Raw genomic sequence first — 55130 nt, forward strand, 5'->3', positions numbered from 1 at the left:
CTATCTATATTAACTTTGAAAAATAAAAAGAATATAGAAATGCTGGAGCAGCGATTCATTTATAGTGTTGTCCTTTCATTTTTTGTTCTTATCGCTATCGCTGTATTAATTAGAGGTCTGTTTGAGCATAAAATAGTATTAGCACTTAATTCATTGCTAAAATATGCAGATGATGTTTCGAAAAAAAATTCGGATACCCAATATCAGGGTAGTGGCATTCTTGAGTTTGATAATATCGGGCATAAATTAGAAGAAACCTTTATTGAATTAATTGAAGCAAAAGAAGAAAGTTATAAAGCTCAAGCCGCTGCTGAAAAGTCCACACAAGTAAAATCAGATTTCTTAGCTCGAATGAGTCATGAAATACGCACACCTTTAAATGGTATCCTTGGGATTTCTAGTTTATTAAAACAAAGTGATTTAACCGTTGAACAAAGAAAGCAAATAGCAATACTTCACCAGGGAGGTGAGCACCTTCTTGCTGTGTTAAATGATGTGCTTGACTTTTCTCAAATAGAACAAGATAAACTCAATATATCGTGCGAACCATTTAAATTGAGTGACGTATTAGAAACAATTAACGCAATATATACTCCTCTTTGTTGTGAGAAGGGAATCGATTTTATTATCCATAATAAAATCGATGAAAATGCATTAATCAATTCAGATCAGGTGAGGCTAACTCAAATATTATTCAACTTATTAAGTAATGCTGTTAAGTTTACTGAGTCTGGTAATGTTAAATTGACGCTTTCTTTAAAAACAAAGAATGACCAAATTATCCTTTATATTGATGTGGCAGATACCGGAATAGGTATGGACCAAAAGGAACAGGCGTTAATATTTGAGCCCTTCATTCAAGCGGAATCAACAGAAATAAGACGGGTTGGTGGTAGTGGGTTAGGGTTAGCCATTGTAAAACAGTTGTTGAATTTATTGAATGGGAAAATTAGTGTCCAAAGCAAATCTGGTGGAGGCTCTGTTTTTTATGTACAAGTCCCTGTTGCTGTTATTGAAACAGTAGATACAAGCATTGAGGGCCAAAGTAATACTTACGAATCTTTGTTGCCAACAGGCTTAAATGTACTTTTGATTGAAGATAATAAGTCTAATGCTTATATCGCTAAGGCTTATTGTCAAAAATATGGTTTAAGTGTGGATTGGCAAATTTCTGCTCAGAATGGCATTAATCGACTCTTAGAGGCTTCATTCGACCTTATTCTTATGGATAATCAAATGCCTGAAATGAGTGGTATTGAAGCAACAAAATATATTCGTAGAGTATTAAAATCAAATATACCTATCTATGCTTATACAGCAGATGTATTAAAAGAGTCTAATGATGAGTTTTTAAGTGCTGGTGCAAATTATGTGATAACTAAGCCAATAAAAGAAAAGTCTATTTTAGATGCTTTAGTTTTTTATAAGCTTCAGTGTCGAAATTAGCTGCGTTTAATTCGAACTACTTTCATTATTTCTATTTCAAAACCCGCTAGTATTTCTACGCTTGGGTAATAAGTGATATTTACCTTTGCCCCTTTGAGAGATTGGTAGGGTTTTGTTCGATTAAATTTGAATGGGACATTACAGTTTTCAATCATAATGGTATGCTGCACCCATTCTCCAATATCACGCTGAGTATGGGATGTAACTTTTATATCAACACTGTGCGTAAGTTGTTGGTGTTTATTAAGCATTTTATCTACGTCTGATTTCATTATGTTGACCATACAATTAATCGTAGGGTGATAATGAAAGATAAATGAACGACAGTCAATAACACAAGGAAATCTTATGTCTAATACCAATCTACATAAGTATTTGATCATTCTTGCTTGTTAAAATCGATTATATCTGTGTTATACCTTTCTATTGCAAAAATTAGGTGTAATTAGATCCACTAGTTACTGTAATTTATGCCTTGCTCTAATCGATTTTTCCTACGCAATTATCTGAACAACTACTTATCCAGAATGGTATAAGAAAGTATATTGCATTGCTCAGTTTTTGCCGAAAGAAGACAAATTAGACTAAATTGCTGTTTAGCTAGATATAAAAAATGCCACAAAGTTGTGGCATTTTTTATGTATTACTGAAAATTAGACAAGGATTACTTAGAGATCCAGATAGTCTCTGATCTGTTTTTCAATACCTTGCGCATCTAATCTAAGTTCGGTGTGCATTTCTTCTTGCGTACCTTGAGCAATGAACTCATCTGGTAAACCTAATTGTAGAACTGGTTTAATTAAGCGGTTCTTCATCAAGAACTCAATCACACCCGAACCTGCACCACCTGAAATTGCATTTTCTTCAATAGTAACTAATACATCATGGCTCGTTACTAATTCACATAGTAAGGCTTCATCGAGTGGTTTTGCAAAGCGCATATCTGCAACAGTAGCATCCAACTTTTCAGCTGCCACAAGGCTATTTTCTAAGAAAGTGCCAAAGTTTAAAATAGCAACACGTTCTCCTTTTTCCGTGATTTTAGTTTCACGAAGTAGACGGCCTTTACCAATTTCTAGCGCTTGCATTGTTTTATCAACATCAACACCAGTTGCGCTGCCTCTTGGGTAACGAACTGCACTTGGTCCAGTATGCTTATGGCCAGTGTATAGCATTTGACGACATTCATTTTCATCGCTTGGCGTCATGATAACCATATTTGGAATACAGCGCATAAAGCTGATATCAAAAGCACCTTGGTGAGTCTGACCGTCTGCGCCCACGAGACCTGCACGGTCAATCGCAAACATCACGGGCAAATCCATAATCGCAACGTCATGAATTAACTGGTCATAACCACGTTGTAAAAACGTTGAGTAGATAGCAACAATCGGATTGTAACCGGCAATAGCCATACCACTGGCAAGTGTCACTGCATGTTGTTCTGCAATAGCGGCATCAAAATATTGGCTTGGGTATTCTTTAGAGAAGCGAACCATGCCAGATCCTTCGCGCATAGCAGGCGTGATGGCCATTAACTTATCGTCTTCTTTAGCCATATCGCAAAGGAAATCACCAAAGATGTTTGAGAATGTTGGTTTGCCGCCAGACGATTTAGGTAATGAGCTGTCTTTTGGGTCAAATTTTGGAACACCATGGTAGCTGATAGGATCTTTTTCAGCAGGCTCGTAGCCTTTTCCTTTCTTGGTCATGATGTGTAAGAACTGCGGTCCTTTTAAATTACGCATATTCTTTAAGGTATGAACAAGCTCGTTGACATCATGTCCATCAACAGGACCAATGTAATTAAAACCTAGTTCTTCAAACATGGTGCCAGGTACAACCATGCCTTTTAAGTGTTCTTCCGTGCGCTTTAATAACTCTTTAATCGTTGGGGTACCAGAAAGTACTTTTTTGCCACCTTCACGAATTGATGTATATAGGCTTCCTGAAAGTACTCGTGCTAATTGGTTGTTTAATGCACCTACGTTTTCAGAAATTGACATCTCATTGTCATTTAAGACAACTAACATATCTGGGTGAATATCACCTGCGTGGTTTAAGGCTTCAAATGCCATGCCTGCGGTAATTGCACCATCACCAATAACACTAACGACCTTACGGTTCTCTTGTTCTTTTTCAGCACAAATAGCTAAACCTAAGGCGGCACTAATTGAGGTAGATGAATGTCCTACAGACAATACGTCGTATTCACTCTCACCGCGCCATGGAAATGGGTGTAATCCGTCTTTTTGGCGAATAGTAGATAACTGTTCACGGCGACCGGTTAAGATTTTATGAGGATAAGCTTGATGTCCAACATCCCAAATAAGTTGATCAAAAGGCGTGTTATACACATAATGCAAAGCAACGGTTAACTCAACAACACCAAGACCAGACGCTAAGTGTCCGCTTGTTTTACTGACTGAATTTAATAGGTAAGTACGTAGCTCATCACATAAAGCAGGCAGGCTTTCTCTAGGTAAAGAGCGTAATTCATCTGGTGTATTTGCCAAAGCCAGAATCGGGTATTTTGAAATATCTAATGACATAATATTAGCGCTTATCTGTTTTAGTTTTTACGCTCAATGACGTATTGGGCGAACGCTTGCATTGCATCCGTGTTATAAGGGATATCATTCAATGCTTCAATTGCGGTTTGGTACAATTGCTCTGCTTTCTGTTGAGCGCCATCAAGGCCAAGTAAGGCAGGGTAAGTACTTTTCTCTAATTCTAGATCAGAACCTTGAGGTTTTCCGAGAGTTTCAGTATCGCTAGTAATATCTAGGATATCATCTTGAACTTGAAAAGCTAAACCGATAGCGTCGGCATAGGTTTCAAGTTGAGGGAGAATTGCTTTGCCCTTATTCCCAGCACATAATGCACCAAGTTGAACGGCACTTTTTATTAATGCTCCCGTTTTATGAGCGTGAATCTGCTCTAAAGAAGACAAGTTAACTTTCTTCCCTTCAGCCTGTAAATCAAGAGATTGCCCCATGCACATACCAGAAGCTCCAGAGGCTTTTGCTAACACGCGGATCATATCAATTCGAGAAGATTCAGCATCTGCGGTTAATGAACCATTAGCTAGAATTTCAAACGCTAAGGTTTGTAAGGCATCACCGGCAAGAATAGCGGTAGCTTCATCAAACTTTATATGACAAGTAGCATGACCTCGGCGTAAATCGTCATTATCCATTGCTGGTAAATCATCATGAATTAAAGAGTATGAGTGTATGCATTCAACTGCTGCCGCTGCTGCATCAGTGTGTTCAGTCGGTACACCTAACATTTTTGCCGTGATATAGACAAGATAAGGACGAGCGCGTTTACCTCCAAGAAGTAATGCGTATTTCATCGCTTCAGTCAAAGGTTGCTGTTGAATTTCAATTTTATCAAGCCATTGATGCAATTGTTCAATGTTACGTTGTTGATAAATAGGTAATTGTTGTTTTAGTGAATCAATCATCATTAGTATCAAAAGGGGTTAGTTCAGCATTATCATCAGCTTGAAGAAGAATATCGACACGTTGCTCAGCTTGAGTCAGCTTTTCTTGTCCCGCACGAGCTAGGGCAATACCACGCTCAAACTTCTTCAGAGCATCTTCAAGAGGCAGATCTCCGCCCTCTAATTGGTTAACGACAGAATCCAGTTCTTCAATTGCCGCTTCAAACGATAAATTTTCAGGTTTTTTTACAGCCATAATGATTCACTCTTAAAATGATCCAAGAAAGGTAACTCAGAGTACGTAAAGGGTCAATTGAAGTGGTAAGAAAGTGATACATTAAAGTAGAATTTACGCGTTAGGGGTTAAATTTCAAACAATCCATTGGTGGTGTTGTCTTTTTTAATAAAAAAATTAAACCATTGATACGTTCGGTCGATAAGAGATAAGCGGCAAAAAAATGGGTGATTTTTATGGCTTGTTTTTTGCTTAGCACATTATAAATAAACACAAGCAGCAAGATAGGGGAGCGCTCTGTGGATTTAGCAACGTTAATAGGTTTAGTTGGTAGCTTTGCATTTATTATCATGGCAATGGTACTGGCCGGTGGCTTAGCCATCTTTATGGATACAACATCGGTACTGATTGTAATGGGTGGTTCTGTCTTCGTTGTATTGATGAAGTTTACCGTAGGCCAATTTTTTGGCGCAGGTAAAATTGCCGCAAAAGCATTTATGTTTAAAACGGACGAGCCAGTTGATTTAATTGTGACGATCGTTGAAATGGCCGATGCTGCTCGTAAAGGCGGTTTTTTAGCATTAGAAGAAAAAGAGATCAGTAATTCATTCATGCAAAAAGGCATCGACTTATTGGTTGATGGACACGATGCTGAAGTAGTTAAAGCAACATTACAAAAAGACATCGCGTTGACTAACGAACGTCATGAGCGTGGGGTTGGTGTATTTAACGCGTTTGGCGATGTGGCGCCGGCAATGGGTATGATTGGTACGCTTATCGGTTTGGTAGGTATGTTATCAAACATGGACGATCCTAAATCGATTGGTCCAGCAATGGCCGTTGCACTTTTAACAACATTATATGGTTCTGTTATCTCAAATATGATCGCATTCCCTATTGCGCATAAATTAGAATTACGTAAAGAACAAGAGAAATTAAATCGACGTTTGATCCTTGATGGTATTTTAGCTATTCAAGATGGTCAGAACCCTCGTGTTATTGATAGTTACCTACGTAATTACTTAAACGAGAAGAAGCGTGTTGTTGATATTGGCGAAGAATAAAACTAGGAGCTAGCAATGGAAGATGAAGATAAGTGTAAATGTCCTCCTGGTGCCCCTTTATGGATGGCAACATTTGCTGACTTAGCAACGCTATTAATGTGTTTCTTCGTACTGTTACTTTCTTTTTCTGAAATGGATGTATTGAAATTTAAGCAAATAGCAGGTTCGATGAAGTTTGCATTTGGTGTTCAAAACGTACTTGAAGTAAAAGATATACCTAAAGGAACCAGTGTTATTGCGCAAGAGTTTCGACCTGGTCGCCCTGAGCCAACACCGATTGAAGTGATCATGCAACAAACGATAGATATCCCTCAGAAGACATTGGATTTTCATGATGGCGAGTCTGATCGTGCTGGTGGTACAAAACGTGATGCAGGTAAGCAAACAGGAGGAGAGTCATCTTCTACCTCAACGCAGACTAATTCTCAAAGTGAGTCAGAGTCAGAAAGCCAAAGCCAAACACAACAAGAGTTAGAAGAAACCATCAAAAAAGCACTAGAACGTGAAATTGATGATGGTGCGTTAGAAGTTGAGAATTTGGGGCAGCAATTAGTGATTCGAATTCGTGAAAAGGGCGCATTCCCTGCGGGTTCTGCATTCTTACAGCCTCAATTTCGTCCTCTTATCCGTCAAATTGGTGAGTTGGTTAAGGATGTTCCAGGGATTATTAGAGTATCTGGACACACTGATAATCAACCATTAGATTCGGAGTTATACCGTTCTAATTGGGATTTATCTGCTCAACGCGCAGTTTCTGTTGCTCATGAAATGGAACGAGTGAAGGGCTTTGAAAGTGACCGTTTACGTGTTCGAGGAATGGCGTCGACAGAGCCTCTTGTACCTAATAAAACGGTGGCTCAGCGAGCTCGTAACCGTCGAGTTGAAATCAGCATCATGCAAGGTAAAGCGCATGAGAGTGATGAAGTACCTAGTACTCAGCAGTAAAACATAAAGCAACAAGTAAATGGAAAGGTGAGTTGAATTAGCAACTCACCTTTTTTTTCGGTATAATCTTGCGCCTTAGATTAGGTCTTAAATCCATTTAGTCTAACCTTTTGATTGTTATTCCACATCAGTGAAGCCTATATATGAAGTTTATCGTTAAGCCACACCCAGAAGTTTTTGTAAAAAGTGATTCAGTACGTAAGCGTTTTATTCGTATTCTTGAAACGAATTTACGCAGCATCATTAAACGCGAAACAAAAGGCGTTGAAGTGATTAACCGTCGTGATTACATTGAAGTTTCAGGTCTTGATGGTACATACCGTAATGAAGTACTTACGGCTGTTACTCATACTCCAGGCATTCACCATGTACTAGAAGTTAAACAGAGTGCTTTTGCGGATATGCACGATATCTATGAACAATGTTTAGAGATGAATCGTGAGATCATTGAAGGTAAAACGTTCTGTGTGCGTGCTAAACGCCGTGGTACACATGAATTTACTTCTATTGAATTAGAGCGTTATGTTGGTGGCGGTTTAAATCAAGCGGTTGAATCAGCAAAAGTACGATTAAAGAATCCTGAAGTAACGGTTAAGTTTGAAGTTGAGAATGAAAAACTGAACTTAGTGATTGCTCGCCATAAAGGTTTAGGCGGCTTCCCTCTTGGTACACAAGAGGATGTATTAAGTTTAATTTCTGGTGGTTTTGACTCGGGTGTTTCAAGTTACTTACACATCAAACGTGGCTCAAAAGTTCACTACTTATTCTTTAACTTAGGTGGCCCAGCTCACGAGATTGGCGTAAAACAAGTTTCTCATTTCTTGTGGAAAAAATACGGTTCATCAGCAAAAGTTAAATTTATCTCTGTCGATTTTGATCCAGTGGTTGCTGAGATCTTAGAGAAAGTTGATGATGGCCAAATGGGTGTTATCTTAAAACGTATGTTTATGCGTGCGGGCGGTATGGTCGCTGAGAAATTTGGCATCGAAGGTTTAGTTACTGGTGAAGCATTAGGTCAAGTATCTAGCCAAACACTAACGAACTTACGTCATATTGATAACGTAACCGATTCATTGATTCTGCGTCCTTTAATTAACTGGGATAAAGAAGACATTATTGATTTAGCTCGTGAAATCGGTACTGAAGATTTTGCGAAAACAATGCCAGAATACTGTGGTGTGATTTCTAAGAAACCAACAGTAAAAGCGGTGAAAGAGAAATTAGAGAAAGAAGAAGCGAAGTTTGATTTCTCTGTTCTTGAGCAAGCCGTTTATAATGCGCGAGTAATGGATATTCGTGATATCGAAAAAGAAAGCCAAGAGCAAGCAACAGAAGTGGAGATGGTATCTGAGCTAGGCTCTGATGTTGTTGTTCTTGATATTCGTAGCGCAGAAGAAGAAGATGAGAAACCTCTAGTACTAGATGGTATTGAAATTGCTCATATTCCTTTCTTTAAATTAGCGACTAAGTTTGGTGATTTAGACCAATCTAAAGAGTACTTATTATACTGTGAGCGCGGTGTGATGAGTCGTCTTCAAGCTTTATTGTTAATTGAAAATGGCTACAAGAACGTAAAAGTTTACCGTCCATAGTGTGTAATTACTACTGATATTGAAAAGGGAGTTGAGTAATCAGCTCCCTTTTTTTGTTGGTGCTAGATTTGATGATAATTTAAGTTTGGTAGAGTCACTAGATCTGCAGCTAATTTTACAGTTAGCTCTTTTCCACCTAATAATGTTACGATCTCCATAGCAAACTCAAGAGCAGAGCCAGGACCTTGGCTTGTAATTAAATGATTTAATACATCAGTAAAAACACGTTTGATTCGACGGTTCTCTTCAGGGATGGCTTCCATAAAGGCTGGGTAACAAGTCATGCGTGCATCTGGATATAAATTATGATGTTGAAGCACGACAGCAGGAGCAGCACAAATAGCCGCAACCCATTTACCATCGTATTTTTGTTGTTTTAGCATTTCGATCAAAAGAGTGCTGTCTCTGAAATTTTCTGCACCTTTTAGGCCACCAGGAAGGACAATACAGTCAAACTCTTCATCAGCGACTTCCACTAATTTCACATCAGCAGTCAGAGTGACACGTTGAGCAGCTTTCATGGTTAATGATCCATCAAAAGCGGTGCTGGCAATCGTTACATCAAATTTAGCACGTTCTAGAATATCGATAACCGTAATTGCTTCTAGCTCTTCGGTTCCAGGAGCAAGGCATACGAGAATTTTTGCTGTCATAGGAAGTTCTCTTCTAATTGTTTTATTTGATTATATAACGTTTGGTTGGTTGATGCTGATATTCCATGTTGTTTTGCTTTTTGTAATAAGAACCCGGTAATAAAATCAATTTCAGTTTTTCGTTGATAAAAGCAATCTCTGTTCATCGATGAGTAGTTTTCAGCGGTTGCAGAAATGACCTGATTAACGGTTAAAAGCAGTTCTGACTGAGATAGGATGACTTCTTCTTGTTGTAATACTTGCTGTACTTCACAGCATACTTGAACGACATCTTGATGAATGTCAGATTGAGATAACCCCCCATTTTGACATCGATGAATTGCAGTTAGTGGATTAATCGCACAGTTAATGGCAAGCTTTTTCCATAATGCGACCTTAATTTCAGGGTTCCACTCGGTACTTGGTAAGCTATGAGTAAGCACCTCTTGGATAAATTGGCATTGATTACCCAATGAGTTGAATGGACCAATAACGGTATGACCCATTCCAGTGTGTTTTACTTTGTGTGAGCTTTCTTTTAATGCGCCATGTGTTGTGGTGGCTTGTAAAATAGGGTGATGGCTAATTTGGTCTTTTATCGCATCAATTGCTCCCATACCGTTATGCATAAACAGTAAGATGGTGTCTTTTGAGAGTAACGGAAGTAAAGGAAGCAATGCGCTTTCAACTTGCCATGCTTTTACTGTAATAAAAAGCAGATCACACTGAGAGAGTGATTCTTTATTATTACAAGAAAAAGCGTATGAGGAATTTTCTTTTGCACTTAAAGAAAGAGGAAGTTCAGAAGGAATGGAATTTCTTGTCCATAAAGAGACATTGTGTCCTGCTTTTTGAAGGTAGCATGCCCACAAGGAACCTACTGCGCCGGGACCAAGAATAGTGATATTCACAGGTAAATCCAGATAGAAGAAATAATGAGAGAAGTGTAATAGGTTTATTAGAAAAAACAAAGGCGCTCATGGTGAGCGCCTTAGTAAAATTAATAATCTAAATTAGATTAGAAGTTGTATTGTAAGCGGTAAATAACAAGATCTTGATAATCTTTACGAGCTAGTTTATTTACAGTGAAACGGTAAAGAACGCCTGTTGACCAGTTTTTATGGAAGTTCCACATAGCATTCGCACTACCGTTTAGACCCCAATCACCGCCTTGTTGCTCTGCATATGCATCCATACGGCCAAACTCATATTCACCCCAAGTAGAGAAGGTAAAGTTTTGACCCATTAAGTCAGTATTATAGAAACCAACCCAACCAGCCATACCACCATTATTGCCTCGGATCTCTGCATCAGCATTAATTTGATGAGTACCGATGAATGGCGTGAATGCCCAACCATCACCTTTTAAGCCAGTATAGCCTAGACCTAGAACTCGGTTTTGCTCATGAGCTCCAAATTCATCAAAATCAGTATTATATACTTGAGCATATAAGCTTATACCTGACTCTGTAAGGTTGTAGTGAATAGTACCCTTTGCAGAAGCACCGCGCTTATCTTGAGCACGGTCAACACCTTCGTAGTCATAGAAACCGTAGATTTGTCCCCAATCAAATGCCGCACCGCCTTCAATACCAATTACAGCTTGGTTACGTCCTGAAATATCGTTACCGTTGTTATCAGCATCGTTACCAAAACCATGGTCCCAAACTTGATAGTCAGTATACATACTACCGAAACCATATAGGTATTCAGCTTGAGCAGGGATAGCAACAGTGGTAGCAAGAACAGATAGAGCTAAAAGGGATTTACGCATAATGGCATCTCTATAGTTAGTATTACTAGAATAATAGGTCAGTAGGTTGAGTACTGTTTTTAAGATGTGCACATGATATCGATAAAGTTCACTTTTTTAAATGCAACCAATGTAACTCTAATGTTGTATGTAGATCTTGATCGTGTTTATAAATTCGACTTTGACATTAAGGTGATCTATATCACCCAGTTGACATTATTCTGACAGATAATTGTGAACACAAACAAAAAAGCCTCCGAGATATAGAGGCTTTGATAGTGGATATGTTATCTAAATTGAGCGTTTAAGAACCTTGAGCTTTATCAAGTAGGGCTTTGAAATGCCCTTTAAGCATAAGCAGCATAACTAAGCTTGGGATCACCATTACTGCTGTCAATATAAAGAATAATGGCCAACTATTTAAGTAGTCAGCTAATTCTCCACTGAATGACGCTAAGGTAGTTCGACCTAAATTACCTAATGAAGCAAGTAGAGCGTATTGGGTTGCAGAGAACGCTTCACCAGTTAATATCGTTAAGAAAGAGACAAAGGCAACCGTAGAGAATGCCGTTGTAAAGTTATCAACGATAATTGTAGCCAAGAATAGATGTTCATTAGGGCCCACATTAGCAATGAGAGCAAACATTAGGTTACTTGCAGCCATAGCAATACCGCCGATCATTAATCCTTTAATTACGCCGAATCGAACGTTGATCAAACTGCCTAATAGGGTAAAGAAGACGGTAGCCCCCCAACCAATTAATTTTGAGTAATAACCAATTTGTTCATTACTGAATCCAATTTCTTTATAGAAGGTAATCGACATTCTGCCTAAGAAGGCCTCTCCAATTTTAAAAAGAAAAACAAACAGTAATAGAGTACAAGCTGTTTTTACGCCATTACGATTAAAGAAATCATAGAACGGTTCAATAACGGTTACCGTAAACCAAGCTGCGACTTTAGAACCCACGAGTTTATTATGGCGTTCTTCTGCTTCATGTTGCAGTTCATCACGTTTAGTTTTTGGCTCGCCAACGAGTAAAGTAAATACCATCAATAACCCGACGATCCCAGCCATTCCATAATAAACACCATTCCAACCTATGCTATCCGCATTAACAAACGCTAAATAACCTGGAAGTGAATAACCTGTCCACCAACCAATGACGGCCATAGCAGAGGCTTGTGGCATCTTGGTCGATTCTGATTTAGGGAAGGTATCGATACGAAAAGCGTCAATAGCAACATCTTGAGTAGCAGAAGCGGTTGCAATCGCCAAAGCAAACATTGAGGCCAGCATTAAATTATTTGATGGATCTAGGCCTGCAATTTGTAAGGTACAAAATAGTACGATAGCTTGGCAAAGAAAAATCCAACTACGGCGTTGCCCTAGTTTATTACCAATAAAAGGAAGTTTTACACGGTCAACTAAAGGTGCCCACATAAAGTTTATTGCATAAACAGCAAAGACTGAACCAAAATAGCCAATAGCGGCGCGAGTAAGCCCTGCGTCTTTTAACCAACCCGACATGTTTGAGCCAATTAATACCCAAGGAAAACCGCTAGAGCAGCCAAGCATGAAGACCCAAAGTAGGCGTTTATCCATGTAGCTTTTAATCGCTGATTTCCATTGCATGGATTGAGACATGAAACGCTCCTTGTTTTTATATTTATATGAGAAAAAACAAAGCAGCTCGTAAGCTGCTTTGATAATGAAACAGAATCAATAATAACTAAATTACTTAATTAATGTTGCTTTAGTTATGATAATTGGCTCAACTGGGATATCACGCATTCCATTTGGCAATGCTTTTGTTGGTTTTGTCGCCATTTCTTGAATTACTTCAAAACCTTGCGTAACTTTACCAAAAACAGCATAACCTGGTGGACGTTGGTTTGCGTTTAAAAACCCGTTGTTATTTAGATTAATATAGAATTGGCGAGTTGCAGAGTCTGGGTTATTGGTACGAGCCATTGCAATAGTTGCAGTGTCGTTACTTAACCCGTTATTGCCTTCATTCTTAATTGGACCGTAACTTGCTTTTTTTAGCATGTCTTTATCAAAACCACCGCCTTGAGCCATAAACCCTGGGATCACGCGGTGAAATTGAGTACCGACATAGCTGCCGTCCTCAACATAACGAAGAAAGTTAGCCACAGAAATAGGGGCTTTTTCTGAATTCAGCTCTACAGTGAAACTGCCTAACGTAGTATCAAACTTCACTGATTCAGCTAGTGCAGCTTGACTCGTCATAAGAGCAGCGACAATGACAGCTGCTTTTGAAATCATTTTAACCATTAAAAGTTACCTTTGATGTAAGTTTGTAGTTCTTCGTCAACGGCAATTTTGTCTAATACTGCATTCAGAAGATCATTTAATACTTGCTCGATATCTTGGTTATCTGCACTCATAGAGCCTGATTTTTCAGAAACGCCGTTGTAGGTTTTTACAAACTTTCCTCTTGGTGTTTCTGCTGTGATTTGAAGCTTTACTTGTGTCTTTATTTCATTGCTCATTAATGAGTGTTGAACACTAACTAATGCTTCAATGATGTCTAGACGTAACGTGTTATCGCTATCAACAGTAACGATAAATCCCTGATTTTTTAATTGAGTAGAGAGAGCATCTTCAAGCGTAACTCGTAGGTTTTGTTTTGCATGAATTGGCTGAACATTTTGGCGTCCATTATCAATCACTGCAACGTATTGCGCAGTACGTAAATCACTACTATCCAGAGTTAATTTTATATTTTCAACGATCTGGTGTGCATTGCTTGATGCAACTGGTTTTATATCCAATTGAGGATCTGAAGGAGCAGAACATGCAGCTAAAAATAGAGCAGAAAGGGCAATAATGGCCTTTTTCATTGGAATATCCTTTTTTTATTTTGATTTTTCAGCTTTAACGGCTTCTAAAATAACGAATTTTGAATTACTAGCAATAGTGGTGACGTTGTCTTCACCGAATAATCGACATAATTTATCATCATAATCAAGATGACGGTTTCCAATAACTAATAATTTTCCTTCTTTGCATAAGATGTGCTTAGCATCACAGAACATTTGCCATGCAATATGATCAGTAATCGCTTGGCCTTGATGGAATGGAGGGTTACATAAAACTAGGTAGCTACTGTGTTTTTTAAATCCATCCAAACAGTTATTAGCAATAAATTGAAATTGACGCTCTTTACCTAAGTTTACTTCTAAGTTGCGACGAGCAGATTCAACGGCCATAAAGCTCTCATCAACACAGGTAATACGAGCTTCTGGGTTTAGTTGAGCTGCTTTAACACTAAGAACGCCATTACCACAACCCAAATCAATAATATGACGTAACTCAGGATCAACCGGAATATGCTCAAGCATAAAACGAGCACCTTGATCTAAACGCTCTCCAGAATACACATTTGGGTAGTTTAATAGATCAATGTCTTCATTATCTACACTCCAGCATACCGCTTCTGCAATGGTTGCAGGGTTAGTTGCATTTGCATTTGAAAATACTAGACGGTGCTTCTTCCAAGCTAAAGAGGTTTTTGTTTCACCTAAGAAATCTTCAAATAACTCAAGAGTCGAATTGTGGATTTCCTTTGCTTTATTTACAGCGATAATAGGGCAGTCAGCACTCATAGATTGACGAAGTTGCTGAAGTTGCCAAGTTAACATGCGATTATTTTTTGGAATTTGCATGAGAACAAGATCAAAGCCTTGAGGCATTTCTTCAGTTGAAGTGATTAACTGAACACGGTTACATTGATTACGTTGAAGGTTTTTTAATGTACCACGCTGAGAGACAAAAGAGTCAGTCATCATGGTTACGTTGTGTTTTTCAGAGAACCAACAAGATAAAGCACCAAAGTTATCGTTTAAGATGAGAATATTTTTTCCCTCTTCTAACTTTAATTCTTCCTCAACATGCTTAATTAGGTATTCATCACCAGCATCCCATGCTTGCAGTAGTTCTTGAGCACGTTTAGGGTAACGTTGTAAATTTAGGCTTCGGTCAAGTAGACACAGTTCTGTTTTCATAATGATTCAATCTTCAAATAGGGAAGGCTTCTAGCTATTGTCGCAAATGGTGTATAAAGTGGAAACAGAAGAATTCAAATAAAGAAAGGAATTATATGATTCAGCATCAAATTGAACAAAAATTACGCTCAGAACTCTCTCCTTCTTATCTAAAAGTCTTAAATGAGAGCTTTATGCACAATGTACCAGAGGGATCTGAAAGCCATTTTAAAGTCATTGCAGTAAGTGATGAATTCGATGGTAAGCGATTATTAGCACGCCATCGTATGATTAATACCATTTTGGCTGATGAGCTTGCAAACCATATTCATGCATTAGCAATTCACACTTATACAGAAGCGGAGTGGGAAGTGCTAGATAATGAGCGAGTGCCAACATCTCCTGATTGCATGGGTGGTGGTAAAGGTTAAATTTGAAAATGAAATGTTTATTTTTTAACATAAAATAAATGCATCATGATGCGATATGTTAAAAAGTGGCTATTTATCGAAATGGATACTACTTAGGTGGTATTTTTTGATTTTGAACAAGAATTGTGCACTTGGTCTAAAATACGCAACATGTTTCAATGACTTTTAACAATGAATAGCAAAAAATAGTAGGAATCTGGAGATTGAACATGGCATTTTCACCATAAAAAATGATAGAATCTTCGGCCTTAAAACAGCTTTTTCGTATTTATGTAAAAAGCATATTACTAAAATGTTACGTGCTGCGATTTTCGAATTAACAGTATTAAACCTATTAGTAATGTCGTGTCTTATATAGAATCTTTTTTCCCATAAAATTAGTGCAAGTGCGTATGATTACAATAAAAAAGGGTTTGGACCTTCCTATTGCAGGAGCTCCAACTCAGGTGATTAATGATGGTAAATCCATCACTAAAGTCGCCTTGCTTGGCGAAGAGTACGTTGGTATGCGTCCTACGATGCATGTCCGCGTGGAAGATGTAGTAAAAAAAGGTCAGGTTCTTTTTGCTGATAAAAAGAATCCAGGCGTTATTTTTACTGCTCCAGTAAGTGGTAAGGTTATTGAAATTAACCGTGGTGCGAAGCGTGTACTTCAATCTGTAGTAATTGCAGTTGAAGGCGAAGAGCAGGTTACTTTTAATAGCTATGCAGCGAATGAACTAGTGTCTCTTGATCGTGAAACGATTAAAACACAACTGGTTGATTCTGGTGCATGGACTGCATTACGTACTCGTCCGTTCAGCAAGGTTCCAGCGATCGATTCTGAAACAAAGGCTATCTTTGTTACTGCTATGGATACTAATCCTTTAGCAGCTGATGCAGAAGTGATCATTAACCAACAAGAAGAGGCTTTTGTTGCAGGCTTAGACTTATTATCTGTATTAACAGGTGAGAAAGTATATGTATGTAAAAAAGGCGGTAGCTTACCTCGCTCTTCTCAAAAGAATGTTGAAGAACATGTATTTGATGGCCCGCACCCAGCAGGTCTAGCAGGTACACACATGCACTTCTTGTATCCTGTAGATACAAAGAATGTAGCATGGAGCATTGGCTACCAAGATGTGATCGCATTTGGTCAACTTTTCTTAACGGGTGAAATTTACTCAGATAGAATCGTATCTTTAGCTGGTCCTGCAGTAAATAATCCTCGTTTAGTTCGTACTATTACTGGTGCTAGCTTACTTGAATTGACTGACAGTGAAGTGATGCCTGGTGAAGTACGTGTTATCTCTGGCTCAGTACTTAACGGTACTCAAGCTTCAGGTCCTCACGCTTATCTTGGTCGTTACCATCAACAAGTTTCTGTTCTTCGTGAAGGACGTGAAAAAGAGTTGTTTGGTTGGGCTGTTCCTGGCAAAAACAAGTTCTCAGTAACTCGTTCTTTCCTAAGCCATGTATTCTCAGGTCAAGTATTTAACATGACGACAACTACTAACGGTAGTGATCGTGCAATGGTACCAATCGGTAGTTACGAGCGTGTAATGCCATTAGATATGGAACCAACGATGTTGTTACGTGATCTTTGTGCTGGCGATGTTGACAGTGCAGCACGTTTAGGTGCATTAGAATTAGATGAAGATGATCTAGGTCTATGTACATATGTGTGCCCTGGTAAATATGAGTATGGTCCAATGCTTCGTGAGATCTTGGATACCATCGAGAAGGAAGGGTAATTGATGAGCCTTTTAAATTTATTTGAAAAAGTTGAACATCATTTTGAACCAGGCGGTAAATATGAGAAGTGGTTTGCTTTATATGAAGCAACAGCAACACTTTTCTACACACCTGGTTTAGTAACTAAAGGTGGTTCTCATGTTCGTGATAGCGTTGATTTAAAACGTATCATGATCATGGTGTGGTTTGCGGTATTCCCAGCTACATTCTGGGGCATGTATAACGCAGGTCACCAAGCAATCGTTGCTCTTGAGCACATGTATTCTGGTGCTGAACTAGCTGCAGTTATCTCTGGAAACTGGCACTACTGGCTAACCGAAATGTTAGGCGGTACCGTAAGTTCCGATGCTGGCTGGGGCAGTAGCATGCTTCTGGGTGCTACTTACTTCTTACCTATCTACGCAACGGTATTTATCGTTGGTGGTTTCTGGGAAGTATTGTTCTGTATGGTGCGTAAGCATGAAGTAAATGAAGGCTTCTTCGTTACTTCTATTCTGTTCGCATTGATCGTTCCACCAACACTTCCTTTATGGCAAGCAGCGTTAGGTATTACCTTCGGTGTTGTTGTTGCTAAAGAGATTTTTGGCGGTACTGGTCGTAACTTCCTTAACCCAGCACTTGCGGGTCGTGCATTCTTATTCTTTGCATACCCAGCTCAAATTTCAGGTGATGCGGTTTGGACTGCAGCTGATGGCTTCTCTGGTGCAACAGCACTTAGCCAATGGGCGCAAGGTGGTCAAGGCGGTTTAGTTAATACAATTACTGGCAACACTATCTCTTGGATGGATGCGTTTATTGGTAATATTCCAGGTTCAATTGGTGAGGTTTCGACTCTTGCTCTGATCCTTGGTGGCCTAATGATCGTTTATATGCGTATTGCATCTTGGCGCATTATTGCGGGTGTTATGATCGGTATGGTTGCAGTGTCAACGCTGTTTAACCTGATCGGTTCTGATACAAACGCAATGTTTAGCATGCCTTGGCATTGGCACCTAGTTTTAGGTGGTTTTGCGTTTGGTATGATCTTTATGGCTACAGACCCTGTATCGGCATCGTTTACTAGTAAAGGTAAGTGGTGGTACGGTATTTTAATTGGTGCTATGGCTGTAATGATCCGTGTAGTTAACCCAGCATACCCAGAAGGTATGATGTTAGCTATTCTGTTTGCAAACCTATTTGCTCCACTGTTTGATAACCTTGTAGTTGAAGGTAACGTGAAACGGAGACTAAAACGCTATGGCAAGTAATAACGATAGCATTAAAAAAACACTCGGTGTTGTTATTGGTTTGAGCTTAGTGTGTTCAATCATCGTATCAACTGCTGCTGTTGTTCTTAAACCTAAGCAGCAAGCTAATGCCGTGCTAGATAAGCAAAGCAAAATCATTCAAGTTGCTGGTGTTACTGGTGAAGGCTCAGTTCCTGAGTTGTTCGCTGCAAACATTGAGCCTCGTCTTGTTGATTTCAAAACGGGTGATTTTGTTGAAGGTGATGCAGCAACTTACGATCAACGTAAAGCGGCTAAAGATCCAAAACAATCAATTAAGTTAACTGCTGAACAAGATAAAGCAAACATTATTCGTCGTGCTAATGTAGGTGTTGTTTACCTAGTTAAAGATGGCGATAACGTGTCTAAAGTTATTATCCCTGTTCACGGTACTGGCTTATGGTCAATGATGTATGCATTTGTTGCTGTTGAAACTGATGGTAACACTGTTGCTGGTATTACTTACTACGATCAAGCGGAAACTCCGGGACTTGGTGGTGAAGTAGAAAACCCAACGTGGCGTGCACAATTTGTAGGTAAGAAACTGTATGATGCAAATCATAACCCTGCAATTAAGATTGTTAAAGGCGGTGCTCCAGCAGGTTCTGAACACGGTGTTGATGGTCTTTCTGGTGCAACTCTAACTGCTAATGGTGTTCAACACACATTTGACTTCTGGTTAGGTAATGATGGCTTCGGTCCTTTCCTTACTAAAGTTCGTAATGGAGAACTGAACTAATGGCTAATGCTAAAGAAATTAAAAAGAGCATTTTAGCGCCGGTGTTGGATAACAACCCGATCGCGCTTCAAGTTCTTGGTGTATGTTCGGCTCTAGCTGTAACTACTAAACTTGAAACGGCTTTTGTTATGACTTTAGCGGTAATATTTGTTACTGCTTTATCTAACTTATTCGTTTCGCTAATTCGTAACCACATGCCAAACAGCGTTCGTATCATCGTTCAGATGGCGATCATTGCTTCTTTGGTAATCGTTGTTGACCAAGTATTGAAAGCATATCTATACGATATATCTAAACAGCTTTCAGTATTTGTAAGCTTGATCATTACAAACTGTATTGTAATGGGTCGTGCTGAAGCGTTCGCAATGAAGTCTGCACCACTTCCATCATTTATTGATGGTATTGGTAACGGTCTTGGTTACGGTTTTGTATTGATGACTGTTGCATTTTTCCGTGAGCTTTTAGGTTCAGGTAAACTGTTTGGTGTAGAGGTTCTTCCACTTGTTTCTAACGGTGGTTGGTATCAACCAAACGGCATGATGCTTCTAGCACCATCTGCATTCTTCTTAATTGGTTTTATGATTTGGGCTATCCGTATCATTAGACCTGAACAAGTAGAAGCGAAGGAGTAAGGTCGAAATGGAACATTATATTAGTTTACTTGTTAAATCGATCTTCATCGAAAACATGGCGCTTTCATTTTTCCTAGGTATGTGTACTTTCTTAGCTGTGTCTAAGAAAGTAAAAACATCGTTTGGTCTTGGTGTTGCAGTAGTTGTTGTACTTACAATTGCGGTACCTGTGAACAACCTTGTTTATACTTACTTGCTAAAAGAAAATGCGATTGTCGCGGGTGTTGATTTAACATTCCTTAGCTTTATTACCTTTATCGGTGTTATCGCAGCACTTGTACAAATCTTAGAAATGATCTTAGATCGCTTCTTCCCACCTTTGTACAATGCGCTAGGTATCTTCCTTCCGTTAATCACAGTTAACTGTGCAATTTTCGGTGGTGTATCTTTCATGGTACAGCGTGACTATAACTTTGCTGAATCTGTAGTATACGGTTTTGGTTCTGGTATCGGTTGGATGCTGGCTATCGTAGCACTTGCTGGTATTCGTGAAAAAATGAAATATTCAGATGTACCTCCTGGTCTTCGTGGCCTAGGTATTACTTTCATTACAGTAGGTTTAATGGCGTTAGGCTTTATGTCTTTCTCTGGTGTTCAACTGTAGGGTAAGCACCCAATAATAAGGAATAACAAATGCAAAGCATTATTCTTGGTGTAGCGATGTTTACCATTATTGTATTGGCTTTAGTGTTAGTGATTTTATTCGCTAAATCTAAGCTAGTACCATCAGGTGACATTACTATCTCTGTAAACGGCGATGCTGATAAAGCAATCATTACACAGCCTGGTGGTAAATTATTAAGTGCTCTTGGTAGCGCGGGTATTTTCGTATCATCTGCATGTGGCGGTGGTGGCTCTTGTGGTCAGTGTCGTGTGAAAGTGAAATCTGGCGGTGGTGATATTCTACCTACAGAGCTTGATCACATTTCAAAAGGTGAGGCTCGTGAAGGTGAGCGTCTAGCATGTCAAGTTGCAATGAAAACTGACATGGAAATTGAACTTCCTGAAGAAATCTTTGGTGTTAAAAAGTGGGAATGTACTGTTATTTCTAATAACAACGAAGCGACTTTCATCAAAGAATTAGCACTTGCTATCCCTGATGGTGAAGAAGTTCCATTCCGTGCTGGTGGCTACATTCAAATTGAAGCTGAACCACACCATATTAAATACTCAGATTTCGATATTCCTGAAGAATATCGTGGCGATTGGGATAAGTTTAACTTATTCCGTTATGAGTCAATCGTAAATGAGCATTCGATCCGAGCTTACTCTATGGCTTCATACCCAGAAGAGAAAGGCATTATCAAGCTTAACGTTCGTATTGCAACTCCGCCGCCAAATAATCCTGATGTAGCTCCTGGTGTGATGTCTTCATACATCTGGTCTCTTAAAGAAGGCGACAAATGTACTATTTCTGGTCCATTTGGTGAGTTCTTTGCTAAAGATACAGATAATGAAATGGTATTCATCGGTGGTGGTGCAGGTATGGCGCCAATGCGTTCTCATATCTTTGACCAACTTTTACGTCTTAAATCTAAGCGTAAGATGTCTTACTGGTATGGTGCACGTTCTAAGCGTGAAATGTTCTATGTTGAAGATTTCGATGGCCTAGCGGCTGATAACGAAAACTTCGTATGGCACTGTGCACTTTCTGATCCAATGCCAGAAGATAACTGGGATGGTTACACAGGCTTTATCCACAACGTTCTTTATGAAAACTACTTACGTGATCATGAAGCACCTGAAGATTGTGAATACTACATGTGTGGTCCACCAATGATGAACGCTGCTGTTATCGGTATGCTGAAAGATCTTGGTGTTGAAGATGAAAACATCTTGCTAGATGACTTTGGTGGTTAATCCATTAAAGTAAAAAATATTGGCTGACTCATCACTGAGTCAGCCTTTTTTCGTATTAATGTCTCTATATAACCTGACAAAGTACAGGGATATAGGTTTTGTAAATCTATATTCCTGTGCCTTGTTGCATTATCTATATTTAATTAAGGAGTTGGCAGTGACTGTCAGTTTTACTCATTTAGTAAATAAAGTAAAAACAGCTATTTTGGTATCCTTTGCTCTAGTACTACTTTCTGGATGCGGTGATCAACGTGAACAGGTATACCTGAATGGACCAACCATGGGTACAAGCTATAATATCAAGTTTATAGACCAAGAGGGCTTACCTACCGTTGAGGCAATTCAAACAGAAGTAGATAAAAAGTTAGAATTAGTTAATGATCAAATGTCGACTTATCGTAAAGACTCAGAGCTAAGTCGTTTTAATCAAAGTACTGCTTCTACACCATTTACGGTATCAAAAGATACGGCAACAGTGATTAAAGAGGCGATGCGTCTTAATCAATTAACGATGGGAGCATTGGACGTTACTGTTGGACCTCTTGTTAACTTATGGGGGTTTGGACCAGAAGCTCGCCCAGAAGTTGTTCCTACAGATGAAGAATTAAGTGCTCGTCGTGCGATTGTTGGGATTCAACATCTTAATGTGACAGAAACAACGGTAACTAAAGACATCCCTGAATTATATGTAGACTTATCAACGATTGCGAAAGGTTGGGGAGTTGACGTTGTTGCTAATTACTTAGAAGAGTTAGGCATCACAAATTACATGGTTGAAGTCGGCGGTGAAATGCGTGTTAAAGGCAATAACAAAGAAAATGTTGCTTGGCGTATTGCAATAGAGAAGCCATCCGTTGATGAACGAGCAATTCAAGAAATTATAGAGCCTGGTCACCACGCAGTCGCGACTTCAGGTGATTATCGTATATACTTTGAAAAAGAGGGCGTTCGTTACTCCCATATTATCAATCCAATTACGGGTAAACCAATAGCGAATAAAGTTGTCTCAGTAACAGTGCTTGATAAATCGTCGATGACAGCTGATGGATTGGCAACTGGCCTAATGGTGTTAGGTGAAGAAAAAGGCATGGAAGTCGCAAAACAACATAATATCCCTGTTTTCATGATAGTGAAGACACAAGATGGCTTTAAAGAAATCGCATCTGAAGCCTTTAAGCCTTTTTTGAAATAAGTGAGTAGATAATGAATACTTTTCTAATTACCTTTTTTGTATTTTTAGCGGTTATTGGTGCAATGGCTATTGGCTATATTGTACAACGTAAAGTCGTTAAAGGTAGCTGTGGCGGTCTTGGTGCTGTTGGTATCGATAAGGTATGTAACTGTCCTGAACCGTGTGATGCACGTAAAAAACGTGAAGCCAAAGAAGCCATCCGAGCTGAAAAATTAGCGGCGTGGGAAAAAGATCGTATCGCATAATTTTTTCTTGATGACGAGTAATCTTTAAATGAAAACAGCACCTTTGAGTGCTGTTTTTTTATTTGGAGATCACTCATCATAATAATACCAATCTACATAAGTATTTGATCATTCTTGCTTGTTAAAATCGATTATATCAGCGTTATACTTTTTTTTTGCAAAAATTAGGTGTAATTAGATCCACTAGTTACTGTAATTTATGCCTTGCTATAATCGATTTTTCCTACGCAATTATCTGAACAACTACTTATCCAGAATGGTATAAGTCGTGATGTAGGTATTAATTATTTGAATCTGAAATGATTCAGCGCTATCATTTAACTGTTTATTTATACAGTTGTGTTGTGTGAGCATAAATATGAAAAACTCGCAGTTAAATACTGAGAAAAAAGGTCGGAAAATAATTCATATAGATATGGATTGCTTTTACGCAGCGGTAGAAATGCGAGATAACCCATTATTACGAAATGTGCCACTGGCTGTCGGTGGGCACGAAAGGCAACGTGGTGTTCTAAGTACTTGTAATTATGAAGCAAGAAAATTTGGGATACGCTCAGCAATGCCAACGGGAAAAGCATTAAAACTGTGCCCTAATTTAGTCGTTGTACCCGGTCGAATGCAGGTATACAAAGAGGTCTCTCTTCATATTCACCGTATCTTTAAGCGCTATACAGATAAAATTGAACCCCTTTCATTAGATGAAGCCTATTTGGATGTAAGTGATTGCTCACTATTACATGGCTCAGCCACACTTATAGCTGAACAAATCAGAAAAGATATTTTTAATGAGTTGCAACTGACTGCTTCTGCAGGGATTGCACCACTTAAGTTTTTAGCTAAAATTGCTTCCGATCTTAATAAACCCAACGGGCAATATGTTATTACTCCAGAGAAAGTAATGAGTGAAATAAAGGGATTACCGTTAGAGAAAATTCCCGGAGTTGGTAAGGTGAGTTTAGAGCGGCTACACCAATTTGGTTTATATACGTGCAATGATGTGCAACGATGCGAACAGCGAGAGTTATTGTTAAGGTTTGGAAAAATGGGGGCTTCACTTTGGAAGCGTTCGCATGGGATTGATGAGAGAGAAGTTATTACTGAACGGAATCGAAAATCAGTAGGAGTAGAGAGAACGTTTACTCATAATATTCACTCTTTTGAAGAGTGTTGGTCGGTGATTCAGACTAAATTATACCCAGAGTTAGAAAAACGTTTACTTAAAGCGAATGGTTCTTTAGGTATTGCTAAGCAGGGGATTAAAATTAAATTTGCTGATTTTCAACAAACAACAATTGAGCATGTTCATTCCAGTCTTACCTTACCATTTTTTGAAGAGTTACTTATCGAAGTGTTAGAAAGGCAAAAGAATCGAGAAATTAGACTGATAGGAGTAAGTGTTATGCTTAAAGATAGAGAGGTTTTTCAGCAATTAAGTTTGATTTAAGAACGTGCTGTAATAATAATGATACTTATGTTTGCAAAATGAGACCCAGTCGTGCGCGATAGGTTTTTATTTCTAGCGCTATTGTTATAAGTGTTTTAGCTGTATGTAATATAAGCTATTTTTTGTAGAGCTGATAAAATAAGCAATATATAATCTCGTTTCAAAATTTATAAGATAATTATTATATAGAAACGGTTGTTTATGAAGTTTACAAAATGTGCATTGGCGTTAAGCTTGGTTTTTCCAGCAGTAGCGAATTCAGCTCCTTTACTTTCTTTAGATACGTTAACGAATCAAGAGAAAATTCAACAAACCAATGCATGGTTAGAGATTGATACAAAGGCTTTTCAACATAATATCGATACACTAAAACAGACCTTATCAGAAGGGACTAAAGTGTGTGCAATTATGAAAGCAGATGCTTATGGTAATGGCATTGAAGGCCTAATGGCATCAGTGATTGATCGCAACGTTGAATGCATCGGTATTACTAGTAATGAAGAAGCACGTATTGTTCGAGCTAAAGGCTTCGAAGGCGAAATCATGCGTGTACGCGCTGCAACACCAAATGAAATTCAATCAGGTCTAGAATACCAAATTGAAGAGTTAATTGGTTCAAGTGAGCAAGCTAATACCATTGCTAAATTAGCAAAAAAAAATAATACTATTATTCCAGTACACTTAGCTCTAAATGCTGGTGGTATGGGGCGTAATGGTTTAGACCTGTCTCAGTTACAAGGTAAAAAAGAAGCGTTAAATATTGCCTTTAATGGTCATGTTAATATCGTCGGCATTATGACTCACTTCCCAAATGAGTCAGTTGAAGAGATCCGTACAAAGCTGAACTTATTCAAACAAGAAAGCCAATGGTTGATTGATGAAGCTCAGTTAAATCGTGAAAATATCACTCTACACGTAGCAAACTCTTACACTACAATTAACCTGCCAGAAGCACATTTAGATATGGTTCGTCCTGGTGGCCTACTTTATGGTGATATGCCAAGTAATCCAGAGTACCAGCGCATTGTTCGCTTTAAAACCTCTGTGGCATCTTTAAATTACTTACCAAAAGGCAGCACTATTGGCTACAGCAGTACTTATGTATTGGGACGTGATTCTATTCTAGCTAACCTACCATTAGGCTATTCTGATGGTTACGTACGCTCTATTGGTAATAATGGCTACGTATTAATTAATGGCCAGAAAGCAAATGTAGTGGGTGTGACGTCTATGAATACCACTATGGTAGATGTTACCGATATTGCTGATGTTCAACCAGGTGATGAAGTGGTTCTTTTTGGCTCTCAAAATGAAGAGACGATTGAAACTAAAGAAATGGAAGCATTTAGCAGCCGTGGTATGCCTGAGCTATATGTTATCTGGGGTGCAACCAACCCGAAAGTATATTTATAATATCTGCTCTATTGGTATAAACAAAAACGGTCAGCATATGCTGACCGTTTTTTTATTAACAAGTAATAGAATTATTTCTTAGGGATATTTTCTAAGATAGCTACCATTTGCTCCCAATAAAGAGCAACGGTGTCAATTTTCACTTTCTCATCTGGAGAGTGAGGGAACTTGATTGTTGGACCAAATGAAATCATATCCATTTCTGGGTAAGGCTTCTTAAATAGACCACATTCAAGACCTGCGTGAATAACCATAATATTTGGTTTATTTCCGTAAATACCTTCATAAACATCACGGAAAACATGCATGATTTCAGAGTCAGCATCAGGTTTCCAACCAGGGTAAGTCCCTGAGAAAGTAACTTGTGCGCTAGCCAGTTCTGCAACAGATGAAAGCATACCTTCAACCATGCTACGCCCTGAATCCATCAGAGAACGGATAAGGCATAGAATAGTAATAGAACTTTCGTCAGTGGTAATAACGCCAACATTTAAAGACGTTTCTACAACACCTTCAATATCATCACTCATACGGATGACGCCGTTTGGACATGCATTAAGAGTAGCAATAAAGCGTGCTTGAGTTACTGACGTTAATGTATTTTCAGTAGATGCTGCTTCATTGAATGTAACAATATCTGTTTCAACACGGCCTAATTCTTCTTTTAATAACTCAGTATAAAAAGTGAATAATTCAGCTAGTTTCGCTTCGTTTTCAGCGGGTACGGCTACTGTTGCAAATGCTTCGCGAGGAATAGCATTACGTAAGCTACCACCACGGAATTCTACAAGACGTAAATCAAGCTCAGCAGCGTGTCCAGCAAGGAAGCGGCCTAATAATTTGTTTGCATTACCACGGCCAGTGTGAATATCACAACCTGAATGACCGCCTTTTAAGCCTTTTAGTGTAATTTGACGAGTTACATAACCACTAGGTAATGCTTCACGCTCGATATTCAATTTGATTGAACCATCAGCGCCGCCAGCACAGCCCATGTAGATCTCGCCTTCTTGCTCTGAGTCGGTATTTAAAAGGATATCGCCTTCTAACCAACCAGCTGCTAGACCGAAAGCGCCAGTCATTCCCGCTTCTTCATCAATAGTAAGTAAGACTTCTAATGGACCATGTTTAAGCTCTTTTGAAGCAAGCACAGCCAAGCAAGAAGCCATACCCATACCATTATCAGCACCAAGAGTAGTTCCTTTAGCGGTTACCCACTCACCATCAATGTAAGGTTGAATCGGATCTTTTGTAAAGTCATGGTCGGTATCTTCATTCTTCTGTGGAACCATGTCGATATGCGCTTGAAGTACAACCCCTTTACGATCTTCCATACCCGCGGTCGCTGGTTTTTTGATAAATACATTACCCGTAGGATCACGACGTACATCTAAACCTTCACCTGTTGCCCAATCAATAATGTATTGAGCGAGCGCTTCTTCATGCTTAGAAGGGTGAGGGATAGAACAAATTTTATCGAAAAACTGCCAAAGTGGTTGAGGGGTTAGTTGACTGATCTCAGACACAAGGATCTCCTTTTGAAAGCATTATTTATTTAGAAATGCTCTATTCATTTGAGTTATTGGTTGTTAATTAAAACAAGTATACCTATGAATTTAGCTAATTACTCTGTTTGATATTGCAAATACATTATCAGAAGTCATGAAGAAAGTACGAGAAATAGAGTGTTTTTTTAATAGCAAAAATTAAAGTAATAAAATTACATAACGTTCGATGCTAAAGAGAGGATTAATTTGATAAGTGTGAACTACGTCATGTTTTTGTTGTAATTAAATTTCATGGTGGTATAGTTGACTCATCTGCTGTTACAGCAAGAAAGAAATGCTCAAAGGATGAGTCCGATTTATCGCCTCCAAGGAACCGAGATCAATTTTAATGTTAAAAACTATCAATTGATAAGGTGATGTTATGTTTTGTTTAAGTTCTTCAAGTTTCTGGAATCAACGCTCTGTTTATACAAGTCAATTCGTATACCCAGCTTGCTTTGGTTACTAATAAAACTTCGGTTTTATACAGTAAAGTAATACCCCTATAATTGGAATTCAATTAACCCCATTAAGGGTGACTTAATTCTCCGCCAGCCAAATCATTTGGGTGGCGTTTTTTTTATCTAAATTTTCTGCTTAAACCCCTTAAAAACCCTCATCTCTATTTTAAGATACTGACTTTAAATAAAAAAAATTAATTATTAGATCAAGGCATTCACTTTATTTACTATTTACATAGTAAAAGGGTAACTATCGCTAGAAATTCCTATAATTCCTCTTTATAATCCTCAGCCAATCGATTACGCAAACGTTTAGATTGCAATAAAAACTTTAGGGATTACTCAAATGCTTGAGAAACTATTTAAACTGAAAGAAAACGGTACGAATGTTCGTACTGAGATTATTGCAGGGTTAACCACCTTCCTAACTATGGCTTATGTTATTTTTGTTAATCCAGCTATTTTAGCTGATGCCGGTATGGATAAAGGTGCAGTATTTGTTGCAACTTGTATTGCTGCTGCAATCGGTTGTTTTATTATGGGATTTGTTGCTAATTTCCCAATTGCGCAAGCTCCAGGAATGGGACTAAACGCTTTCTTCACTTATACCGTTGTTTTAGGTATGGGGCATACATGGCAGGTTGCATTAGCGGCTGTATTTATGTCTGGTGTTCTATTTATATTATTAAGCTTGTTTAAAATTAGAGAATTGATTATTAATTCAATCCCTCTTTCTTTACGAACGGGCATCTCTGCGGGTATTGGTTTATTCCTGGCTTTTATTGCATTAAAAAATTCAGGTATCGTTGTTGATAATCCAGCAACTTTAGTTTCAATGGGAGCTATTAACGGTTTTCCTGCTGCAATGGGGGCATTGGCTTTCTTTTTAACGATTGCATTGGTTCATCGTGGTTATAAAGCTGCTGTAATGATCGCTATTTTAGCGGTTACTGCTCTTTCATTACTTTTCGGTGATGTTCAATACGCAGGCATTATGTCAATGCCACCAAGTATCGCACCAACATTTTTACAATTAGACTTTTCTAGTGCGTTTGAATTGAGCATGTTGACTGTTGTTTTTGCTTTCTTGTTTGTTGATTTATTTGATACAGCAGGGACTTTAGTTGGCGTGTCTCAGAAAGCGGGCATCATGGATAAAGATGGAAATATCCCTCGTTTAAATAAAGCATTATTAGCTGACTCAACAGCGACTTCTGTTGGTGCTTTATTAGGTACATCAAATACAACATCTTATATTGAAAGTGTTTCTGGTGTTGCTGCTGGGGGGCGTACTGGCTTAACTGCTGTTGTTGTTGGTGTATTATTTCTTCTTGCATTATTTTTCTCACCTTTAGCAGGTATGGTTCCAGCTTATGCAACTGCTGGAGCATTGTTTTATGTAGCAATTTTAATGATGTCAGGTCTTGTGAGTATTGATTGGCGAGATCTTACTGAAGCAGCCCCTGTTGTTGTGGTATGCTTACTAATGCCTTTAACCTTCTCTATTGCTGATGGCATTTCTTTAGGCTTTATCTCTTATGCGGCAATTAAATTGCTAAGTGGTAAAGGTCGTGATGTTCACATCAGTGTTTGGGTTCTTGCTGCACTATTCACGCTGAAATTTATTTTTACGGCATAGTCTGTTGTCTATGCTTTTTAGAGGTTTTGTCTATTATGGCTAACAAATTTGTAATCACTTGGGACAACATGCAGATGTATACTCGCCAGCTTGCTGAGCAGTTACTTCCTGCGGAACAATGGAAAGGTATTTTGGCTGTGAGCCGTGGTGGTTTAGTTCCTGCTGCTATCTTAGCTCGTGAGTTAAATATCCGTTATGTTGATACAGTATGTATCTCAAGCTATGACCATGATCATCAGCGTGACATGACAGTGGTTAAAGCAATGGAAGGTGACGGTGAAGGCTTTATCATCATTGATGATCTTGTTGACAGCGGTGATACAGCGGTTAAATTACGTGAAATGTATCCTAAAGGTAAACTAGTAACTGTATGTGCTAAGCCTGCAGGAATTCACTTAGTGGATACTTACATTGTAGATATCCCACAAGATACGTGGATTGAACAACCATGGGATATGGCGGTAACATACGTTGATCCTATTGCGAAAAAATAATCGCAAGTTAATTGATTAATGGTCCTTAAATAGGGCCATTTTTTTGCCTTGAATTTGATTTTATTACACTCTACGTATTTCTTATTTCTCTTTCAGTATATAGTAATGGCTATGAACCTTTGTATTAGTGGTAGTTGATATATGACTCAGCCTGAAAGTGAAAACCTCTCCGTTAAATTATTTAAAAATAATAAACAAGCCTTAGAAACCTCAGGCCTTGTTCCTTATCTTCCAAGCAGTGCAGAGCAGATATCTTCTAATATTCATGATCGTCGTTGGTATAGAGAGCTGCGTCGACCTCAATGGATTTGGCAAGGTGTAGAGCCGATTGAGTTAGAATTACTGCTTGCTCGAATTGCGAATAGTGATAAACATAGAACTCGTGATGAATGGTTAGATACAGTCAGTGGCTATCACTCTGGTAATTGGGCTTATGAGTGGATTCATGCAGGAATGGATCACCAAAAAAGAGCAGCCGTTCTGAAAGGAGATGAAGCCGCTGAGGAACTCTTTAAAGCCAGTCTTTATTTTAGCATTGCCGGATATCCGCATATAAAAGGGGATAATCTTGCAACTCAGGCTCAGGTTCTTGCCAATCAAGCGTATGAGATGGCAGCAAAAGAATCGTCTCATCGAGTAGAGAAAATATTGGTTCCTTATCAGGGACGAAAAATCACCTGTTATTTGCACTTACCAAGCACAGAAAAGCCTTTACCTGTCGTTATCGTTAGCGGTGGTATGGACTCATTACAAACGGATATGTGGCGTTTGTACCGTGATTTCCTAGCTCCAAACAATATCGCAATGTTAACGCTGGACATGCCATCGATTGGCCATAGTTCTCATTGGCCTTTGACTGAGGATTCGAGTTGCTTGCATCAGGCTGTGCTTAACCATTTACCAAACATTCCATGGGTGGATCGCTTTCATGCTGCGGTGATGGGCTTTCGATTTGGTGGGAATGTAGCCTTACGCCTTTCTTTTCTAGAACCAAGCAGATTGAAGGCTTGTGTCGCATTGGGTGCTCCAATTCATCATATTTTATCTGATTCAGCATCTTTGAAAAAAATGCCTAAGATGTATTTGGATGTATTAGCCTCTCGCTTAGTTAAACAAGTTGTTGATATCAACAGTCTCACAAGTCAAATGCAGGCTTGGTCATTAAAGAATCAAGGTTTTTTATCTGGAGGAAGAAAAACACCAGTATCGATCCTTTCGATTGGATTACAAGGTGATCCTGTTTCACCAAAGTCGGATAACAAGTTGGCATCTTTATTTAGCCAGTATGGCAAAGGGATTGAATTAAAAAGTAAGACCTTGCATAGTGGCTACGAAGAGGCGCTAAATCAGATGATTGAGTGGATAAAAGAAGAGATGAAGCAATAATCTGACTTTTTATCCATCTTATTAAAGTGAAATGTTATTAAATGCTATTTTAGGCTTGTACTGTTCTGATTTGCTTGCTAAAAGTAGTTACAGTTATTCCAATTATATTACGATGATTATCGTCGTAATAATCACATCATTTATTAAGTAAAATAGGTAGTAGGGAATTGAATACACAATCTCAAACCATAGTCGTTAAACTTGGTACAAGTGTACTCACAGGTGGCACATTAAAATTAGACAGAGCACACATGGTTGAGTTAGTTCGCCAATGTGTTCAGCTAAAAAAAGCGGGCCATCAGGTTATTGTTGTTACATCTGGGGCTATTGCCGCTGGCCGTGAGCATCTTAACTACCCCGAGCTACCCAAAACCATGGCCAATAAGCAGCTACTGGCTGCAGTTGGTCAAAGTTGCTTAATTCAAGCATGGCAGAGTTTATTTGGTATTTATGGTGTTGATGTCGGTCAAATGCTACTTACCCGCGCAGATTTAGATGACCGTGAGCGTTATTTAAATGCACGAGATATGCTAACTGCGCTACTTAAAAATAACATTGTGCCTATTGTTAACGAAAACGACGCAGTAGCAACCAATGAAATTAAAGTGGGTGATAACGATAACCTTTCTGCGTTAGTGGGTATTTTAGCTGGTGCAGATAAATTACTATTATTAACAGATCAATCAGGTTTGTTTACTGCTGACCCACGTAAAGATCCAAAAGCAGAACTGATTAAAGAAGTTCATACTATCGATGAAACACTACGCAAGATTGCTGGTGGCAGTGGTACCACGTTAGGTACTGGTGGTATGGCAACTAAGCTACAAGCGGCTGATGTGGCACGTCGAGCAGGCATTGAAGTAATTATCGCAGCGGGTAGTGCAGAAAATGTAATTACCGATGTTGTGAACTCTAAGCCTCAAGGTACGAAATTCTTACCGGTAGAGTGTGCTTTAGAAAGCCGTAAACGTTGGATCTTGGCTGGGCCTCCATCAAAAGGCAGTATTGTTATTGATGATGGCGCGGTAAATGCGGTTCAGCAAAAAGGCAGTAGTTTATTAAGTAAAGGTATTACTGAGGTTTCTGGTCACTTTATTCGTGGTGGCGTAGCCAAAATTGTTAATACAAAAGGCGAATTAATTGCTCGTGGTATTTCACGTTATTCGAGTGATGATTTGACTAAGATTTTAGGAAAACACAGTCAGGATATTTACGCAGTATTAGGCTACGAATATGGCCCTGTAGCTATCCATCGTGATGATTTAGTACTGATTTAGTAAAAGGATATATTGTGAATTTAACAACTATGGGTCAAGCAGCAAAAGAAGCTGCATTTGACTTGGCTGTTGCTCCAACAGCACAAAAGAACAAGGCGCTTGCCATTATTGCAGATGAACTAGAAGCAAATAAAGACGCTATATTAGTTGCTAACGCAAAAGACATTAAAGCTGCTGTTGAAGCGGGTATTTCAGATGCAATGCAAGATCGTCTATTACTCACTGAAGAGCGTTTAGTTGGTATTGCTAATGATGTACGTAATGTTATTAGTTTAAACGATCCTGTTGGCAGTGAAATTGACAGTAAAGTCCTTGAAAATGGGATGTCATTATCTCGTCGTCGTGTGCCAATTGGGGTTATCGGTGTTATCTATGAAGCACGCCCAAATGTAACGATTGATATCGCTTCTTTGTGTTTAAAAACAGGTAATGCCAGTATTTTACGTGGTGGTAAAGAGACTTTCTTCTCCAATATGGAGTTAGTTAAGGTTATCCAAGTTGCTTTAGAAAAAGCAGGGTTACCAGCTGCATCTGTTCAATACATTGAAAAACCAGACCGAGAGTTAGTATCACAGCTTCTAACGATGGATGATTATGTTGATATGATTATTCCACGTGGTGGGGCTGGTTTACACAAAATGTGTAAAGAAAACAGCTCTATTCCTGTGATCATCGGTGGATTTGGTATTAGCCATGCGTTTGTTGATGAAAGCGCGGATTTAGAAAGAGCCTTAGTAGTTGTTGATAATTCAAAAGCTCAACGTCCATCTGCGTGTAATGCGTTAGATACGCTATTGGTTCATGAGGCGGTAGCACCACAGTTTTTAGCACTACTTGCCGATAACATGGCAGGCCGTGTTGAGTTAGTTGCAGAGCCTAAAGCGTACGCATTATTAAAAGATTTTGAAGGCGTATCATTACGTGAAGCACAAGAAGGTGATTTTGATACAGAATGGCTTAGCTACACATTAGGCATTAAAGTGGTTGCTGATGTTAATGAAGCAGCAGCACATATGCAAAAGCATAACGCGAGCCATTCAGATACCATCTTAACTAACAACATTGAATCCGCTGAGAAGTTTATTAATACGGCTGGATCTGCTGCGGTATACGTAAATGCATCAACACGCTTTACTGATGGCGCTCAGTTTGGTTTAGGTGCAGAAGTAGCGGTATCAACTCAGAAGCTTCACGCACGTGGTCCTATGGGCTTAGAAGAGCTAACAAGCTATAAATGGGTTGGTAAAGCAGATTACTTAATCCGCTCTTAGCTATAGCTCTAAAGTATCTATAAACAAAAAAGGTTGACGTCAAAACGTCAACCTTTTTTATAACTGAACTCTGAACTCTACTTAACTTCTTCGCCTTTAGCTTGAAGATCAGCATGGTAAGAAGATCGAACAAAAGGTCCACAAGCAGCGTGAGTAAATCCAAGCTCTAGTGCGATTTCTTTTAACTCATCAAACTCAGCTGGTGGAACGTAGCGTTCAACAGGTAAGTGGTGGCGACTTGGTGCTAAGTATTGACCTAATGTCAGCATTGTTACACCATGAGCTCGTAAATCTTTTAAGACTTCAATGATTTCTTCTTTGGTTTCGCCTAATCCCATCATCACACCAGATTTTGTCGGAACTTCAGGGTGTTGTTCTTTGAATTTCTTCAATAGATCAAGAGACCATTGGTAGTTCGCGCCTGGGCGAACTTTACGATAAAGGCGAGGAGCCGTTTCTAAGTTATGGTTGAAAACATCTGGTGGGTTATCGATCATTGCTTCTAATGCACGATCCATACGACCACGGAAATCAGGTACTAAGGTTTCAATTCTGATTTCAGGATTTAGCTCACGGATTTCACGATTACAATCTGCAAAGTGTTGTGCACCACCATCACGTAAATCATCACGGTCAACTGAAGTAATAACCACATACTTCAACTTCATATCTTGTATTGTTTTTGCTAATTTTTTTGGTTCTTCAGCTTCAGGAGCCACAGGGCGACCATGGGCAACATCACAGAAAGGACAACGGCGAGTACAAATAGCACCTAAGATCATAAAGGTCGCAGTACCGTGGTTAAAACATTCTGCTAAGTTAGGGCAAGACGCTTCTTCACAAACAGAATGAAGATTGTTTTTACGCATTGCAGATTTAATCTCATCAATACGTTTACTGCTTGATGGCAGTTTGATCTTCATCCAATCTGGTTTACGTAATACTTCTGTTTTTTCTGTTGGCATATTTTTAACTGGAATTAGAGCCATTTTATCGGCATCGCGGTATTTCACGCCTTTTTCCATTTGAATTGGCTTACTCATGATCGCTGCTTTCCGTTAAGTACTCGATATCTGTGTAATCAAGTAATGTTGTTAATTCTTTAATCAGTAGAGGATGAACATCTTCAACGTGTTCTGCTTTATTCTCTACCTTATCATCTTCTTTTAATAAGTCGTGCAGTTGTGCCATTTCCATTCCAGCATAACCACAAGGGTTAATACGAAGGAAAGGAGACAGGTCCATATTTACATTTAGTGCTAATCCATGGAATGAGCATCCTTTTCGAATGCGTAATCCAAGTGAGCATATCTTTTTATTATCAACATACACGCCCGGAGCATCAGGTCGTGCTGCAGACACTACACCAAATTGTTGTAGCGTATTTATTACCGTATTTTCAATATGCGTTACTAATTCACGAACGCCTGTGTTTTTACGGCGTAAGTTGATCAGAACATAAGCAACTAGTTGACCTGGTCCATGGTAGGTGACTTGTCCACCACGATCACTTTTTACTATTGGAATGTCTCCAGCAGCAAGTACGTGCTCTTCTTTACCAGCTTGTCCTTGAGTAAATACAGGGTTATGTTCTACCAACCACACTTCGTCGCATGTATTTTCATCACGCTCATCAGTAAAAGTATGCATTGCTTTCCATACCGGTTCATAATCTTGTCGGCCAAGGTTTTTAACAACGAGACGCTTGTTCAATAGGATCACACTTGATTTGAAAATTTGCGCTAATGATAGCAAGGATAGAAAGGAAGGAATAGATAAGAAATGTAGGGGTATATCAAAAATAGTAGAAGGCGGGCACTATTTATCTCTAAAAAATGCCCTGTATCTGATTATAAAACCATACGAACGATTTCAATCTCAGCTAACTCTTTGTATAGCGTTTCTACTTGCTCAATAGATGTAGCAGTAATGCTTACAGATACAGAGTGGTAGTTACCTTTGCCACTTGGTTTTACTGCTGGAGTATAATCGCCAGGTGCATGACGTTGAATTACCTCAAGAACAAGTTCAGGCAGTTGTTCATGAGCAAGGCCAACGGCTTTATAAGTAAATTTACATGGGAATTCTAGAAGATCTTTTAGCTTTGATTGCTCTTGCATAACCGTCTCCAATCGAGAGTGGATAAATAGTAAGAAGGGAATTTTACTGTGACCTAAGTCAGATAACAAGAGAAATAAAAAAAGGTGACCGAAGCCACCTTTTATTCGTTGATTACTCTGTTATCAGCTTAACCAACCTTTGAACATTAATACGATATAATCGATAAGACGGCTGAAGATACCACCTTCTTCAACATCATTTAATGCAAGCAGTGGGTATTCAGCAATGTCTTCACCATCGACTTGGTAGAAAAGCTTACCAACAACATCACCTTTGTAAATAGGAGCTTCAAGCGTTTTTTCTAATACAAAGCTTGCTGTCATTTTCTTCGCTTGACCACGAGGAAGCGTTACATAAGTATCTTCAGCAACACCTAGAGCGACTTCGTCAGTGCTACCCATCCACACTTTTTCAGTTACGAATGTTTCGTTTGCTTTGTGTGGAGACACTGTTTCGAAGAATCGGAAGCCGTAATTAAGCAGTTTTTTACTTTCTGCTTTACGTGCATTGCTTGATTTAGTGCCCATAACTACAGCAACTAAACGCATTTTCCCTTCAGTAGCAGAGCTTACTAAGTTATAGCCAGCACCGTCAGTATGACCGGTTTTGATACCATCAACATTCATGCTCTTATCCCATAACAGACCATTACGGTTGTATTGGGTAATGCCATTGTAAGTGAATGACTTTTCAGAATATACACGATATTCTTCTGGTACATCACGGATTAATGCTTGTCCGATTAATGCCATATCATAAGGCGTAGAGTATAGATCATCGCTATCTAGACCGTGCACATTACCAAAATGGGTATTTTCAAGTTTTAATGTACGTCCCCAAGCGTTCATTAGATCCACAAAAGCATCTTCAGAACCAGCTACATGTTCAGCCATAGCCACACACGCATCATTACCTGATTGAACGATGATACCCATGTTTAGGTCTCGAACTTTAACTGTGCTGCCAACTTCAATGAACATTTTTGAAGAACCAGGGAAGTTTTTAGCCCACGCATTTTTACTGATAACAACATCGTCATCCATCGAAATATTGCCACTTTCGATTTCTTGGCCGATAACATAACTTGTCATCATTTTAGTTAAACTTGCTGGGTTCATTCGCTCATTCATGTTCTTTTCAGCAAGAACTTTGCCTGAGTGATAATCCATCAGTACATAACCCTTCGCAGCAATTTGCGGAGCGTTCGGGATGACGGCTGGCGCAGCAACTGCAACACTAGAGCCAAGAATAAAGCTGGATAAAATAATTCGTTTTAACTGTTTCGCTGATTTTTTCATAATAATAACTTTTGCACTGTGAGGTAGTGAAACTGCATACATAATAGCAGATTTGAATATCATGACCAGATGTGTAATTAAATAACTGATTTTATATGAAAAGATAGCGAATAAAATGCATGGGATATGAAACCATATTAAAAGCTATCTTGTTGTTATATAAAGACAATGGTGCATTTGATTAGTTCAACTAATATTTGCATTGTAAATGAGGGTAGATATCTGGTTACAATATTCACGTAACACTGACATTTAAGCTCATTATTTTTTTGCTTCTTGAAGAATAAACGCAGATGAATAGCGACTGCTTTTTGCTTTTAACAGGGTACTATCGGCAAGATCACGATCAAGAAATGGCCCTAAACGAACCCGAAATACGGAATCCGATTTTACTATGTTGGTTGGAGCATCAAATTGCTTTTGTAATTGTAAAGCTGCTTTTTTTGCGCTGTCTTCATTTTTTACAGCAACCATTTGAATATGATATTGGTTTGGATCGATGGCATGCCAATCTTGAGGGTTGGTTGGTTTTTCAACAGAAATATATTCAATTTTCACATTTGCTGTTCCTGTTTTAACCACATCAAGTTTTGTGGCTGCGGCAAAACTTAAATCAATAATACGCCCGTCATGAAATGGTCCTCTATCATTTACTCTGACAATCGCTGTCTTGCCGTTATCTTTGTTCGTAACTTTGACATAACTTGGGATAGGCAGTGTTTTATGGGCTGCACTCATTGAGTACATATCATATACCTCTCCATTAGAGGTTTTGTGGCCGTGGAATTTCTTACCATACCAAGAACTAATGCCCTCTTGAGTAAAACCTTTTGGCTCTTTTACTATAGGGTAATCTTTACCTAAGAGCGTATAGTCTTTATTGCCTGAAAGGCTTTTAGGCTCATAGCGAGGGTGAGCATCTTCAATGTGCTTAACTGATATTGGCGAGTTAGGTGCGATATCACTGTCTATTTGATAACGACCGGCATTAGGCTCTTCTTGATTTACTGGTGGCTCAGAAGCACAACCTACTAATATAAGAGAGATAGTAAGTAACAGAATACGCATTAATTAACCTTAGAGTGAACATTTCTATGAGTATGGATTGACATTAATATACCGAAGCCGGCCATTAAGGTAACCATGGAAGTACCACCATAGCTTACTAAAGGAAGTGGAACGCCAACGACAGGTAAAATACCACTTACCATACCAATATTTACAAAAAGATAGACGAAGAAACTTAAGACAACACTGCCCCCCATCATTCGACCAAAGGCTGTTTGAGCCTTACTTGCTAAAAAAAGCCCGCGACCAATGATGAATAAATAAATGGATAAAAGGGCGATAACACCAATCAAGCCCCATTCTTCAGCAATTACAGCAAAAATAAAGTCGGTGTGACGTTCAGGAATAAATTCCAATTGAGACTGTGTTCCGTGAAGCCACCCTTTACCTACTAAACCACCAGAACCGATTGCAATTTTAGATTGGATAATATGATACCCTGCACCGAGTGGATCGGACTCTGGGTTGAATAAGGTTTGCACTCGAACTTTCTGATAAGGTCGCATTAAAAAGAACCACAGAATAGGAATGAATGCGCTTACGGCTATAGCGGCTGCTGAAATTATTTTCCAGCTAATTCCCGCTAAGAAAATAACAAAAATACCTGATGCAGCAATCAAAATTGATGTACCTAAATCAGGTTGCTTAGCAATCATGATTGTTGGGATAAACACCATTAATAATGCGCAAAACAGTGTTTTAATTGTGGGTGGAAGAGGTTGATTACCAATATAGCGAGCAACCATTAAAGGGACGGCTAGCTTAATAAGTTCTGAAGGCTGAAAGCGAACAAACCCGAAATTAAGCCATCGCTGTGCCCCTTTAGAAGCTTCACCAAAAAAAAGCACGCCAAGCAATAAAATAATACCAAGGGTGAATAAATAGGGAGCTGCAGCTTCATAAGCTCTTGGCGATATTTGAGCTAAAAGCAGCATGACTCCAAGTGACAAGAGCATTCGCATTGCTTGCTTATCCATCATTAATAGACTTTGACCACTGGCGCTATACATTATCATTAATGCTGCTGCCATAAGGGTTAATATCCCCATTAATAGGGGTAAATCTAAATGGAAACGGTGGAAAAAATCACGATTCTTTCCTGAAGCAATATCAACTCTCATTACTTTTTAGTCACCTCTTCTGATTTTGGCAGTAATACATAATCAAATACATTCCTTGCAATTGGTCCACCCTGACTGGAGCCTCCCCCGCCATTTTCAAGAACAAGAGACACAATGACTTTTGGATCTTTTGCTGGAGCAAAGCCGGTGAATAGGGCGTGGTCTCTTAAGTGTTCAGCAATTTCGTCGGCGTTATACTCTTGGTCTTCTTTTAATCCAAAGACTTGAGATGTACCTGATTTACCCGCGCTCACATAAGGCGTTCCAGCAAAAGCACGCCTTGCTGTTCCCATTCGACCATTATTAACTAGAATCATGCCATCAATGGCTAATTGCCAATAGCTATCTTTTACCCCAGAGATTGGTGGATACGGCTCAGGTTCAAAAGGCATTTCATGTTGGCCATCAATAATTGCTTTTAGCAAATGAGGTGCTTGTACTTTACCGTGATTGGTAAGTACAGCGGTAGCTTTAGCTATTTGCATTGGCGTTGCTGTCCAATATCCTTGCCCGATGCCTACCGGAATTGTATCGCCCTGATACCAAGGGGTTCTAAAGCGTGCCACTTTCCAATCGCGAGTAGGCATGTTGGCTTTACTTTCTTCATGAATATCGATCCCGGTGTAATCACCAAAGCCAAACTTCATCATCCACGTTGAAAGTTTATCGATCCCCATATCAAAAGAGATTTGATAGAAAAAAGTATCTACAGATTCTTCAATTGATTGCTTTAAGTTAACCGTTCCATGCCCCCAGCGTTTCCAGTCTCTAAATGGTTTGGTTTTAGAATTAGGAATACGCCAATAGCCTGGGTCATTACGAGTCGTTTCGGTGGTGACTATTTTTTCTTGTAATGCTGAAACGGCAATAAATGGCTTTACTGTAGAAGCGGGTGGATAAATACCTAAAGTGCTTCGGTTGACTAGTGGGCGATCTGGGTTATTTAATAATGAATTATAATTTTTACTAGAAATACCATGCACAAATAAGTTTGGGTCATAGCTAGGGCTTGAGACCATCGCTAATACAGCACTGGTTTTCGGCTCTAGTACAATGGCTGAGCCGCGTCGGCCATCAAGTTGTTTTTCAACAAATTGCTGTAGCTCTACGTCTAGATTTAAGACGATATCTTTTCCTGGTATTGGTGGTACATATTTTAGTGTACGAACAATACGACCACGGCTGTTGACTTCAACTTCTTGATAACCTGCGGTTCCATGAAGGATATCTTCGTAATAACGTTCAATACCAAGTTTACCTATATCACGCGTCGCTTGATAATTTGCGTCTTTTTCTTCACGAGCTAAACGGGCTAGATCTCGATCATTAATTTTAGCAACATAGCCAAGGACGTGGGTAAAGGTTTTGCCATAAGGATAGAAGCGTTTTAAATACGCCTTAACTTCAACACCAGAGAATTTGTGTTGATTAACCGCAAAAACGGACACTTGCTCCTGAGTTAACTGGGATAAAATTGGTACAGATCTGAAACGACGAGTACGACGACGTTCTTTTTGAAAGTCATCAATATTATCCTGAGTAATCGGTAAAATACCTTGGAGCTCAGTAAGCAATAAAGGTAAATCTTTTACTTTATCAGGGGTGATTTCTAAATTAAAAACAGGGCGATTTTCCGCAAGAGGTAAATGATTACGGTCGTAAATTAACCCTCGATTCGGAGCGATAGGAACGATTTTAATACGATTATCATTTGAGCGTGTTTTATAATCTTGAAATTCATTAATTTGGATATTGTATAAATTGGTCAATAATATACCAATAAGTACAATGATCCCCGCAAAAGAGACAATGGCGCGGGAGGCAAAAAGTCTCGTTTCGGCGTGGTAATCACGAATTTGTGTGCGTTTGCGCTTAATCAACTCTTATTCTCTGTGGTAAGGATGATTGGCTGTAATGCTCCATGCTCGGTATAAGCTTTCTGCCATTACAACTCGAACAAGAGGGTGTGGTAGCGTCAGCGGGGATAGAGACCAACTTTGCTCTGCTGCTGCTTTACAGGCAGGGGAAAGCCCCTCTGGACCACCAATAAGAATGGATACGTCACGAGCGTCTAATTTCCAAACTTCAAGTTGCTCTGCTAATTGTTCGGTATCCCAACGCTTACCAGGAATATCAAGAGTAACAATGCGGTTACCTTTAGGAACAGCTGCAAGCATAGCTTCGCCTTCTTTTTGAAGAATACGAGCGATATCTGCATTTTTACCACGTTTTCCAGCGGTAATTTCAACAAGCTCAAGTGGCATGTCTTTAGGGAAGCGACGGCTGTATTCTTTATAGCCTTCTTCTACCCATTTCGGCATTTTTGTACCAACAGCAATTAATTGAAGCTTCATTAAACTAGCTCCACAACTTTTCTAGTTGATATAGCTCACGGTGCTCTTGTTGCAGAATGTGGATCATGACATTTCCCATATCAACAACCACCCATTCACCTTCCGCTTCACCGTCAATACCATAAGGCATTAAACCAATTTCTTTTGATTTATCTGATACGTTCAGAGCAATAGAACTAACGTGGCGTTTAGAGGTACCCGTACAGACAATCATAAAATCAGTAATGCTTGATTTATCGCGAACATCAAGAGTAATGATGTTTTCGGCTTTCATATCGTCAACATGGTTGAATAGAAAATCATGAAGTTCTTTATCTTGCAAAGTAATCACCTAGAAGAAATGGAGTATTTATGGAAGAGTATATCAGTGATACTCAATCAATGAGATAAGTTGGGTGTCACTGAAATGTGAATATTACACATATCTAACGTCAATTGGCTAAGTTGTGGCCAACAATTGGTATCAAAGTCAGTTTTTGTTGCTACTTCCATTAATGCCAGTGAACGAATCAGTAGTTGTATCTGTGGCATGGGTAGTCGTTGCAATGCGGATTGATACAGTGAACGACGATTTTGCCAGACTTTATATCGGTCGAAAACCGTAAACATAGCTTCGCCTTGAGTTATTGCCTGCTGAAAATTTTGTAGCAGGAAGAGCTCTTTTTGTAACGTTCTTAGTAAAATTACCACTTCCATGCCTTCACTTTCTAATTGGCGCAAGATACGTTGCGCACGTTTAGCTTGGCCTGACAATAATGTATCTACCAATTGGAATGGAGTGAAATGGTTATTTCTATTTAACGCTTCCTCAATACGAATTAAGGTTAATAAGCCGTCTGGGTATAGCAGCGCCAGTTTATCTAAGCTTTGAGCAAGGGCTAATAAGTTACCTTCATGCCATTGAGCAAGCATTTGTACTGCTTCAGCATCGGGTTTTAATTTCAACGTTTTACAGCGTTGTTGAATAAAGCGTGGTAACTGTTGATTATCAGGTGTATTACACGGAACAAATAATCCAAGTTGAGTTAGTGCTTTAAACCATTGCGTATTTTCTTGTGCTTTGTTGACTCTTGGTCCTTGAAAAATCAGCAGAATATCATCGTGAAGTGCTGGAACCAATTCTTTTATTTTATTGGTATGTGCAGTCGTTAAGCCTGTATCAGGAATAGTGAGTTCCAATATTTGTCGAGATGAAAATAAGCTTAATGCTTGGGTGCAATCAAAGATTAATTCCCAATCAAGTTGCTTATCTAGCGTAAATTGGTGCTTCTCTTCAAACCCTTGTTTTATTGCAGCTTGACGAATGGCATCGAGACTTTCTTGTTTTAAAAGCGGTTCATTGCCAAATAATAAGTAGCTCTGACGTAAACCTCTTTCAAGATTTTGAACAAGTTGTTCGGGAAATACTCTCATGACTATTGAATATTTCCTGTCGATGTATCCATCGTTTCAATGACTTCTTTGGTTGTCACTTTACTTTCAGTATCATCATCAAGCGTTGCTGTTTCAACACTTGTGCCTACTGGTGTGTCGTCTGCTTTTAAACGTGCCATTTGACGTAAAATTTGCTCAGCAGCCTGCGTTCGCATTTCATCTTCGATCATGTCACGTTCTACCGATTTCGCTAAGGCAGTTAATGGGTTATCAAGGTAGTTACGGTTTACTGATGTCGTATACGTTTTAATGTCATGTTCAGGGATAAGTACGCTATAAGTAACGGTATAGGTCAGCGCTTTTTCTGCTGCTCTGCTATTTTGATAAAGAGATAGAGTACGCTCACCAAGACTTTCACTGATTAAATTTAAGCTAGGCGTTACGGTTGTTGGTGCAACCTGACGGATCCCATTCATTCTTAATTGTTTTTGCACATTACGGGTTAAATCACTGTATTGGTCAAAACTGGTCAGAGAAACTTCATGCAGTTCTTCTGGTAATAAATAATTACCGCGCAAGTGGAATCCACAGGCTGAAACCATAAGTGAAAGAGTCAGAACAATAGTGGTTCGAAGAGAAAATAGAGATAAAAGACGTTTCACCGAGTAACTCCCTCAAGTGGTGTAAGAATGCTTATTTAACTGTTCTAATTAATTTGTCGTTTCAAAATAAAGCAGTTAAATAAGCATAAGCGGCTATCCGCTTATGCTTTAAATAGAAAAGTAATCTGATAAAAGGTTCAAATTACTTTTTACGTTTAAATAGTACTAACTGGTTAATATTAGTTAGCTACGATATTTAACAGTTTACCAGGTACATAGATTACTTTACGAATCGTTAAACCATCTAGGAACTTGATTGCGTTTTCATCTTTTAGACCAAGCTCTTTAACTTGCTCTTCAGTTGCATCTGCAGCAACGATCAGTTTTGCACGTAACTTACCGTTGATCATAACAACGATAGTTTTTTCATCTTCAACAAGTGCTTTTTCGTCAAATGTTGGCCATGCTGCTGTATCGATGTTCGATTCACCTAATGCGTCCCACATTGCAAAGCTTGCATGTGGTGTCATAGGGTAAAGCATAACAACAACCGCTTTTAGCGCTTCATCAAGAAGGGCACGATCTTGTGCTGATTCTTGAGGTGCTTTATTAAGCTTGTTCATCAATTCCATGATTGCAGCAATCGCAGTGTTGAATGTTTGACGGCGGCCAATATCATCACTTACTTTTGCAATCGTTTTGTGAACATCACGGCGTAGTGCTTTTTGGTCACCAGAAAGAGCGGCAACATCTAACGCGTCAGTTGCGCCTTTTGTTGTGTGCTCGTGAACTAATTTCCATACACGCTTAAGGAAACGACTTGCGCCTTCAACGCCTGATTCTTGCCATTCTAGAGTCATATCAGCAGGTGCTGCAAACATCATGAATAGACGTACTGTATCAGCACCAAACTTATCAACCATCTCTTGAGGGTCAATACCGTTGTTTTTAGACTTAGACATTTTGATCATGCCTGAGTGCTCAACATTACGGCCTTGGTTGTCGATTGCTTTCTCGATACGACCTTTTGCGTCACGCTCAATCGTTACATCTGTTGGTGCGATCCACTCTTTTGTGCCTTTTTCATTAGTGTGGCTAAATGCATCTGCAAGTACCATACCTTGACATAAAAGCTGCTTGAATGGTTCGTCTGAGTTTACATAGCCCGCATCACGTAGAAGCTTATGGAAGAAGCGAGAGTAAAGAAGGTGCATACATGCGTGTTCGATACCACCCACGTATTGGTCTACTGGTAACCAGTAGTTTGCTTTTTCTGGGTCTAGAATATCGTCAGCTTGTGGTGAACAGTAACGTGCGTAGTACCAAGATGATTCCATGAAGGTATCAAAGGTATCTGTTTCACGAAGTGCTGGCTCGCCATTGAATGTGGTTTTCGCCCATTCTTTATCGGCTTTGATAGGGCTAGTTACGCCATCCATAACCACATCTTCAGGAAGAATAACTGGTAATTGATCTGCAGGCACTGGGTGAACTTCACCATCTTCAGTGGTTACCATTGGAATTGGAGCACCCCAGTAACGTTGGCGTGAAACACCCCAGTCACGTAGACGGAAGTTTACTGTTTTCTTGCCTTTACCTTCTGCTTCTAGTTTCGCCGCGATTGCATCAAATGCCTCTTGGAAAGCAAGATCGTCGAATTCACCAGAATCAAACAGAACGCCTTTTTCAGTGTAAGCCGCTTCAGAAACGTCTACATCAGAACCATCTTCAGGTTTGATTACTGGAATAATATCCAAATTGTATTTAGTTGCGAATTCGAAGTCACGTTGATCGTGAGCAGGAACGGCCATTACTGCACCTGTGCCGTAATCCATTAATACGAAGTTTGCTACATAGATTGGCACTTCACGACCGTTAAGAGGGTGGATAGCACGTAGGCCAGTATCCATACCTTTCTTTTCCATCGTTGCTAATTCAGCTTCGGCAACTTTAGTATTGCGACACTCTTCAGTAAAAGCGAATAGCTCAGGGTTAGTTGCCGCCGCTTTTTCAGCAAGAGGATGACCTGCTGCGATGCCAACGTAAGTAACACCCATTAGCGTATCTGGACGTGTGGTATATACTTCTAAAGGTGCTTCTTCGCCGTTAACAGCAAAAGATAACTCTACGCCTTCAGAGCGGCCGATCCAGTTACGTTGCATGGTTTTAACCATTTCAGGCCAACCATCAAGATTATCTAGGTCATCAAGAAGCTCTTGTGCGTATTCTGTAATTTTAATGAACCACTGTGGAATTTTCTTTTGTTCAACAGGGGTATCACAACGCCAACAACAACCGTCTTCAACTTGTTCGTTTGCAAGAACCGTTTGGTCATTTGGACACCAGTTCACAGAAGACGTTTTTTTGTAAACTAAACCTTTGTTGTACAGTTTAGTGAAGAACTCTTGTTCCCAACGGTAGTACTCAGGCGTACAGGTTGCAAATTCACGGTTCCAATCGTAACCAAAGCCTAATAGTTTAAGCTGGTTTTTCATGTATTCGATGTTTTCGTAAGTCCACGGTGCAGGCGCTGTTTTATTTTTTACCGCTGCATTTTCAGCAGGAAGACCAAACGCATCCCAACCGATAGGTTGCATTACGTTTTTGCCTTGTAGGCGCTGATAGCGAGAAACCACATCACCGATGGTGTAGTTACGAACGTGACCCATGTGTAGACGACCACTTGGGTATGGGAACATTGAGAGGCAATAGAATTTTTCTTTGCTTGCGTCTTCAGTCACAACAAACGTTTTGTTGTCGTCCCAATGTTTTTGGATCTTTTGTTCAAGATCCTGTGGATTATATTGTTCTTGCATCGATTTACCCAGTTATGTCAGTGGATCACAAAAAATGTGAGATCGGTTTGATCAGATAATACTTGATCGGCATAGAATAACTAATGGAGCGCTTATACTCAAGCGACCTGATAACCTTTAACTCACTCTTCGCTATATAAATCTAGCGAATTCTTGGAGGTGACTTATGTCTAAGCAAAAAACAGGTTATAACGCCGTCTTAGAGCGCGTAATGAATGTGTTAGAAAGAAGCCCTGAAGAATTTGAACACTGGGCGAAATCATCCGAAGAAGTGGTGGACGCTGCTTCTGATATGACCAAAGATGAATTGGCTTTAATTTCAAGTTATGTAAAACGAGACATGAAGGAGTTTGCTCAGAATTACGAAAAGAGCAAAACAACATTCCCTGATTCTCCTTTTTATCGATTAATCTCTGATTCTATTTGGCACGGTTTGCTTGAAATAACCGATAAAACACAAGTTGAATGGCATGAGATGTTTGATGACTTAGCACATCAAGGCGTTTATCAGGCAGGTGAAGTCGTAGGGCTTGGTATTTTGGTTTGCGAGAAATGTGGCCATCGCGAGCAATTTAATCACGCACAAATTATTCAGCCTTGTACGCATTGTGAGAATGAAGAGTTTACCCGAGTATCTCTTAAGCCATAGCTGAGCTTATTGGCTAAAGCAGAAAGGTCTGTATCTCAATTAATAGATACAGACCGATAGAACTCAATTAGATTCTTTTACGCCAAGCAAGAAGTAAAGATAAAAAGACTAATAGGTATAAAGGCCATGAACCCCAGTAACGATATGGCGTTGTACCTATGGTTGGTATTACTTCGCCTCGCAATACAGCGGTAGTGAACTGAGGAATTTGTTTCGTTATATTGCCTTTATGATCTGTGATTGCCGTTACGCCATTATTTGTTGAACGAATAACAGGTTTTCCTATCTCTAAAGCTCGCATTTGAGCCATTTCCATGTGTTGCAGTGGGCCAATAGAAGTACCAAACCATGCATCATTAGATAGGGTTAAAATATAATCAGTTTGTGGTGTAATGTTTTCTCTGACCTGTTCGCCATAAACGATTTCGTAGCATAATGCAGGGGCTAATTGTGTGCCGCTGGCTTCCATGTTGGGTTGAATGTAATCACCACGACTGAATGATGACATTGGCAGGTTAAAGATTGGTGCGATAGGGCGTAATAAGTTTTCAAAAGGAACAAATTCACCAAATGGAAGTAAATGGTGTTTGCTGTACCTTGGTTGCTGCGTGTAATTGTAGCCATTTGTTCCATTAACGCCTAATGAAATAATATTATTGTAGAAATTACCGGTAGGGCTTTGGCCGACAATGCCAGTGATTACCGTGCTGTTGTTCATTGATGCTGCGCTATCTAAATTACGTAGAAAACTAGGGATTTCAATTTCCAGTGCAGGTATCGCGGCTTCAGGCCACACGATAACATCGGCATCCCAATTTTTACGGGTTAAATCCATATATTTCATAATAGTAGGCCAGCGTTCGCTAGGCAGCCACTTAATTGCTTGGTTAACATTTCCTTGGATTAGCGCTACTTTTGTTGCTTTATCTGATTGAGGTGTAACCCAATCAAATGGTTTGATGGCAAAAGAGCTGGCAATGATGACTGCTGGGATTAAAAGCAAAGTCCATTTTTTTTCTAGAAGGCTGTATACCATTGCCCCCGCAGAAATCAGGATCATTAGTGTTATGCCTTCTACACCAAATATTGGGCCCCAAGCAGACAGTGGGCTATCTATTTGACTGTAACCTAGCCATAACCATGGGAATCCGGTAAATACCCAACCACGCAGCCAATCGGTTACAAGCCAAAGCGCCGGAGCGGCCAATAAGTATTTCGTTAGTTTATGGTTGCTAAAAATTCGTTGTAAAAGAAACGAGAATAGCATGGGATATAACGCAAGGTAGCTGATTAACCCTATCATTAAAAATAGACTAGCAGCGACTGGCATGCCACCAAAGTTGTCGATACTGACATGAACCCAACTCACACCGGCACCAAAGTAACCTAAGCCCCAAACAAAACCCAACCACGTTGCTTTTTTTGTTGTTTGTTTATGCAATAGCAATAAAAGAAGTAAAGGGGCAATAAAAGCAAAAGGCCATAAAGAGTAGGGAGCAAAAGCAAGGGTAGCGCTTGCGCCTGAAAGCAGAGCAATAAGAAGACGGATGGCGTAGTGAGAAAGTAAAGGCATTGGTTATAACTCAAATAGATGTAGGTAGCGAAAGAGAGTTAGTCTGTATAAGTTAGATAAAGTTCAGCCACTGAGGATGTCAGTGGCTGATTGCATTATTCTGCTTCAGGTTCTTTATGTTCCGATTCTTTATCAGGAATCGTTACTTGAAGTTGAATAATTCGACGGTTGTCAGCAGCAGTGACTTTGAATGTAAAACCTGAAATTTCAATCGTTTCACCACTTTCTGGTAAATGACCGAAACCAGTTAATACTAGTCCGCCAACAGTATCTATTTCTTCGTCGCTGAAGTTAGTTGAAAACGCGTCATTAAAGTCTTCAATTTCAGTTAAGGCTTTTACCGCAAAGGTATGTTTACTTAACTGACGAATGTCTTTTTCTTCTTCGTCATCAAATTCATCTTCAATGTCACCAACGATTTCTTCAAGAATATCTTCGATAGTAACAAGACCAGAAACCCCACCAAACTCATCAACTACAATGGCCATGTGGTAACGTTCTTCTCTAAACTCTTTTAAAAGCTTATCAACACGTTTGCTTTCTGGTACTACAACAGCAGGTCTAATAACTTGCTCTATTTCAAAGGCTTCACAGTCAGAGCCTAAGTATCTTAGTAAGTCCTTCGCAAGGAGTATACCTTCAACATGGTCTTTGTCTTCGCTGATCACAGGGTAGCGTGAGTGAGACGCTTCAATGATGGTTGCTATCAGTGATTCAAGGTCTTGAGTTTTCTCGACCGTAACCATTTGAGAGCGAGGTAACATAATGTCTCTTACTCTCATTTCCGCTATTTCCATGACACCCTCAAGCATGTCTCGGGTGTCATGGTCGATAACTTCATTTTCTTCAGAGTCTCTAAATGCATCAACTAGGTCTTGGCGATCTTTAGGCTCTCCTTGGAAAAATTGTGAAAGGCGTCCTAAGAAGGACTTTCTACTCGGACCTTCTGTATTCTGTGAATTTTCGTCGTTCATGGCTTCTTTTAAAGTAAATGCTATCAATGTGGATAGCGCACATTAGTAACTACGGATTATCCCGTGGTTATTTCTCAGCAATGTATGGGTCTTCAAATCCCATACCTTGCATTAATTCGGTTTCGAGTGATTCCATCTCTTCAGCTTCATCATCTTCGATATGGTCATAACCTAGCAGATGCAGACTACCATGTACAACCATATGAGCCCAATGTGCTAATAATGGCTTATTTTGTTCAATGGCTTCGCTCTCAACAACTTGGCGACAAATAATTAAATCACCAAGTAGGTCAATTTCAATACCAGGAGGCGCTTCAAACGGAAATGAAAGTACATTAGTTGGCTTATCTTTACCACGATATTCGTGATTTAATTCATGACTTTCTTTTTCATCTACAATACGGATGGTTAATTCAGCTTGTGGTTGAAACTGTGGAATAACGGCATTTAACCACGTCATCAGTTCTTTTTCTGATGGTAAGCCGCTTTCGTTTTCACATGCAATTTGTAGATCGAGTTCAATACTCATTGTTCACCTGATTGTGTTACTTATTATTTTCTGCGTCAGCCATACGAGTGTCACGCTCTTGCTTTCTGCGTATTTCTTCTAGTTTACGCTCTTTTTGATCTTTTGCTTCCCATTTTTCATAAGCATTTACAATTCGAGCAACAACAGGGTGGCGAACAACATCATCTGCAATAAAGAAATTAAAGCTAATTTCATCGACTTCAGAAAGAACTTCAACGGCATGACGAAGACCAGATTTAGCCCCGCGAGGTAAATCGATCTGGGTTACGTCCCCTGTAATAACCGCTCGTGAATTAAAGCCAATACGGGTTAAGAACATTTTCATTTGTTCTACGGTGGTGTTTTGACTTTCATCAAGGATGATAAAGGCGTCATTCAGGGTTCTACCACGCATATAAGCTAATGGGGCAACTTCAATGACGTTGCGCTCGATCAGTTTCTCAACGCGCTCAAAGCCAAGCATTTCAAATAGAGCATCGTAAAGAGGGCGTAAATACGGGTCAACCTTTTGGCTAAGATCACCTGGTAAAAATCCTAATTTTTCACCCGCTTCAACCGCTGGTCGAGTTAACAGGATACGACGAACTTCTTGGCGCTCTAATGCATCAACGGCAGCAGCAACGGCAAGGTAGGTTTTTCCTGTACCTGCAGGGCCAATACCAAAGGTAATATCGTGAGTTACCATGTTGGTTAAGTACTGAGCTTGGTTTTCAGTTCTTGGCTTAATTAGGCCTTTCTTGGTTTTTATGAAGATCTCTTTTCCGTAAGGAATGGTTGATACTTCTTCTTTCGCTTGTTCTAAAATCCCCGACTCTTTCACCGCTAAATGAATTTGTTCTGGTTCAATATCAGGGTATTGATTTTTTATAGGTACAGTATCGACGTATAGATCTTTGAGGATGTCGATAGTGGCTGAAACAGTATGAGGTTTACCAACGACGGTAAATTCGTTGCCTCGATAATTGATTTCGACACCTAAGCGGCGTTCAAGGTGTTTGATATTGTCATCAAATGGGCCACAAAGGCTAGATAAACGGTGATTGTCTGCTGGCTCTAAGGTCAACTCTAATTTGGTTGTTTTAATGCTCAAGATTGCCTCTCAGAATGCTAATTACAAATGCTTATCTATTATTTATTGGGTAAAGTATAAATTATCTCAAGGTTAAATAAGAAAAAAGATGATCAAGAAACCTTAATCATCTTTTTAGTTTTTGATTTTATTGAGGATGTCACATTATGGCGTAAAAGTACCTACACCAAGATCATCTTCACGGCGTGTTTTTTCCATCATCTCTGCTGGAGATACCGCAACGCGTAAACCCATTTCTTTTTCTGTACGCACGAGGTTACCGCGTAGAGAGTTAGTGAATGATTCAGTAATGTGAATATCAACAAATTGACCAATTAAATCAGGGCTACCGATAAAGTTAACTACACGGTTGTTTTCAGTACGAGCACGTAATTCCATTGGGTTACGTTTTGACGGACCTTCTACAAGTGCACGTTGTACAGTGTCTAGCATTAGACGAGAGTAACGCGACGATTGGAAGTTAATTTGTTGTTGTAGTTCAGCTAAACGATCTTTCTTTGTTTGCTCAGGAATATCGCATGGATAATCAGCTGCAGGAGTCCCAGGACGAGCAGAGAAAACAAAGCTGTAGCTCATATCGAAATCAACGTCTTTAATTAGCTTCATTGTGTCTTGGAAGTCTTTATCTGTTTCGCCAGGGAAAGCGACGATAAAGTCAGAGCTAATTAAGATATCCGGACGAGCTTTGCGTAATTTACGAATAATTGATTTATATTCAATTGCAGTATGAGGACGCTTCATCATTGTTAGGATGCGATCAGAACCACTTTGAACTGGTAAGTGTAAGAAACTTACTAATTCCGGTGTATCTTCATATACCGCGACAATATCATCACCAAACTCTAATGGGTGACTTGTTGTAAAGCGAATACGGTCGATACCATCGATAGAAGCAACCATACGTAGCAATTCAGCAAACGTACAGATATCACCGTCATACGTTGGACCACGGTAAGCATTTACGTTTTGACCTAATAGGTTTACTTCACGTACGCCTTGTTCAGCCAGTTGTGCAATTTCGAATAATACGTCATCTAATGGACGGCTAACTTCTTCACCACGAGTATAAGGAACTACGCAGTAAGTACAGTATTTTGAACAGCCTTCCATGATAGAAACAAACGCTGATGCACCTTCTGCTTTTGGCTCAGGAAGGTTATCGAATTTTTCAATCTCAGGGAATGAAATATCCATTACTGGTTTTTCATTTGATTGAGACTGTTTGATCATTTCTGGTAAACGGTGAAGCGTTTGAGGACCAAAAATGACATCAACATAAGGAGCGCGTTGACGAATATGGTCGCCTTCTTGAGTTGCTACACAGCCACCAACACCAATCACTAAGTCTGGTTTTTTATCTTTTAAATGTTTCCAACGGCCTAATTGGTGAAAAACTTTTTCTTGAGCTTTTTCACGAATTGAGCAGGTATTTAATAACAGAACATCCGCTTCTTTTGGATCTTCAGTTAATTCATAACCATTTGCGGCACCTAAAAGATCGGCCATTTTAGATGAATCGTATTCGTTCATCTGGCAGCCCCAGGTCTTGATTAGCAGTTTCTTAGTCATGTAACTTTTTCACTCGTATTTTATTACTAGAATTCGGTACAGTTTTGAGAGACAAGCTCGATCAAAACGGATAGGGCGCGTATTGTACTGCTTTCCGCGCTTAATGACTAGATGTAGACACCCTTGAATATTTTATGGGTATTAGGTCATATTGAGCTAGAAAGGTTAATTCGCACAACCTGATTGATTTTGATTAAGTGAAAATCACGGTAGAATGAAGGAAATAATTGACTCATATAAGGTCTATGGATGATGAAAAAATATGATTACACCATTGTTGGTGGTGGAATGGTAGGAGCAGCGACTGCTATTGGTTTATCAAAATTAGGGTATCAAGTTGCTATTATTGAGCATAAAGCTCCGGATTCTTTTGATAATAGCCAACCAATGGATGTACGTGTTTCTGCTATTTCTCAATCATCCGTTGATTTACTTAATGAGCTAGGTGCATGGGAGCACATTAAGAAAACAAGAGTTTGCCCTTATAAGCGTTTAGAAACTTGGGATCATCCTGAATGCCGAACTCGTTTTCATTCTGATACCCTTAATATGGAACAGCTAGGGTTCATCGTTGAAAATCGTTTGATTCAATTAGGTCTATGGCAAGAGTTTTCTTCTTATGACAATTTAACGGTTGTTACACCGGCTAAAATTACCGAGCTTGAATTTTTTAGTGAGTACAATGAACTAACACTGGATAATGGCAATAAAATTAAAACTAAATGGGTTATTGGTGCAGATGGTGCTAATTCTTATGTACGCCAGAAAGCAAAGATCGGTATTACCGCTTGGGATTATCGTCAGCACTGCATGTTGATAAATATTGAAACAGAAAAACCACAACAGGATATCACTTGGCAGTGGTTTACGCCTTCAGGCCCTCGTTCATTCCTACCTTTACATGGAAATAAAGGTTCTTTAGTTTGGTATGACTCCCCTCAGCGCATTAAACAACTCTCTTCTATGACATCTATTCAGTTAGAAAAAGAAATTAAAGCGCATTTTCCACAAGAGTTGGGGGAGTTTACTGTAGAACAACATGGTTCTTTTCCTTTAACGCGTCGACATGCTCAAAAATACGTTGAACATCGCTGTGTTTTATTAGGAGATGCAGCCCATACTATTAATCCTTTAGCGGGTCAGGGTGTAAATTTGGGCTTTAAAGACGTAAAAGTCTTATTGGAAGAAATAGAATCTAAAGGCACAGAGACAGATAAAGCGTTACGTATTTACGAATCAAGACGAAAAATAGACAATTTAGCGATGCAATCCAGTATGGATCTATTTTATACCTTATTCAGTAATTCTTTACCTCCAGTTAAATTTTTACGAAATGCGGGTTTAAAGTTAGCAGATTCATCTGGGGCGTTAAAAACACAAGCATTGAAATATGCGTTAGGTTTATAGAAATAATATCAGAGGCTAGAGCTTAGGGATGAGTAAAGCGAATCTGTACAAGATAGGGCGATCATTTGATCGCCCTTTTTTGTTATACCAATTCCATTAATTATCTGATCATTATTACTGGTCAAATCACTCAATAGTTGCGTTAAAAATTATTATTGTAGAATAACTACTTATAAGAATTTTTGCCTTACTCTTAAGTGATTTTCCTGCGTAATAAATAGAACATCTAATTAGTTACATTGGTATTACGTGATATAAAAAGAACATGGATATGTGAGAAGAGATTTAAAGAGGAATAGTACAGACGAAAAAAAAGCCCATCAAATTAATGATGAGCTTTCTTAAAAGTGGTTGGGATACCTGGATTCGAACCAGGGAATGCCGGCATCAAAAGCCGGTGCCTTACCGCTTGGCGATATCCCAACAGAG

51 protein-coding genes and 1 tRNA gene are annotated in these 55130 nt (G+C 39.2%); 22 read left to right on the forward strand and 30 right to left on the reverse strand.

Annotated features, from left to right (window positions below):
• The coding region (locus PVK70_RS14395; RefSeq protein ID WP_274441587.1) for an ATP-binding protein at nt 1-1446 on the forward strand (1446 nt) is incomplete at its 5' end.
• Here the strand turns inward: PVK70_RS14395 and PVK70_RS14400 are convergent.
• From PVK70_RS14400 to xseB, 4 genes are all read right to left on the reverse strand, one after another.
• Nucleotides 1443-1718, reverse strand: a complete 276-nt coding sequence (locus PVK70_RS14400) for a hypothetical protein (RefSeq protein ID WP_165367196.1) — start codon at nt 1716-1718, stop codon at nt 1443-1445. The genes PVK70_RS14395 and PVK70_RS14400 overlap by 4 nt on opposite strands.
• 396 nt (nt 1719-2114) lie before the next feature.
• Nucleotides 2115-3998, reverse strand: coding sequence for a 1-deoxy-D-xylulose-5-phosphate synthase (gene dxs, locus PVK70_RS14405; protein WP_130048747.1), 1884 nt, complete (start codon nt 3996-3998; stop codon nt 2115-2117).
• Nucleotides 3999-4018: 20 nt separating this feature from the next.
• Complete coding sequence (gene ispA, locus PVK70_RS14410; RefSeq protein ID WP_165367198.1) at nt 4019-4915, reverse strand: (2E,6E)-farnesyl diphosphate synthase; 897 nt, start codon at nt 4913-4915, stop codon at nt 4019-4021.
• Nucleotides 4908-5150 carry an exodeoxyribonuclease VII small subunit gene (gene xseB / locus PVK70_RS14415; protein ID WP_130044743.1) on the reverse strand — a complete coding sequence of 81 codons (243 nt, stop codon included), beginning with the start codon at nt 5148-5150 and terminating at the stop codon, nt 4908-4910. The genes ispA and xseB overlap by 8 nt, the downstream gene beginning before the upstream one ends.
• A 278-nt stretch (nt 5151-5428) precedes the next feature.
• On the opposite strand from xseB, the gene pomA reads away from it, so the two are divergent.
• The 3 genes from pomA to thiI all read left to right on the forward strand — a co-directional run bounded on the left by pomA (nt 5429) and on the right by thiI (nt 8730).
• Nucleotides 5429-6193 carry a flagellar motor protein PomA gene (gene pomA / locus PVK70_RS14420; RefSeq protein ID WP_130048749.1) on the forward strand — a complete coding sequence of 255 codons (765 nt, stop codon included), beginning with the start codon at nt 5429-5431 and terminating at the stop codon, nt 6191-6193.
• A gap of 15 nt (nt 6194-6208) precedes the next feature.
• The gene (locus tag PVK70_RS14425; protein ID WP_130048751.1) at nt 6209-7138 is read left to right on the forward strand and encodes a flagellar motor protein MotB; all 930 of its coding nucleotides are present in this window, start codon (nt 6209-6211) and stop codon (nt 7136-7138) included.
• A 143-nt stretch (nt 7139-7281) separates the two neighbouring features.
• On the forward strand, nt 7282-8730 hold the full coding sequence (gene thiI / locus PVK70_RS14430) for a tRNA uracil 4-sulfurtransferase ThiI (RefSeq protein ID WP_130048753.1): 1449 nt from the start codon (nt 7282-7284) through the stop codon (nt 8728-8730).
• A gap of 62 nt (nt 8731-8792) precedes the next feature.
• On the opposite strand, the gene PVK70_RS14435 is transcribed toward thiI, so the two are convergent.
• The 7 genes from PVK70_RS14435 to PVK70_RS14465 all read right to left on the reverse strand — a co-directional run bounded on the left by PVK70_RS14435 (nt 8793) and on the right by PVK70_RS14465 (nt 15147).
• Complete coding sequence (locus tag PVK70_RS14435) at nt 8793-9383, reverse strand: DJ-1 family glyoxalase III (RefSeq protein WP_130044748.1); 591 nt, start codon at nt 9381-9383, stop codon at nt 8793-8795.
• Entirely contained in the window at nt 9380-10273 is an 894-nt protein-coding gene (panE, locus tag PVK70_RS14440) for a 2-dehydropantoate 2-reductase (RefSeq protein WP_207216416.1), read from the reverse strand. The genes PVK70_RS14435 and panE overlap by 4 nt, the downstream gene beginning before the upstream one ends.
• A gap of 107 nt (nt 10274-10380) precedes the next feature.
• Nucleotides 10381-11136 (reverse strand): outer membrane protein OmpK, encoded by a 756-nt coding sequence (locus PVK70_RS14445; RefSeq protein WP_130044749.1) that lies wholly within the window; start codon nt 11134-11136, stop codon nt 10381-10383.
• Nucleotides 11137-11419: 283 nt separating this feature from the next.
• Complete coding sequence (locus tag PVK70_RS14450) at nt 11420-12763, reverse strand: AmpG family muropeptide MFS transporter (RefSeq protein ID WP_130044750.1); 1344 nt, start codon at nt 12761-12763, stop codon at nt 11420-11422.
• Between the two features lie 90 nt (nt 12764-12853).
• Entirely contained in the window at nt 12854-13414 is a 561-nt protein-coding gene (locus PVK70_RS14455; RefSeq protein ID WP_130044751.1) for a peptidylprolyl isomerase, read from the reverse strand.
• The gene (locus PVK70_RS14460) at nt 13414-13983 is read right to left on the reverse strand and encodes a YajG family lipoprotein (protein ID WP_130048755.1); all 570 of its coding nucleotides are present in this window, start codon (nt 13981-13983) and stop codon (nt 13414-13416) included. Before PVK70_RS14460 ends, PVK70_RS14455 begins: the two co-directional genes overlap by 1 nt.
• Nucleotides 13984-13998: 15 nt before the next feature.
• Nucleotides 13999-15147, reverse strand: coding sequence for a methyltransferase (locus tag PVK70_RS14465; protein ID WP_130048756.1), 1149 nt, complete (start codon nt 15145-15147; stop codon nt 13999-14001).
• 95 nt (nt 15148-15242) lie between these two features.
• Here PVK70_RS14465 and bolA point away from each other — a divergent pair, with 95 nt between their 5' ends.
• From bolA to alr, 11 genes are all read left to right on the forward strand, one after another.
• On the forward strand, nt 15243-15557 hold the full coding sequence (gene bolA, locus PVK70_RS14470) for a transcriptional regulator BolA (protein ID WP_130048758.1): 315 nt from the start codon (nt 15243-15245) through the stop codon (nt 15555-15557).
• 392 nt (nt 15558-15949) lie between these two features.
• The gene (locus PVK70_RS14475) at nt 15950-17290 is read left to right on the forward strand and encodes a Na(+)-translocating NADH-quinone reductase subunit A (protein WP_130048760.1); all 1341 of its coding nucleotides are present in this window, start codon (nt 15950-15952) and stop codon (nt 17288-17290) included.
• A gap of 3 nt (nt 17291-17293) precedes the next feature.
• Nucleotides 17294-18538: an NADH:ubiquinone reductase (Na(+)-transporting) subunit B gene (locus PVK70_RS14480; RefSeq protein WP_130044756.1), complete on the forward strand. Its 1245-nt coding sequence runs from the start codon at nt 17294-17296 to the stop codon at nt 18536-18538.
• Nucleotides 18528-19295, forward strand: a complete 768-nt coding sequence (locus tag PVK70_RS14485; RefSeq protein ID WP_130044757.1) for a Na(+)-translocating NADH-quinone reductase subunit C — start codon at nt 18528-18530, stop codon at nt 19293-19295. The genes PVK70_RS14480 and PVK70_RS14485 overlap by 11 nt, the downstream gene beginning before the upstream one ends.
• Nucleotides 19295-19927 carry an NADH:ubiquinone reductase (Na(+)-transporting) subunit D gene (locus tag PVK70_RS14490; protein ID WP_130044758.1) on the forward strand — a complete coding sequence of 211 codons (633 nt, stop codon included), beginning with the start codon at nt 19295-19297 and terminating at the stop codon, nt 19925-19927. The genes PVK70_RS14485 and PVK70_RS14490 overlap by 1 nt, the downstream gene beginning before the upstream one ends.
• Before the next feature lie 7 nt (nt 19928-19934).
• Complete coding sequence (gene nqrE, locus PVK70_RS14495; RefSeq protein WP_061030474.1) at nt 19935-20531, forward strand: NADH:ubiquinone reductase (Na(+)-transporting) subunit E; 597 nt, start codon at nt 19935-19937, stop codon at nt 20529-20531.
• 29 nt (nt 20532-20560) lie between these two features.
• Nucleotides 20561-21787, forward strand: coding sequence for an NADH:ubiquinone reductase (Na(+)-transporting) subunit F (nqrF, locus tag PVK70_RS14500; RefSeq protein ID WP_130048762.1), 1227 nt, complete (start codon nt 20561-20563; stop codon nt 21785-21787).
• 202 nt (nt 21788-21989) lie between these two features.
• The gene (locus PVK70_RS14505) at nt 21990-22979 is read left to right on the forward strand and encodes an FAD:protein FMN transferase (RefSeq protein WP_422836541.1); all 990 of its coding nucleotides are present in this window, start codon (nt 21990-21992) and stop codon (nt 22977-22979) included.
• 11 nt (nt 22980-22990) lie between these two features.
• On the forward strand, nt 22991-23224 hold the full coding sequence (gene nqrM, locus PVK70_RS14510) for a (Na+)-NQR maturation NqrM (protein WP_130044761.1): 234 nt from the start codon (nt 22991-22993) through the stop codon (nt 23222-23224).
• Between the two features lie 358 nt (nt 23225-23582).
• Complete coding sequence (gene dinB / locus PVK70_RS14515) at nt 23583-24668, forward strand: DNA polymerase IV (RefSeq protein ID WP_130044762.1); 1086 nt, start codon at nt 23583-23585, stop codon at nt 24666-24668.
• A 201-nt stretch (nt 24669-24869) separates the two neighbouring features.
• Complete coding sequence (gene alr / locus PVK70_RS14520; RefSeq protein ID WP_130048765.1) at nt 24870-26081, forward strand: alanine racemase; 1212 nt, start codon at nt 24870-24872, stop codon at nt 26079-26081.
• 71 nt (nt 26082-26152) lie between these two features.
• Here alr and PVK70_RS14525 read toward each other — a convergent pair whose 3' ends face one another.
• A complete protein-coding gene (locus PVK70_RS14525; RefSeq protein ID WP_130048767.1) occupies nt 26153-27607 on the reverse strand; it encodes an aminoacyl-histidine dipeptidase in 1455 nt (484 codons plus the stop codon).
• A gap of 828 nt (nt 27608-28435) precedes the next feature.
• On the opposite strand from PVK70_RS14525, the gene PVK70_RS14530 reads away from it, so the two are divergent.
• The 5 genes from PVK70_RS14530 (at nt 28436) to PVK70_RS14550 (ending at nt 34156) form a co-directional block, all read left to right on the forward strand.
• The gene (locus PVK70_RS14530; RefSeq protein WP_130044765.1) at nt 28436-29728 is read left to right on the forward strand and encodes an NCS2 family permease; all 1293 of its coding nucleotides are present in this window, start codon (nt 28436-28438) and stop codon (nt 29726-29728) included.
• 35 nt (nt 29729-29763) lie between these two features.
• The gene (gene gpt, locus PVK70_RS14535) at nt 29764-30222 is read left to right on the forward strand and encodes a xanthine phosphoribosyltransferase (RefSeq protein ID WP_130044766.1); all 459 of its coding nucleotides are present in this window, start codon (nt 29764-29766) and stop codon (nt 30220-30222) included.
• Nucleotides 30223-30363: 141 nt separating this feature from the next.
• The gene (gene frsA, locus PVK70_RS14540; protein WP_130048769.1) at nt 30364-31608 is read left to right on the forward strand and encodes an esterase FrsA; all 1245 of its coding nucleotides are present in this window, start codon (nt 30364-30366) and stop codon (nt 31606-31608) included.
• Nucleotides 31609-31775: 167 nt separating this feature from the next.
• Nucleotides 31776-32885: a glutamate 5-kinase gene (gene proB / locus PVK70_RS14545; protein ID WP_130044768.1), complete on the forward strand. Its 1110-nt coding sequence runs from the start codon at nt 31776-31778 to the stop codon at nt 32883-32885.
• Nucleotides 32886-32899: 14 nt separating this feature from the next.
• Nucleotides 32900-34156, forward strand: a complete 1257-nt coding sequence (locus tag PVK70_RS14550) for a glutamate-5-semialdehyde dehydrogenase (protein WP_165367194.1) — start codon at nt 32900-32902, stop codon at nt 34154-34156.
• Between the two features lie 77 nt (nt 34157-34233).
• Here the strand turns inward: PVK70_RS14550 and lipA are convergent, their stop codons facing one another.
• From lipA to leuS, 12 genes are all read right to left on the reverse strand, one after another.
• On the reverse strand, nt 34234-35199 hold the full coding sequence (gene lipA / locus PVK70_RS14555; RefSeq protein ID WP_130044769.1) for a lipoyl synthase: 966 nt from the start codon (nt 35197-35199) through the stop codon (nt 34234-34236).
• The gene (gene lipB / locus PVK70_RS14560) at nt 35192-35878 is read right to left on the reverse strand and encodes a lipoyl(octanoyl) transferase LipB (protein WP_207215693.1); all 687 of its coding nucleotides are present in this window, start codon (nt 35876-35878) and stop codon (nt 35192-35194) included. Before lipB ends, lipA begins: the two co-directional genes overlap by 8 nt.
• Nucleotides 35879-36006: 128 nt before the next feature.
• The gene (gene ybeD / locus PVK70_RS14565; RefSeq protein ID WP_130048771.1) at nt 36007-36276 is read right to left on the reverse strand and encodes a DUF493 family protein YbeD; all 270 of its coding nucleotides are present in this window, start codon (nt 36274-36276) and stop codon (nt 36007-36009) included.
• Between the two features lie 123 nt (nt 36277-36399).
• Nucleotides 36400-37575, reverse strand: a complete 1176-nt coding sequence (locus tag PVK70_RS14570) for a serine hydrolase (RefSeq protein WP_130044772.1) — start codon at nt 37573-37575, stop codon at nt 36400-36402.
• Between the two features lie 261 nt (nt 37576-37836).
• Nucleotides 37837-38643, reverse strand: a complete 807-nt coding sequence (locus PVK70_RS14575; protein WP_130048773.1) for a septal ring lytic transglycosylase RlpA family protein — start codon at nt 38641-38643, stop codon at nt 37837-37839.
• Nucleotides 38643-39764: a rod shape-determining protein RodA gene (gene rodA, locus PVK70_RS14580; protein WP_130048775.1), complete on the reverse strand. Its 1122-nt coding sequence runs from the start codon at nt 39762-39764 to the stop codon at nt 38643-38645. The genes PVK70_RS14575 and rodA overlap by 1 nt, the downstream gene beginning before the upstream one ends.
• Complete coding sequence (gene mrdA, locus PVK70_RS14585) at nt 39764-41641, reverse strand: penicillin-binding protein 2 (protein ID WP_207215695.1); 1878 nt, start codon at nt 41639-41641, stop codon at nt 39764-39766. The genes rodA and mrdA overlap by 1 nt, the downstream gene beginning before the upstream one ends.
• A 6-nt stretch (nt 41642-41647) precedes the next feature.
• A complete protein-coding gene (gene rlmH / locus PVK70_RS14590) occupies nt 41648-42118 on the reverse strand; it encodes a 23S rRNA (pseudouridine(1915)-N(3))-methyltransferase RlmH (RefSeq protein WP_060993527.1) in 471 nt (156 codons plus the stop codon).
• Nucleotides 42119-42122: 4 nt separating this feature from the next.
• Nucleotides 42123-42440: a ribosome silencing factor gene (rsfS, locus tag PVK70_RS14595; RefSeq protein WP_165366864.1), complete on the reverse strand. Its 318-nt coding sequence runs from the start codon at nt 42438-42440 to the stop codon at nt 42123-42125.
• 56 nt (nt 42441-42496) lie between these two features.
• Nucleotides 42497-43531 carry a DNA polymerase III subunit delta gene (holA, locus tag PVK70_RS14600; RefSeq protein ID WP_130044776.1) on the reverse strand — a complete coding sequence of 345 codons (1035 nt, stop codon included), beginning with the start codon at nt 43529-43531 and terminating at the stop codon, nt 42497-42499.
• Nucleotides 43532-43533: 2 nt separating this feature from the next.
• The gene (locus tag PVK70_RS14605; RefSeq protein WP_165367197.1) at nt 43534-44094 is read right to left on the reverse strand and encodes an LPS-assembly lipoprotein LptE; all 561 of its coding nucleotides are present in this window, start codon (nt 44092-44094) and stop codon (nt 43534-43536) included.
• Between the two features lie 239 nt (nt 44095-44333).
• Nucleotides 44334-46910, reverse strand: a complete 2577-nt coding sequence (leuS, locus tag PVK70_RS14610; RefSeq protein ID WP_130048781.1) for a leucine--tRNA ligase — start codon at nt 46908-46910, stop codon at nt 44334-44336.
• Between the two features lie 166 nt (nt 46911-47076).
• Between leuS and PVK70_RS14615 the strand changes: the two genes are divergently transcribed.
• Nucleotides 47077-47559, forward strand: a complete 483-nt coding sequence (locus tag PVK70_RS14615; protein ID WP_130044779.1) for a zinc ribbon-containing protein — start codon at nt 47077-47079, stop codon at nt 47557-47559.
• A 67-nt stretch (nt 47560-47626) separates the two neighbouring features.
• On the opposite strand, the gene lnt is transcribed toward PVK70_RS14615, so the two are convergent.
• The 5 genes from lnt to miaB form a co-directional block, all read right to left on the reverse strand.
• Nucleotides 47627-49132, reverse strand: coding sequence for an apolipoprotein N-acyltransferase (gene lnt / locus PVK70_RS14620; protein WP_130048783.1), 1506 nt, complete (start codon nt 49130-49132; stop codon nt 47627-47629).
• Between the two features lie 95 nt (nt 49133-49227).
• A complete protein-coding gene (corC, locus tag PVK70_RS14625; protein WP_130044781.1) occupies nt 49228-50106 on the reverse strand; it encodes a CNNM family magnesium/cobalt transport protein CorC in 879 nt (292 codons plus the stop codon).
• 67 nt (nt 50107-50173) lie between these two features.
• Complete coding sequence (gene ybeY / locus PVK70_RS14630) at nt 50174-50635, reverse strand: rRNA maturation RNase YbeY (RefSeq protein ID WP_130044782.1); 462 nt, start codon at nt 50633-50635, stop codon at nt 50174-50176.
• Nucleotides 50636-50651: 16 nt separating this feature from the next.
• Nucleotides 50652-51725, reverse strand: a complete 1074-nt coding sequence (locus PVK70_RS14635; protein ID WP_130048785.1) for a PhoH family protein — start codon at nt 51723-51725, stop codon at nt 50652-50654.
• A gap of 144 nt (nt 51726-51869) precedes the next feature.
• Nucleotides 51870-53294, reverse strand: a complete 1425-nt coding sequence (miaB, locus tag PVK70_RS14640) for a tRNA (N6-isopentenyl adenosine(37)-C2)-methylthiotransferase MiaB (protein WP_130048787.1) — start codon at nt 53292-53294, stop codon at nt 51870-51872.
• Between the two features lie 252 nt (nt 53295-53546).
• Here miaB and PVK70_RS14645 point away from each other — a divergent pair, with 252 nt between their 5' ends.
• Nucleotides 53547-54701: a 2-octaprenyl-3-methyl-6-methoxy-1,4-benzoquinol hydroxylase gene (locus tag PVK70_RS14645; protein ID WP_207216418.1), complete on the forward strand. Its 1155-nt coding sequence runs from the start codon at nt 53547-53549 to the stop codon at nt 54699-54701.
• 348 nt (nt 54702-55049) lie between these two features.
• Here PVK70_RS14645 and PVK70_RS14650 read toward each other — a convergent pair.
• A tRNA-Gln gene (locus PVK70_RS14650) sits at nt 55050-55124 on the reverse strand.
• Nucleotides 55125-55130 lie beyond the last annotated feature (6 nt).

Origin of the sequence: Aliivibrio sp. A6 (genome assembly GCF_028765505.1) — a bacterium.
GTDB lineage: Bacteria > Pseudomonadota > Gammaproteobacteria > Enterobacterales > Vibrionaceae > Aliivibrio > Aliivibrio finisterrensis_A.

What these genes read in the sequence shown, in the direction of transcription:
- PVK70_RS14400 (WP_165367196.1), bottom strand. Translation starts at nt 1,718, where the DNA reads ATGAAATCAGACGTAGATAAAATGCTTAATAAACACCAACAACTTACG.
- dxs (WP_130048747.1), bottom strand. Translation starts at nt 3,998, where the DNA reads ATGTCATTAGATATTTCAAAATACCCGATTCTGGCTTTGGCAAATACA.
- ispA (WP_165367198.1), bottom strand. Translation starts at nt 4,915, where the DNA reads ATGATTGATTCACTAAAACAACAATTACCTATTTATCAACAACGTAAC.
- xseB (WP_130044743.1), bottom strand. Translation starts at nt 5,150, where the DNA reads ATGGCTGTAAAAAAACCTGAAAATTTATCGTTTGAAGCGGCAATTGAA.
- PVK70_RS14425 (WP_130048751.1), top strand. Translation starts at nt 6,209, where the DNA reads ATGGAAGATGAAGATAAGTGTAAATGTCCTCCTGGTGCCCCTTTATGG.
- thiI (WP_130048753.1), top strand. Translation starts at nt 7,282, where the DNA reads ATGAAGTTTATCGTTAAGCCACACCCAGAAGTTTTTGTAAAAAGTGAT.
- PVK70_RS14435 (WP_130044748.1), bottom strand. Translation starts at nt 9,383, where the DNA reads ATGACAGCAAAAATTCTCGTATGCCTTGCTCCTGGAACCGAAGAGCTA.
- PVK70_RS14445 (WP_130044749.1), bottom strand. Translation starts at nt 11,136, where the DNA reads ATGCGTAAATCCCTTTTAGCTCTATCTGTTCTTGCTACCACTGTTGCT.
- PVK70_RS14450 (WP_130044750.1), bottom strand. Translation starts at nt 12,763, where the DNA reads ATGTCTCAATCCATGCAATGGAAATCAGCGATTAAAAGCTACATGGAT.
- PVK70_RS14455 (WP_130044751.1), bottom strand. Translation starts at nt 13,414, where the DNA reads ATGGTTAAAATGATTTCAAAAGCAGCTGTCATTGTCGCTGCTCTTATG.
- PVK70_RS14460 (WP_130048755.1), bottom strand. Translation starts at nt 13,983, where the DNA reads ATGAAAAAGGCCATTATTGCCCTTTCTGCTCTATTTTTAGCTGCATGT.
- PVK70_RS14465 (WP_130048756.1), bottom strand. Translation starts at nt 15,147, where the DNA reads ATGAAAACAGAACTGTGTCTACTTGACCGAAGCCTAAATTTACAACGT.
- bolA (WP_130048758.1), top strand. Translation starts at nt 15,243, where the DNA reads ATGATTCAGCATCAAATTGAACAAAAATTACGCTCAGAACTCTCTCCT.
- PVK70_RS14475 (WP_130048760.1), top strand. Translation starts at nt 15,950, where the DNA reads ATGATTACAATAAAAAAGGGTTTGGACCTTCCTATTGCAGGAGCTCCA.
- PVK70_RS14480 (WP_130044756.1), top strand. Translation starts at nt 17,294, where the DNA reads ATGAGCCTTTTAAATTTATTTGAAAAAGTTGAACATCATTTTGAACCA.
- PVK70_RS14485 (WP_130044757.1), top strand. Translation starts at nt 18,528, where the DNA reads ATGGCAAGTAATAACGATAGCATTAAAAAAACACTCGGTGTTGTTATT.
- PVK70_RS14490 (WP_130044758.1), top strand. Translation starts at nt 19,295, where the DNA reads ATGGCTAATGCTAAAGAAATTAAAAAGAGCATTTTAGCGCCGGTGTTG.
- nqrE (WP_061030474.1), top strand. Translation starts at nt 19,935, where the DNA reads ATGGAACATTATATTAGTTTACTTGTTAAATCGATCTTCATCGAAAAC.
- nqrF (WP_130048762.1), top strand. Translation starts at nt 20,561, where the DNA reads ATGCAAAGCATTATTCTTGGTGTAGCGATGTTTACCATTATTGTATTG.
- nqrM (WP_130044761.1), top strand. Translation starts at nt 22,991, where the DNA reads ATGAATACTTTTCTAATTACCTTTTTTGTATTTTTAGCGGTTATTGGT.
- dinB (WP_130044762.1), top strand. Translation starts at nt 23,583, where the DNA reads ATGAAAAACTCGCAGTTAAATACTGAGAAAAAAGGTCGGAAAATAATT.
- alr (WP_130048765.1), top strand. Translation starts at nt 24,870, where the DNA reads ATGAAGTTTACAAAATGTGCATTGGCGTTAAGCTTGGTTTTTCCAGCA.
- PVK70_RS14530 (WP_130044765.1), top strand. Translation starts at nt 28,436, where the DNA reads ATGCTTGAGAAACTATTTAAACTGAAAGAAAACGGTACGAATGTTCGT.
- gpt (WP_130044766.1), top strand. Translation starts at nt 29,764, where the DNA reads ATGGCTAACAAATTTGTAATCACTTGGGACAACATGCAGATGTATACT.
- frsA (WP_130048769.1), top strand. Translation starts at nt 30,364, where the DNA reads ATGACTCAGCCTGAAAGTGAAAACCTCTCCGTTAAATTATTTAAAAAT.
- lipA (WP_130044769.1), bottom strand. Translation starts at nt 35,199, where the DNA reads ATGAGTAAGCCAATTCAAATGGAAAAAGGCGTGAAATACCGCGATGCC.
- ybeD (WP_130048771.1), bottom strand. Translation starts at nt 36,276, where the DNA reads ATGCAAGAGCAATCAAAGCTAAAAGATCTTCTAGAATTCCCATGTAAA.
- PVK70_RS14570 (WP_130044772.1), bottom strand. Translation starts at nt 37,575, where the DNA reads ATGAAAAAATCAGCGAAACAGTTAAAACGAATTATTTTATCCAGCTTT.
- PVK70_RS14575 (WP_130048773.1), bottom strand. Translation starts at nt 38,643, where the DNA reads ATGCGTATTCTGTTACTTACTATCTCTCTTATATTAGTAGGTTGTGCT.
- rodA (WP_130048775.1), bottom strand. Translation starts at nt 39,764, where the DNA reads ATGAGAGTTGATATTGCTTCAGGAAAGAATCGTGATTTTTTCCACCGT.
- rlmH (WP_060993527.1), bottom strand. Translation starts at nt 42,118, where the DNA reads ATGAAGCTTCAATTAATTGCTGTTGGTACAAAAATGCCGAAATGGGTA.
- holA (WP_130044776.1), bottom strand. Translation starts at nt 43,531, where the DNA reads ATGAGAGTATTTCCCGAACAACTTGTTCAAAATCTTGAAAGAGGTTTA.
- PVK70_RS14605 (WP_165367197.1), bottom strand. Translation starts at nt 44,094, where the DNA reads ATGGTTTCAGCCTGTGGATTCCACTTGCGCGGTAATTATTTATTACCA.
- leuS (WP_130048781.1), bottom strand. Translation starts at nt 46,910, where the DNA reads ATGCAAGAACAATATAATCCACAGGATCTTGAACAAAAGATCCAAAAA.
- PVK70_RS14615 (WP_130044779.1), top strand. Translation starts at nt 47,077, where the DNA reads ATGTCTAAGCAAAAAACAGGTTATAACGCCGTCTTAGAGCGCGTAATG.
- lnt (WP_130048783.1), bottom strand. Translation starts at nt 49,132, where the DNA reads ATGCCTTTACTTTCTCACTACGCCATCCGTCTTCTTATTGCTCTGCTT.
- corC (WP_130044781.1), bottom strand. Translation starts at nt 50,106, where the DNA reads ATGAACGACGAAAATTCACAGAATACAGAAGGTCCGAGTAGAAAGTCC.
- ybeY (WP_130044782.1), bottom strand. Translation starts at nt 50,635, where the DNA reads ATGAGTATTGAACTCGATCTACAAATTGCATGTGAAAACGAAAGCGGC.
- miaB (WP_130048787.1), bottom strand. Translation starts at nt 53,294, where the DNA reads ATGACTAAGAAACTGCTAATCAAGACCTGGGGCTGCCAGATGAACGAA.
- PVK70_RS14645 (WP_207216418.1), top strand. Translation starts at nt 53,547, where the DNA reads ATGAAAAAATATGATTACACCATTGTTGGTGGTGGAATGGTAGGAGCA.